Here is a 45,562-nt window from a genome sequence, read left to right as displayed (position 1 = left end):
TCTAATAGCGCTACGTTAGATCGCTATACCGGCGCAGGGCGCACGCTGTCGGCATCGCTTGCGTGGTCGTGGTAATGCTTACTTATTTGAATCAAGGGGTTTTTATGTCGCACCGCTTTGCTCGTCGTTTTTCTCTGCGTTGGTCGCCGCTGTTGGCGGCACTCGCGCTGGCCTGTTCTCCGCTGGTGGCCACCGCCCAGCATGCAGGGCATGACCACATGCAGCATGCAGCCGAGAGCCCGGCGAAAAACATAGGGAAAGATAAGTTCGGCGTGCTGGTGATGGCCCACGGCGGCATTCCGCAATGGGAGAAAGAAGTCACCGAAACCCTCGCTCCACTGCGCAGCCAATACCCGATGGAGATTGCCTTCGGGATGGCCGACGCTGTGAGCTTGCAGCAAGGTGTGGCGGCACTGGAAGCGCAAGGTGTGGAAAAAATTGGCGTGGTGCGCTTATTCATCAGCGGTGAAAGCTGGTATGACCGCACGCTGCAAATTCTCGGCGTAGAGCCGGGTGCCCCGGTACGACCGCCGCAGGACCCGCATGCAGGCCACGGCGAACACGCGGGCCACAGCATGGAGTTTTGGAAGATCACCAGCAAGGCAAAGTTCAAAATGAGCCATGACGGCCTGCTGGATTCACCGGAAATGGGTGAAGTGCTGGCGGCGCGCGCGCGTGAGCTCAGCAAGGCCCCGAAAAAAGAAGATGTGCTGATCTTGGCGCATGGCCCTGGGGACGATGCAGAAAATGCACGCTGGTTGGAAAAAATGGGGGAGCGCGCCGCCACGGTGCAGAAGTCGCAGCCGTTCCGCCGCGTGCAGGTGATGACGCTGCGCGAAGACTGGCCGGAAAAGCGCGAAGCAGCAACACGCGCCGTGCGCGACTATGTGCAGCGTGCAGTGAACGAAGGCGGCACCGCGATTGTGATCCCGTACCGAGTGCAGGGCTTTGGCCCCTATGCCAAAACACTCGATGGTCTAACGTATGTGTCTGACAGTAAGGGGCTGACGCCGCACCCGCAGGTGGCCGCGTGGGTGCAGCGTGAGGCAGACGTGCTGCGTACCGAACTTAAGGACTAATGAAGTCGTGTGATAACGGCCCTATACTCTGCCTCATCTGAAAAGGGAGCAATGCAGATATGGGGCCGTTTCTTGCACTAATCATTTTATTTGCAGGCGTTGTCCTGCTGTTCAAAACCGTTCGCATGGTGCCGCAGGGCTACGAGTGGACGGTAGAGCGCTTTGGTCGTTACACCCATACCATGGGGCCGGGCCTGCACTTCCTAATGCCAGTGGTGTACGGGGTGGGGCGCAAGATCAATATGATGGAACAGGTGATGGACGTGCCCAGCCAGGACGTCATCACCAAAGACAACGCCGTGGTGAAAGTCGATGGCGTGGTCTATTTCCAAGTGCTCGATGCGGCTAAGGCGGCGTACGAAGTGGCGCAGCTGGAGATCGCCATTCTCAATTTGGTGATGACCAATATCCGTACCGCGATTGGCTCGATGGATCTGGACGAGTCGCTGTCCAAGCGCGATGAGATCAACACCAAGGTGCTGCATGCGGTGGATGAAGCGACCCATCCGTGGGGGATCAAGGTCAACCGCATTGAGCTGAAAGACATTCAGCCGCCGCGTGATCTGGTGGATTCCATGGCGCGGCAGATGAAAGCCGAGCGCGAGAAGCGCGCCAACATCCTTGAAGCGGAAGGCCTGCGGCAGGCGCAGATTCTGCGCGCCGAAGGTGAAAAGCAGTCGGCGATCTTGTCGGCCGAAGGCCAGCGCGAAGCCGCCTTCCGCGAAGCAGAGGCGCGTGAGCGTTTGGCCGAAGCCGAAGCCAAAGCTACAGAAATGGTGTCGAACGCGATTTCCAGCGGCAATGTGCAAGCGATCAACTACTTCATTGCACAAAAATACATCGAAGCGTTCAAGTCGCTGGCCGAGGCGCCGAATCAGAAGTTTGTGATGATGCCGATGGAGTCGTCGGGCATTATTGGCTCGATCGCCGGTATCGCGGACCTCGCGAAAGAAGCGTTAGAGCAAAAAACCATTCAGAAGACAAAGGGCTAAGGCATGCGCTGGGACGTATTCGCATGGGCGGCGCTCGCGCTGCTGCTGTTCGCGGCGGAAGCCATGGCTCCTGGCGCGTTCATGCTGTGGCTAGGCTTTGCGGCAGCGGCAGTATTTTTGGCGGTGCTGCTGGTGCCGGGCATTCCGCTACTGGCGCAGGTGGGGGCCTTCGTGGTGCTCAGCTTCGTGTCGATTTATATCTACCGCCGCTGGTTTCGTAAATGCGAACGCCCCAGCGATCAGCCCGCGCTCAACCGCCGCACGGCCGCACTGGTGGGGCGCGTGGTGACGCTGCACAGCGCTATTGTAGAGGGCCGGGGACGGGTGCAGATCGCTGACGCCTATTGGGATGTATCCGGCCCAGACCTGCCTGAGGGGGCGCAGGTGCGTGTCGTTGGCGGCGACGCCATGACCTTGCAGGTGGAACCGGTTTAGTCCAATTTTTGTCCATACCAGCGCGCAGGGCGGTTTCCTTTGGGATAATACGTCTCCCCACGAAGCAGGATGTTGTAATGACGCAGAAAACCGTTCTCAATGAAACCCACCGCGCGCTGGGCGCGAAGATGGTGGACTTTGGCGGCTGGGACATGCCCATCCACTACGGCTCGCAGATCGACGAGCACCATCAGGTACGTCGTGACGTGGGCATGTTCGATGTCAGCCACATGACTGTGGTCGATCTGAACGGCGCACGCGTGCGCGAGTTCCTGCGCTACCTTGTTGCCAATAACGTGGACAAGCTGCAGAAAACCGGTAAGGCGCTGTACACCTGCATGCTCAACCCGCAGGGCGGTGTCATTGACGATCTCATCATCTACTTCATGGATGAGTCGTGGTTCCGTCTTGTGGTCAATGCCGCGACTCGCGATAAAGACCTCGCGTGGATCAGCGAGCAGGCCAAGGCGTTTGATGTAAACGTACAAGAACGCCCCGAATTCGGCATGGTGGCGGTGCAGGGGCCGAACGCGCGCGACAAAGTGCTGGGCTTGCTGCGTGAGGACGACCGCGCTCCGGTTTCGAAGCTGGCGCGTTTCTCGGCGCGCGCGGCCACCACGCAAGAGGGTGTGGAAGTGTTTGTGGCGCGCACCGGCTATACCGGCGAAGACGGGTTTGAGGTGATCGTGCCGGAAGCACAGACGGTAGCGTTCTGGAACGCACTGCTGGCGGTGGGCGTGAAGCCTGCAGGCCTTGGCGCACGCGATACGCTGCGCCTCGAAGCGGGCATGAATTTGTACGGTCAGGATATGGATGAAACCGTGTCTCCGTACGAGGCTGCGCTGGGCTGGACAGTCTCGCTGGACGACGGCCGCGACTTCATCGGCCGCGCCGTGTTGGAAGCGCAGAAGGCTGCCGGAACGGCGCGCCAGATGATCGCGCTGGTGATGGACGAAAAAGGCGTGCTGCGCCACGGCCAGAAGGTGCTCACAGCCAATGGCGAGGGTGAAATCCTCTCTGGTACTTTCTCGCCCACCATCGGCAAAGCAATCGCGTTTGCGCGTATTCCTGCTGGTGAGCCAAGCAATGTCCGCGTGGATATTCGCGGCAAAGAGGTGCCGGTGCGTGTGGTGAAGTTCCCCTTCGTGCGCGACAACACCATTCAACCGGGCATCTGAGCGTTTTTCCTCCGCATCGACTAGACTTTTGCATCCCCCCAACGTGACAGCGTAACTGGAGCCATTTCAATGAGCGAAATCCCCGGCGATCTTAAATTCCAAAAATCCCATGAGTGGGTGCGTATTGAAGGCGGCGGCAAAGCCACCGTCGGTATTTCCGACCACGCCCAAGGCCTGCTAGGCGACTTGGTGTATGTCGAGCTGCCGAACGTTGGCGACACCGTTGAAGCGGGTAATGCCTGTGCCGTCGTTGAGTCGGTGAAGGCGGCGTCTGACGTGTACGCACCGATCAGCGGCAAGGTGATTGAGGTCAATGAATCGCTGGCCGACAAACCTGAAACCATCAACGAAGATGCTTACGGCGATGGCTGGCTGTTTGTGATCGAAGTGGCCGACGCGGATCAGGTGAACGAACTGCTGGGCCCGGATGATTACGCCGAGTTGCTGGAAAACGACGAGCACTAAGCGCTCGCTGCACCGTGTTTCAAAAAACCCGCGATGGCAACGTCGCGGGTTTTTTGATGCGCGGAACTGTAAAAAAGTTCGCGCATTTCTTGCGCAAAAAGAGTTGTGCAGCGCGAAACTGAAAAAAAATTTTCGTACGCAGATAAAAAGTTTTTTCATGCGTCGCGTTGTTGAGAGTGTCGTGCCTGCATCGCGTGGCAGAGCATTTGCAGGGCAGTAATTTTTTCTGCAAGGCGCATTGCTGCTTGCTTTTAGCGGGTGTTATGCGAATCGTTCGCAGTGCTGCTTGATGCAGCGTGATGGTGTTTCTTGCGCGTGGTGCGGCGCGTGATCGCGGGTGTGGATGCGCGAATAAAAAAAACTTTGCGCAAGGTTGTTGACACTTGAAAAAAGCGTGATTACGTTTCGCCAAGCAGACATTTCCTGCGGAAGCAAGTGATCACATACAGCACAACGATCGAATGCAAGACGCATGACACCACCGAACGTCGGTGGGTATCGGGTCTTCGTCACCGTCGCGAATGGGGTTATGCGTTTCAGGGAGTGTCCATGAGTGGAGCCTGTGGCGTTTCGCGCTGCAGGTTTTTTCATGAGCAAAGATCCGCACCGGCGCGCGTGGCGCGCCGACGGTCGATCGCAGGTCCGATACCTGCGGCGTTTTTTGAAACTGGGTTTTACCGATTTCCCCATTGACGAGGAGCCATACCATGGCCGTGAAGAAAGCTGCAAAGAAAGCCGTTGCCAAAAAGCCGGCAGCGAAGAAAGCCGTTGCAAAAAAACCTGCTGCTAAGAAAGCCGTAGCGAAGAAGCCAGCGGCGAAGAAAGCCGTTGCCAAAAAGCCTGCTGCTAAGAAGGCTGTGAAGAAGGTTGTAGCGAAGAAGGCTGTGGCCAAGAAGCCAGCAGCGAAGAAGGCTGTTGCGAAGAAGGCTGTGGCCAAGAAGCCAGCGGCGAAGAAAGCTGCTGCTAAAAAGGTTGTAGCCAAGAAGGCTGTTGCCAAGAAGCCAGCGGCGAAGAAAGCTGCTGCTAAAAAGGTTGTAGCCAAGAAGCCAGCAGCGAAGAAGGCAGTTGCCAAGAAGCCTGCTGCGAAGAAGGCTGCGGCGAAAAAGTCGGCCGCCAAGAAAGCTAAGCCTGCTCCTGCAGCGCAAATGCCGGCGACTGAGCCGACTGCAAGCATCTAAGTATTTGTTGCACGTCAAAACCCTTCCCGTTGCCCAGGCGGGAGGGGTTTCTTTTATGCGCAATTAGGGCGGCGAAGCCTTTGCCGCTGCGGCGCTGGTGCCCGCATTAGAAGGCTGGTGCCCTGCATATAACACGGCCGACGTCGTCAGCGTTTTGTCGTCTAGCCACTGGCCTGCGGGTAGGTTGAAGGCCGCATCCAAAATGGTGGGCAGTAGGCCGCTAGGGAGCGGGCTTTCGCTGTTCCACAGCACCACTAGGCCGAAGTCTTGTTCGGGAACAAGCGCCATCATGCCGCGATAGCCCTGCACCGCGCCGCCGTGGAACACGACCTTATGCCCTGCATATTCGTAATCGCGCCAGCCGATGGCATAGCCTGCCGAATTAAGGCGCGTGCGCCGCCATTCGGAGCTACGGGTTTCTGTTGGCGTGCTCACTATTTGGGTGTGTAGTGTTTCCAGCAGGGGGGCTGGGAGGACATCGGGGCGATGCCCCGCGTGCGCGATCAGCCACTGCGCCATGTCGCTGATGCTGGCGTTAACGCCTGCTGCAGGGGCTACTCGGTAATAGCTGGGCTTGGGTGTCAGCGATACCCAGCCGCCGCGTCCACGCACATGCGGCTTGGCCCAGCGTGCACTGGCTTCTAATCCTTCCAAACCATAACTGGCATCGTTCATACCTAAAGGCTTGAAGATGCGGCTGGCCACACTTTCACTATAAAAACGGCCGGTGGTGGCGAAGACAATGTCGCCGATCAGGCTGAAGGCAACGTTCTGGTAGGCGTAGCAGTCACCCGGTGCGCAGGTCATCGGTGCGTCTGCAATACGCAGGGTGAGGTCGTGATAGTTGGCGTTGGCTTCGAGGTCGCGATCAAATGCGTTACGTGTGAGGCCAGTGCGGTGGCTAAGGATATCGGCCACGGTCACCTGCTGCGCCGCATCGGGGCGCGACATGCGAAACTCTGGAACGTAGTCAGTCAGGTGGCTGTCCCAGCGCAGCACGCCATCGTTGACCAAGATGCCGGTCATCGTGCCTGCAAATGATTTTGACAGCGACGCCAAACGGAACACGGTGTGTGCGTCTACTGGCTGCGGGTTGTGCGTGTCGGTAATGCCGTAGCCGCGCGCGCTGAGTACTTTGCCGTCTTTCACAATGGCCATCGCAAGGCCGGGAATACGCCCGCCGTCCACCAGCGCTTCGGCGATGGATTCAAAGCGTGCGATATCCAGCGTGGGCGTACTTACGCCCGCGACGTTTTCAACCAAAGGCTCAGGAAGTGCGTTGGCAGTGGCGGCTGGGCGTTGAATAGCGCCGCGCCAGTGGCCCGTGTCTTGGGTGACAGAGCCTGCTGCCAATGGCAGGAGTGAGGCGATAATGCCTGCGAGTAAGGCGCGCCGAACAGGCTGGTCTTTCATCGGCGGAACCCTCTGCGTATGCTGCTGTGACTGTTTGATTCTAACGTCAGTTTTCGGTTTTGCATGAATAGGGAGAGCTTTGATGTTTAGTCTTTTGATTTTTCTTGCAATTATTGCGGCGGCCGCGCTGTGGGTCATGGGTATCTACAATGGCTTGGTGGTGTCGCGGAATAGCTATAACAACGCGTTTGCTCAGATTGACGTGCAGCTACAGCGCCGTTTTGATCTCATCCCAAACCTTGTTGAAGTGGCCAAGCAGTACATGGCGCACGAACGCGAGACTTTAGAAGCGGTGATCGCGGCGCGCTCGGCAGCGCAAACAGGGCTGAGTGCAGCCAAGGCGAACCCCGGAGACCCCAACGCCATGGCGCAGCTGGCCGCAGGACAGCGCGAGCTTAATAGTGGGTTGGGGCGTTTGCTTGCGGTAGCGGAGAGCTACCCCGAGCTGAAGGCCAACGAGACGATGATGCAGCTCACCGAAGAGCTCACCAGCACCGAGAACAAAGTGGCGTTCTCGCGGCAGGCGTATAACGACGCGGTGATGAGCTACAACAACAAGCGCGAAGTGTTTCCCAGCAATTTCTTTGCTGGGATATTCGGCTTTCTGCCGGCGAGCTTGCTTGAGATTCAGGCTGAAAAACAGGCGCAAGTGCGCGAAGCGCCGAAGGTGCAGTTCTAAGCTAACGCATGAATTTCTTCGAACATCAGGCTGCAGCACGGCGCACCTCGGTGCGGCTCGTACTGTTATTGATACTGGCCGTGCTGTGTATTGTGGCGGTGATCGGCTATGCGACGTGGCTAGTGGTGCCAACGTGGCGCGCGCTGGCCCTGACCTGCGGCGTGACGCTGGTGCTGATCGTGTTTGGCTCGCTGTATCGCATTGCCAGCCTTGCTGGGGGCGGGGAGGTCGTGGCGCGGCAGATGGGCGGAACGTTTGTGCCCGCGGACACAACAGATGCTTCGTTGCGGCGGCTGCGCAATATCGCAGAAGAAATGGCGATTGCCTCTGGCGTGCCGGTACCCAAACTTTTTGTGATGGAAAATGAGGCGGGGATCAATGCGTTTGCCGCAGGCTTCACGCCTTCGGATGCGGCGGTAGCGGTGACGCGCGGTGCGTTGGATCGGTTGAACCGCGATGAGCTACAAGGCGTGATCGCGCACGAGTTCAGCCATATTCTCAACGGTGACACGCGTCTGAACATTCGCCTGATTGGCGTGCTGTTCGGTGTTTTGATGATTGGGTTGATCGGCCGGAAGGTATTTGAATATGGGCGCTTTGGCCGCAGCCGCGACGGCAAAGGCGCTGGCGTGCTGTTGCTGGTGGCGCTGTTTGCTATGTTGCTGGGCTATGTGGGGCTGTTCTTCGGACGCATCATCAAAGCAGGTGTTAGCCGCTCACGCGAGCGTTTGGCCGATGCCAGCGCGGTGCAGTTCACCCGGCAAACGGCAGGGCTTGCCGGAGCGTTAAAGAAAATTGCGGGTGTGGAAGAAGGGGCGCAGTTGAATGACCGCGGCGATGCCGAAGAAGTCAGCCATATGTTGTTTGGCGATGGCATCGGGTTTTCTAAGTTGTTTGCCACCCATCCGCCGCTGCTCGAGCGCATTCAAGCCTTGGAGCCGGGGTTTCGCAGCGAGCAGCTGCAGCGTCTTTCCGCGCAGTGGTTAGCCCAGCCGCCCGATGGCATGCAAGAGGATGTGGCGCTTGGGCTAACGGATGCAAGTACAGCGCCGCTGCCCAGCGCGACGCAGCGCGTGCAGCTGCGCGCAAACAAAGTGTCTGTGCAGGTGGGCATGCCGGCGCAGGATGACTACCGACGCGCCGATGCCATTCTTGTGGCTATGCCAGATGCGCTACGCGATCTTGCGCGCAACCGCGAGACGGTGACGCCGCTGCTGCTTGCGCTGTTGCTAGGGGAAGATGACGCTCTGCAGGAAGCGCAGCAGGCGATGATGTTAGCCGCACTGGGGGAAGGTGTCGCCGATCACGCATTACGCATCCATCAGCAGCTGACCGCCGACCTGCACCCAGGGCTGCGCCTGCCACTGGCATCGCTTGCCTTCCCCGTGTTGCGGCAGCGGCCGCGCCCGCAGCTGGAGGCATTTATCCAGTTGACGCAGCAAATGATGCATGCCGATGGTGATGTCTCGTTATTTGAATACTGCTTCAGCAAGCTGCTGACCGTACAAGTGCGCGAAGCCTTGGATCCTTCGCGCTATGCCCGCTTTGGGCGGCGCAAGCTGGGCGGTGTGCGGCAGGAAATAGTCACCTTGCTCGCGGTGGTAGCGCAGCATGGCAATAGCAATGAGAAGGCCGCGCAGCGCGCCTATCTTGCAGGCATTGGCCGTGTATTGCAGCAGGACCACTGGCCATACGCGCCGCCTGCAGCAGGCGTGCTGGCGTTGGAGCACGTGTGGGAAGCACTCGACGCACTGGATCCACTGGCGAAGCAGATTGTGGTGGAAGCGGTGGCCGAGGCGGTGAGTAGCGACGGGGCGGTGAGTGTGGAAGAAAGTGAATTGCTGCGCACGATTTGTGCGGTGCTGCATTGCCCGCTGCCGGTGGTGCTCGATCAATAATGCTGAGTTTGGTGACGCCTACCCTTATGGTGCTTTAAGTGGGGTAATGAACACGGTGATTTCTTCGCGGTCATGGTAGAGCTGCTTGGCGCGGATGGTCAGCGGCTTGTCCGCCTGCTGCGCGAACAGGTCCAGGCAAAGCTGGGTTTCCTGCCAGCGTTTTTTCATCGGTAGCTTGAGATTGAAGATCGCATGGCGACACCAGCCCTCGCGCAGCCAGCTGGCCATGCGTTCGGCCACGCGGCGCGGCTGTTCCACCATGTCGCAGACCATCCAATCCAGCGGATGCGGAGGCTGCCATGCAAAACCATCGGCGCGCAGGTGCGTGACCATTCCGGTATCTAAAACATGCTGACGCAAGGGGCCGTTATCCACCGAGGTCACGCGTAGGCGGTTGCGGGTGAGCACCCATGTCCAGCCGCCGGGTGCAGCGCCGAGGTCGGCGGCCACCATGCCTTCTTTGAGGAGGTTTTGCCGCTCGTCATTGCTCAGCAGAACAAGCAGCGCTTCTTCCAGCTTGAGCGCCGAACGTGAGGGCGCGTCTTTGTGCATTTTTAAGCGTGGAATACCCAGCGGCCACGGCGCGCTGTCGGCGGGGTGGCTGCTGGCCAGAAAAGCGTGGTCACCTTCTACCAAAAAAACGTGCAGGCGCGGGAAGCGCGTGCTGTCTTGCGATGTCAACAGATTGGCTTTGCGTAGTGCCGGGCGCAACGCGTTGCCGAGACTGCGCGCCAGCCCGGCCAGTGGTTTACCCGCATCGCTATCGGGGTATTCCATCACCAGTTCACCGAAGCGCGGCTGGCCTTGTAGCGCTTCGAGCATGGGCGCGATGCGGTCGCTGGGGTTCAGACCTCGCAGTTCGGCAAGCAGGCGTAGTTTTTGCCGCGCAAAGATCAGGTGCGAAAACGGGATGGCACGGCTCAGTGCATCGGCGTCGTCGCAGATAAAGGTGACATAGCCGCTGTCGCGCTCAGTGCGCGCATAGCCCGCAAACCCAGCTTGCGCGGCGCGGTCGGTGAGTTCGCCCGCGAGCTCGGGTTCAAAGCCTTGGCGGCAGTAAGCAAGCAGGCCGTTAATAATTTGGCCCGCCGAGTTCGCCATAGGCTTTGAGCACGGCGCAGGCGGCGTCGCGTTCAACATCGCGCACCACTTCAATGCCGCGCTTATTGAGTTCACCCACCCAGTCGGCAGGCAGGGGGCCTTCGTCGAACGGGGTGAGTGCTTCTACGTCTTCGCTGCGCGCGCCGATCAGTAAGCGGTCAATTCCGGCCCACATGGTGGCGCCATAGCATTGGCAGCAAGGTTGGGCCGAGGTGGCTAGGGTCACCGGGCCGCCGAGTTCGTTGAGGCGGAATTGCTGCAGGCGCTGCTGCGCCAGCATATAGGCCATGGTTTCGGCGTGCGCCAGCGAACAGCTTTGCCGCACCACGCGGTTTACGCCCACAGCGATCAGTTGGTGCTGTGCGCTGAACACGGCGGCACCAAACGGGCCACCACTTTTGCGTTCGACATTGTGTTTAGACAGCTCAACAGCAAACGCTACTTTGGCCGCGTCGGTGGAGAAATCACGGCCGCTGACGTCGAGCTCTAATACCCAAATCGGCAGCGTGATATGTAACTGGGCGGGCAGGGGCATTGGCATGGTTTAGGCCTTCTGTGTCCAAGTGTCGCGTAGGGTGACGCTGCGGTTGAACACCGGCGCATTCGCCTTGTGGTCGTAACGATCAGCCACGAAATAGCCAAGGCGCTCGAACTGGTAGCTTTGCTCCGGCGCGGCCTGCGCGGCGGCGGGCTCCACATAGCCGGTGACCACTTTGCGCGAATCAGGATTCAAATAGTCAACGTAGCTCTTGCCGCCTTCGTCATTATCCGGATCGGCAACGATGAAGAGACGGTCGTACAGGCGCACTTCGGCGGCCACCGCATGCTTGGCGCTGACCCAGTGGATGGTGCCCTTCACTTTGCGGTTTGCGCCTTCCATACCGGGGCGCGATTCAAGGTCGAGCGTGCAGCGCAGCTCTACCACGCGGCCATCGGCGTCTTTGATGGCCTCGTCGCAGCGCATGATGCCTGCACCGCGCAGGCGCACATCGCCGCCTAAGGTGAGGCGCTTGAAGCCCTTCGGCGGCACTTCTTCAAAATCTTCGCGTTCGATCCATAGCTCGCGTGCAAATGGGATGCTGCGCTCGCCCTGTGACTCATCTTTGGGATGGTTGGAAAACTTCAACGTTTCTTCGTGCGCGGGGTCAAGGTTGGTGAGTACCACTTTGAGTGGGTCAATCACCGCCATGCGGCGCGGTGCATGCGCGTCGAGGTCATCGCGCAGGGCGCCTTCCAAAATGGAAATGTCCAGCAGCGAGTTCTGCTTGCTGATACCCACGCGTTCCACCATCAGCTTTAGGCCCGAGGCGGTGTAGCCACGGCGACGGATACCTTGCAGGGTGGGCATGCGCGGATCGTCCCAGCCGTCCACCAGTTTGTCGGTGACAAGCGCCATCAGCTTGCGCTTGCTCATCACCAGGTAATTGAAGTTGAGGCGCGAGAATTCGATCTGGCGCGGCTTGGCGGCTTCCTTCGGCAGGCCTTTTGCAAGCAGCGGTTCTAGCAGGTCGGGGTTGCCCGCAAGATCAACGTTATCCACGCACCAGTCGTACAGTGGACGGTGATCTTCGAACTCCAAGGTGCACAGCGAATGGGTGATGCCTTCGATCGCATCGCCCAACGCGTGGGCCATGTCGTACATCGGGTAAATCGGCCATTCGTTGCCAGTGTTTTGATGCTCGACGTGCTTGATCCGGTACAGCGCCGGGTCACGCAGGTTCATATTGCCGCTGGCCATGTCGATCTTGGCGCGCAGGGTGCGCGCACCATCGGGGAATTCACCGGCGCGCATGCGGCGGAATAGATCGAGGTTTTCTTCCACACTGCGCTCGCGGTAGGGCGAGTTGCGGCCGGGTTCGGTGAGCGTGCCGCGGTAACTGCGCACTTCTTCTTGGCTTAAGTCGCAGACAAATGCCTTGCCGTCGCGAATGAGTTTTTCGCAGGCAAGGTAATACACGCCGAAGTAATCGGAGGCGTGGCGCAGGCTGTTCCACTGAAAGCCTAGCCATTGCACATCGTCTTGAATGGCGCGCACATATTCGGGATCTTCGCGTGCGGGGTTGGTGTCATCCAAACGTAGATTGCACACACCGCCAAATTCGGCGGCAACGCCAAAGTCGAGGCAGATGGCTTTGGCATGGCCGATATGCAGGTAGCCGTTCGGCTCCGGCGGAAAGCGCGTTTTGATCGCGCTGTGTTTACCGGAGGCAAGGTCATCGCGCACGATCTGGCGGATGAAATCGGTGCGAACGGGGGCGTCGGTGCTGGAATCAGGAGTCTGGGACACGGTAACAAGCGGTTCTTGGATAGCCTTATAGTTTAGACGCTTCACCCTTTGGTTGCTGAAGTTCACGATACGCAGCGGGCGGGCTGTTAACCTAGCCTGCTAGGAGAGCCTATGCGCAACGTGTACGACGCCCAAAATTTGATCGATGCGCATTTGGTGAAGCAGGCGCTCGAGGCTGCAGGTATTCCGGCCTTTGTGCGTGGCGAGGCACTGACTGGCGGCATTGGAGAATTGGGCATATTTGGCCTAGTAGGGGTGATGGTGCCGGATCTTGCATGGCCGCAGGCGCGTGAAATTGTAGAAGCACTGCATCTCGGTGGCGCGGATGAAGCCGCGTCCGAGACATACGGGGATGATATTTCGGGCGCGCAGCCGGTATGAGCCACGCACCTACGCAAAAGGCCGCCAGCCTAGAGCTGTTGGCCGGGGCGGCAATCATCGGCAGCAACGGACTCATGGTGCGCATGGCCGAGATGCCGCCAACCGCTGTGGCGTTTTGGCGAATGTTGCTTGCGGGGTTGATGCTCGCCGTGCTGGTGAGTGTACGCCACGGTTGGCAGCGCTTTTCCGGCAAGACATGGCTGTGGTTGCTGGTGCCCATGGCCGCGTTCTCGGTGGATTTATGGATGTGGCACAAAAGCATTCTATTAGTTGGCCCGGGGCTATCCACCCTGTTGGCCAACGCGCAGGTGTTCTTTATGGCGATTGCAGGCGTTTTGTTGTTTGGTGAACGCTTGAGTGGGCGCTTTTTGCTCGGCGTGCTGTTGGCCTTTCTGGGGTTGTGGCTGCTGCTGGGTGAAGACTGGGGCGGGTTGCCGAAGCAGTATCGTTGGGGCGTGTGGCTAGGGCTGGCAGCAGGCCTGATGTACGCCACTTATAACGTGGGGATTAAACGCTCCCAGGCCTTGGCTGGAGAGGGGCGCGCACGGGTGCCAGTGGAGCAGGTGCTGTGTTTTGCCGCATTTGGTAGTGCGTTAGGCCTTGGGCTTTTGGGCTGGGCAGAAGGTGAAGTGTTTACCCCGCCGTCGTTGCATGCGTGGGGGATCTTGCTGGCGCTGGCCGCGTTTGGGCACTGCCTAAGCTGGGTGCTGATCTCGCGTTCGATGGTGGTGCTCCCCGTCGCACTCACCGGCTTGCTGCTGCTGGCTCAGCCCATCGTGGCCTACCTGCTGGATGTGCTGGTGCTGCAGATTCAAATTCCACCACGCCAGTGGCTGGGGTTGGCGGTGAGTCTGGCCGGTATTTTTGTGGCCGGGATGCGCACACGACAAGAGCGCGTGGCGCAGGAAGCGTAACTATTCGCGGGTAATCGCGCAGGTATAAATCAGCTCGCAGGCGCCGTCGCCGCTATCGGTGCGCGAGAGTGAGCTAACCCAGTGCCAGCCGTTGTCGCGGTCGATACGCACCAGCCAGCCGTCGATGAGCACACGGTCGCCGGACTTTACCGAATCAAGTGCACGCGCAACATCCGGTGTGGCCGGAATGATGTGCATATTGCTGGCGCTGCGCACGATTTCATCAACAGGGATAGGGGGTGTGTGTTGCCAGCGGTAATAGAAAAACCGCCCGCCTTGGGTAATGCTGAGTTTGTCTAATACTGCGTCTTCGCGCATGCGGCCCCAGCCAAGGGCAAGATCGACGGGGGAAAACTTAGCCCCTGCGTCGGCGTAATAATTTTCTCGGCGCAGAACGCGTGCGTCCACGCTAAAGCCTGCAAGTGGCGTGAGCTTGGCACCGTCTATCGACGGCAGATTGAGCGATGCGGGCGCTTGGGTTTGAAGTGGAACCTCGCCGCGGGATACCCGCGGCGGTAGCGGGCAGGCGGCGTTCGCCAGCAGTGCACGGGTTTCTGGCGAAATATTTGCACCGGGCGGATGCGCCAGCCACCATGCCAGAGCTAAGCAGGCAACGATAATGAGCATAAGCGTGCTGCGGCTGGGCATGGCGAACTCTAGGCGGCGGCAGACTCCAATTGTGCCTGCGCTTGTGTGCTGATGGTATCGGCCAGCTGCTTGAGAAAGGCGTTCATCGCCGAGGATTTGCGCCAGACCAAAGCGATCTTGCGGCTGGGTGTGGGGGCGGCGAAGGTCACCAGCTGTACACCTGTGGGCTGCGGGATGGATGGGTGCACTGCCAGCTGCGGGAGCAAGGTGACGCCCACGCCTGCGGCCACCATTTGTCGCAGGGTTTCCAAACTGGTGGCGCGGAAACCGGATTTTTCCTGTGCGCCGGACAAACGGCACACGTCGAGTGCTTGGTCACGCAGGCAATGGCCGTCTTCTAGCAGCAGCAAGGTTTCATCGCTGAGATCGCGCGTGCTCAAATGCGGCTGGTGCGCCAGCGGGTGCTGGCTGGGCGCAGCGAGCAGGAAGGGTTCTTCAAAGAGCAGCTCGGCGTGCAGTTGCTCGTCGTGAACGGGAAGTGCCAGCAAGGCGGCGTCGATTTTGCCTTCGCGCAAACGTTGCAGCAGCACGTCGCTTTTTTCTTCCACCAACAAAAGTTCGAGCTTGGGAAATTGCTCGCGCAGCTGCGGTACAACGTGTGGCAATAGATACGGCGCAAGTGTGGGGAATGCGCCCAGACGCAGCGTGCCAGAGGCGGGGTCTTGGCTGCGGCGTGCGGCTTCTTTTAGCTCGTCCACTTCGGCCACGATGCGCCGTGCGCGCTGCACCACGTCTTGTCCCGCTGCTGTGAGCATTACTTTGCGCGGCGCACGCTCAAACAGCGCAACGCCCAGCTCTTCCTCCAGTTTCATGATCTGGGTGGAGAGCGTGGGCTGGCTGACGAAACAGGCCTCGGCGGCCTTGCCGAAGTGACGCAGATCGGCAAGGGTGACGAGGTATTTCAGGTCGCGCAGGTTCATGCGGCTTTGGCTTCAGCGGGGGCCGAGTGGCGGATTAGATGATCGAAGGCCGAAAGTGCCGCGGTAGAACCTGCGCCCATCGAAATCACGATCTGCTTATACGCTTGGGTGGTGGCGTCGCCTGCGGCAAATACGCCGGGTAGGCTGGTTTGGCCGCGTGCGTCGATCACGATTTCACCGCGTGGGGTGAGCTCAATCGCGCCCTTCAGCCATTCGGTATTGGGCATTAGGCCAATTTGCACGAACACACCGGCAAGGTCCACTGCGTGCGCTTGGCCGCTTTCACGGTCGGTGTAGTGCAGGGCCGAGAGCTTGTTACCATCACCCGCCATTTCGGTGGTTTGCGCGTTCACGTGCACATCGACATTGGGCAGGCTGCGCAGCTTGCGCTGCAGTACGTCGTCGGCGCGGAGTTTGCTGTCAAATTCCAATACCGTGACATGCTCGACGATGCCGGCAAGGTCAATTGCGGCTTCCACGCCGGAGTTGCCGCCACCAATCACTGCCACCTTCTTACCCTTGAACAGTGGGCCGTCACAGTGCGGGCAAAAGGCTACGCCTTTGTTGCGGTGCTCGTTCTCGCCGGGTACGCCGGTGGTGCGCCAGCGTGCGCCGGGGGCGAGGATCACGGTTTTGGCCTGCAGTGTTGCGCCGCTTTCTAATTCCACGCCAGCGAAACCACCTGCTTGCGGCGCGCCGTGCAGCGCCTTGGCGCGTTGGTTGGTGATGATGTCCACGCCGTAGCCGCGCACCTGTGCTTCCATTGCCGCAGCCAGTTTCGGGCCTTCGGTGTATTCAATGGAAGGCATATTCTCAATCGACATCGTGTCTTGTACTTGGCCGCCAAAACGCTCGGCCACAAGCCCCGTGCGGATGCCTTTGCGCGCGGCATACACCGCCGCCGCCGCGCCCGCCGGGCCACCGCCAACGATCAATACCTCGTAGGGCTCACGCTCTTTGAGCGCTTCCGCTGCACGTGCCGCAGCGCCGGTATCGAGCTTGGCAAGAATCTGCTCTACGCTCATGCGGCCGCCGTCGAACTCGGCACCATTCAAATACACGGTGGGCACCGACATGATCTGCTTGGCTTCCACCTCGGCTTGGAACAGCGCGCCGTCGATGGCGATATGGCGAATGCGCGGGTTCAGTACGCTCATCATATTCAGCGCTTGCACGGTGTCCGGGCAGCTCTGGCAATGCAGCGACATATAGGTTTCAAATTGGAAGTCGCCATCGAGTGCGCGCACATGGTTGGCCAGCGCTTCGTCGATCTTCATCGGGTGGCCGCCCACGTGCAGCAGGGCCAGCACTAAGGATGTGAACTCGTGCCCCAGCGGAACTCCGGCAAATGCAACCGCTACATCGCTACCGGCGCGGCGAATTTCGAATGAAGGCTTGCGTGCGGAGTCGCCGTTTTTACGGCTGATCTTTGGCGACAGCGCGGCGATTTCGCCCAGCAGCTCGTCGAGTTCGCGCGCGGTGTCGGAATCATCCAGCGAGGCAATGAGTTCGATGGGTTGCTGCAGTTTTTCCAAATAGGCAGACAGCTGGGTTTTCAGGGGGGCATCCAACATGGTTGTCTCCGGTATTCAAAAATTAAGGCTGCAAGACACCTGTCCGCAGCAAGGCAGATGGGTCTTGACGAGAAAGGGTTGCGTAAAAACGGCGGCGTGCACCGGCTTTATGCAACCCTCTCCAAACGCTGGAGAGGGTGCAGGAAACGCTTAGATCTTGCCGACCAAGTCCAGCGACGGGGCGATGGTCTTGGCGCCTTCCTTCCACTTCGCCGGGCACACTTCGCCGCTGTGGCTAGCCACGTACTGGGCGGCTTGCAGCTTGCGCACGGTTTCGGCAACGTCACGCGCAATCGCGTTGTCGTGCACTTCCATGGTCTTGATCACGCCTTCCGGGTTGATCACGAAGGTGCCGCGCAGCGCCAAACCTTCTTCCGGGATATGCACGCCGAAGGCGTTGGTGAGCTGGTGGGTTGGGTCGCCGATCAGCGGGAACTTGGCCTTGCCCACCGCCGGGCTGGTTTCGTGCCACACCTTGTGGCTGAAATGGGTGTCGGTGGTGACGATATAGACCTCGGCACCCGCCTTCTGGAACTCGGCGTAATGCTCGGCGGCGTCTTCAATTTCAGTGGGGCAGTTGAAGGTGAAGGCGGCGGGCATGAAGATCAGTACCGACCAATGGCCCTTCAGGCTGGCGTCGGTCACTTCGATGAACTGGCCGTTATGGAAAGCATTGGCCTTAAACGGCTGGACTTGGGTGTTGATTAGGGACATGAACGTTCTCCGCTGTTGGGTGAGGGGTGAATCAAACTGTGCGGCTAGATTAGGCAATGCCTATTGATATTTCAAATTGATTATAAGCATTCTATCGATAGATTTTGTGAATCACTATTCAGTGTGATGCGGTATCCTATGCCGATGACTGAACCCATCACCGTGAGCCAATTGCTCTTCACAGCGCGTGCAACGATCGACGCCGCCGATGCCGATATCCTGCTGGCGCATGCGTTAGGCCGCACGCGCAGTTGGCTGTTTGCGCATGCAGCCGATGCCGTGACGCCTGCCGACGCGGCGCGGTTTACTGACCTATTGCAGCGCCGCTGCGCAGGTGAGCCAGTGGCCTATCTCACGGGAACGCGCGGGTTTTGGACGCTGGAGCTTGCAGTGAACTCTGCCACTTTGGTGCCGCGCCCAGAGACCGAGCTTTTGGTCGAACAGGCGCTGGCACGTTTGCCGGAAGGCGCTGCGCTGCGTATTGCCGACCTTGGCACCGGCAGCGGCGCGATTGCGCTGGCGCTTGCTAAAGAACGCCCGCAGGCACACGTGATCGCCACCGATGCGAGCGCTGAAGCATTGGAGGTGGCGCGCAGTAACGCGCAGTGCAATAGCATCAGTAATATTGAATTTCGCCATGGCGACTGGCTGCGCCCACTGCAGGGTGAGCGCTTTGACATGATCGCCAGCAACCCGCCCTATATCGCCGAAGGTGACTCGCATTTAGGCCAAGGCGACCTGCGGTTTGAGCCCGCCTTGGCACTTTCTAGTGGCGCAGATGGGCTCGACGCCATCCGCATGATCGCCATCGCCGCGCCCGCGCACCTGCGCAGCGGCGGCTGGCTGCTGATCGAACACGGCTATGATCAAGGCCCTGCGGTGCGCACGTTACTACGCGATGCCGGGCTGTATAGCGTTAAAACCGTGCGCGATTTAGAACAGCGCGACCGCCTCACCTTGGGTGCCAAACCCTAAGCCCACGATCACCCCATCTATCGATAAGAAGGACGCCAGATATGCGCACGCTCTATCCTGAAATTACGCCCTACGAAACGGGCACGCTCAAGGTGGACGACCGCCACACCCTCTATTGGGAACAGTGCGGCAACCCCAACGGCAAGCCTGTTGTGCTGCTGCATGGTGGCCCCGGCGGTGGCTGCAGCGACAATATGCGCCGCTTCCACGACCCGGCCAAATACCGAATCATTCTGTTCGACCAGCGCGGCGCGGGCCGCAGCACGCCGCATGCAGACCTCACCAATAACACCACGTGGGATCTCGTGGCCGATATTGAAAAGCTGCGCGAGCATCTGGGCATTGCAACATGGCAGGTGTTTGGCGGCAGCTGGGGCTCGACCTTGGCGCTGGCCTACGCCGAAACCCACCCGCAACGCGTCACCGAGCTGGTGCTGCGCGGCATCTTCTTACTGCGCCGCTGGGAGCTGGAGTGGTTCTATCAGGAAGGCGCGTCGCGCCTGTTCCCGGATGCGTGGCAGCACTATGTCAACGCCATTCCAGAAGTGGAGCGCGGCGATTTAATCTCAGCCTTCCATCGCCGCCTCATCAGCGAAGATGCCGAAACGCGCCTCGCCGCCGCGCGCGCCTGGGCCATTTGGGAAGGCGGCACCAGCTATCTGAAGATTCCTGATAACTACACCGAAACCCACGGTGATGCCGAATTTGCGTTGGCGTTTGCACGAATCGAGAACCACTACTTCGTCAACGGTGGTTTCTTTGAAGTGGAAAGCCAATTGCTGCGCGACGCGCACAAGATCGCGCACATCCCCGGTGTAATCGTGCATGGCCGCTACGACGTGGTCTGCCCGGTACAAAGCGCGTTTGACTTGCACAAGCTTTGGCCGAAGGCCGAGCTCTTGGTCTCGCCCAATTCCGGCCATTCCATGTTTGAAGCCGAGAACACCGCCGCACTGGTGGAGGCCACGGATAAGTTTGCGGGTTAATGCCCGCAGCTTATTGGGCAGGGGAACCATCCGGGTTGTGGTCGATCATCCACAGCCCGGCCCAAAGTTTGAGGTCTAGCTCGTAGCCTTCGGCGTGTTTTTGCATTAACCATGCCGGGGCCTGCGTGCGCGGCACCGCATGGACGGTGATGTCCTCGCCATCTACGCCGCCGCCTTCGCCCACGCGGGTGAGCTTGCGTGCGCGCACGAAGGCGATGCGCTCGTTGCTCATGCCCGAGCTGGTAGGGCCGGTGAGCAGTACGTCCACCTGCTCAGCAGACCAGCCGGTTTCTTCAATCAACTCGCGCCGCGCGGCGCTGGCCAAGGTGTCTTCGGCATGGTCATCGCCCACGAGGCCTGCGGGCATTTCAATGGTGCGTGCACCCAGCGGCACGCGGAACTGTTCAACAAACAGCACATCGTCTTGCGGCGTTACGGCAATTACAATCACCGCCATGCCTTGGGCGTGGGTGCGCTCGCACGATTCCCAGTGGCCAATGCGCACCAGCCGTAGCCAGTGGCCCTCGTATAAGGTTTCTTTTGCTTCGCTCATGCGTCGATAGTAGCGGCTTCACGCAGGCGCTTGCGAGTGAGGGGGCCAAAGCCCACCCAGTCGGCGAGCGCGGAAAGCTCGGCCGCATCCCCCGTGCGGCGTGCAAAGCCACCATCTGGTAGCGGCGCGTCCGCGGCAACCGTAGTGAGCTTGCGCCACAGAAGTGCTTGTTCGCGCTGCTCGCGCAGGCGAGTGGCCAGTGTCGCGGCACCGCGCAAACGCAGATAAGGCACTTCGTCCACCCGCGCCAGCAGCGCATCGAGCGAGCCGAAATGCGCCAGCAGCACCGCCGCCGACTTCGGGCCAATACCGTTGACGCCGGGGATGTTGTCCACGGCATCGCCGGTAAGCGCTAGATAATCCGCGATCTGCGGCGCGTGCACGCCGTAGCGCGCCTTCACCCCAGACGCGCCCCAGCGCTCACGCCTGGCGTAGTCATACTGTTCGTCGTGTTCGCCCAATAGCTGCGAGAGGTCTTTATCGGCCGAGACAATGACGCTACGAAAGCCGTTGCCACGCGCGCGCTGCGCGGCGCTGCCAATCAAATCGTCGGCTTCAAAATCCGAATGGGCCAGTGTGGTGAGCCCCAGTGCCTGACAGAGCGCTTTGCACCATGCGAACTGGCGTCGCAGCTCCGGCGGGGCCGGGTCACGGTTGGCTTTATAGGCGGGATAGAGGGCGTTGCGAAAGCAGCTATCGAGCGCTTCATCGAATGCCACCGCGATATGCTGCGGGCGTTCTTGTTCTAGCAGGTCGAGCAAAAACCGCGCAAAGCCGTGCACCGCATTGGTGGGCCAGCCGTCGGCATCGTGAAATTCGTCGGGCATCGAATGCCAAGCGCGAAACACGTACAGCGATGCATCGACAAGATAGAGCGTTGCCTGCGTCATCGCGGTTATGGTGCCCAGTCTTGCAGCAGGGCGGCTACGTCGGGGCGCTCGCGCTCCGGGGCTTCCAGCGTGGGCGTGCCAACGGCAATGGTGCCGATTAGCTGTTCGTGCTCGGAAAGCCCAAGCGTGTGCTCAAGGAAGGGACGATCGTAAGCCAGCCAGCCAGTGAGCCACTGCGCAGCAAAGCCTTCGGCTTGCGCGGCTTGCAGCAGCTGGAAGGCGACGCAGGCCGCGCTGGAGAAGCGCTCGCTAACGGGAATCTTGCTGTCTTCGCCCAAAATCGCGACCACGGCCAAGGTGAGCGGTGGCGCGGTAAAGCGCGTGCGCAGTTTTTCTAGCACCGCTTCACCAGCCAGTGGATCAAGTTCCAGTTGGCGCGCCTGCGCCGCGTTTGCCAAGGCCTCGCGCGCGTCACCGGCAATGCGCAGCAGGCGAAACGGCACACGTTTACCGTGGTCGGGCACGCGCACGGCGGCTTCGAGCATGCGCTGCAGCTGCGTGGCATCGGGCCCCGGTGCGGCGAGCTGGCGGGTGGGGGTGGAGCGGCGAGAATGGAGCGTGGTCAGTGTCAGCATGATCAAAATTATGAGAGAACCCCTGCATGGTAGCCGCTGCATTGGGTAGGATGGATGAATATTGAAGCTGGGGAGCAGGCAATGGCGGTAACGGTTGGAGTGGTGCGGGAAACCGCAGTGGGCGAGCGCCGCGTCGCATTGACGCCGGAAACCTGCAAAAAATTGGTGGCGAAAGGCTGCGTGGTGCGCATCCAGCCGGGAATCGGCGCCGGGGCGTATTTTCCCGATGCGGCCTATACCGATGCTGGGGCGCAGCTAAGCGAAGACGCCGCCGCGCAGGCGGATGTGCTGCTGTGTGTGCAGCCACCAGAGACCGCAGTGATTACGGCGCTGAAGCAAGGTGCGGTGCTGGTGGGGAGCCTACACCCACAGGGCGATGCGGCGCGTGCCGAGGCCATTCAATCGCGCGGGATTACCGCATTTCCGTTAGAAAAATTGCCGCGCACCACGCGCGCGCAGGCGATGGATATTTTGAGTTCGCAGGCGGGCATGGCCGGCTATAAAGCGGTGCTGATCGCCGCGCAACTGGCGCCGCGCTTCTTTCCCATGCTCACCACCGCCGCTGGCACCATTCGGCCGTCTAAAGTGCTGATTGTGGGTGCGGGTGTGGCGGGGCTACAGGCCATCGCCACGGCCAAGCGCTTGGGGGCGGCGGTGGAAGGGTTTGACGTGCGCCCAGAAACGCGGGAGCAGATCGAATCGCTTGGCGGTAAGTTTTTAGACCTTGGCGTGAGTGCGGCGGGCGAGGGCGGCTATGCACGCCAGCTCACCGAAGACGAGCGCGCGCTGCAGCAGCAGCGTTTGGCCGATCACCTCAAAGGGATCGATGTGGTGGTCTGCACGGCAGCGGTACCTGGGCGGCCCGCACCAAAAATTATTTCCAGTGCGATGGTGGCGGGAATGAAGCCGGGCAGCGTGGTGGTGGATCTGGCCGCCGAAACCGGCGGCAATTGCGAGCTGACCCAGCCGGGGCAAACGGTGGACAGCAATGGTGTCACCGTGGCTGGGCCGCTGAACCTTGCGTCGATGGGTGCGCAGCACGCCAGCGAGATGTTTGCCCGCAACGTGTTCAACTTCATCAGCTTGTTGCTCAAAGACGGTGCGTTGGCATTTGACTGGGATGACGAGCTACTGGCCAAAACCGTGTGGCCAGAGCGCGCTGCGCCTGCGGCGTAATCAGTCGCGCTCGCGGCGCTCCGGTGCCGGGTGGGCTTTTGCCCACTCAGTGCGCTGCTGCGGGCTCATTTTTTGCCATTGCTCCATAAAGGCGCGGCGGGCGGGTTTGTCCATTTGACGGGTAGCATGGAACACGGCGCGCGCTTCATCGCGCTGCTGCGGGGTCATGTTTTCCCAGCGTTGCACGCCGCGGCGGGCATCGTCGCGCTTATCCGGCGGTAGCGACTTCCAGCGCTTGGCATAGTCCATGAAGCGCTCGCGATGGTGCGGCTCGTTATTCCAACGTTCGCGCACTGGGGCGATCAGTAGCTCGCGCTGTGCGGGGGTGAGTTGTTCCCAAGTAGGAAAGTTGGATTGAGCGGCTGCCGGGGCGGTTTGCGCCAGCGTGGCAAGCGGGGCGCAGGCAAGGGCAAACAGTAATGGGGCGATCATGCGGTTCATGGCTTACTCCATCGCAAGCTGCTGAACGTCAGGCGAGTTCAGCCATGCGTAAAAATCGGGGTCTTCTTCCAACATGGGCTTGCTGGCAGAACGCGGCACCGCATGTTGCTGCGGAGGCGCATTGGCGAAGGTGGGGCTCACCACCGCGGGGCTGGCTGGCGTGACTTCAGAAGAATGGAACTGCAGGCCAAGCGCGAGCGCGGCGGCCGCAGCAATGCCTGCAGCGGCAAAGCGCAGGCGATGGGCGGGTTTGACGCGATGCGTTTGACCACGCAGGGCCGCATGACGGCGCTGCGCGAGCTGAGCCTGCGTGCGCGGGGAAAGCTGCTGGAGCGACGCCTGATGGTGCGTGCGCAGTGCGGCATCAAATGCGGCGCTGGCCTGCTCTGTGGGGTGCGTGTTCATCGAAAATCCTCCAGCTGTTTCTGCAGCGCCTCGCGGGCGCGCGATAAATGTGTTTTTACCGAGCCTTCGCTGCAGCCCATCACCTTGGCGGTATCGGCCACGTCCAGCTCTTCCAGTACACGCAGCGTGAACGCTTCGCGCTGGCGCGTCGGGAGGTTGCGCAGGGCCGCGCTGATCTTGCTCCAAGCCTCACGGCTATCGTGGCTGCGCGAAGGATCGGGGCTGTCATCGGCCCAATCCACCGGTTCGCCGTCTTTATCGGTGCTGCCGGGGAGTAACCAGCGTAGCCGGAACAGGCTGCGCCGCTGCATATCGGTGATGCGGTTGCGCAAAATGCTCCAAAACAACGGGCTCCATTCTGAAGCGGGGTGTTCGCGGTAGGTCAGCATCTTGATCATCGCGTCTTGAACGGCGTCCAGCGCGTCCTCACGGTGGCGTAGGCCCAGTTCGGCAAAACGGAAGGCGCGTGGCTCGATCTCGCGCAGAAAGCCATCCAGCGTGGCTGCGGGCAGCAGCTCCGGTGGGGAGGCATCCTGATAGGCATCGTTCGTCACGGGCCCAAGCTTAGCGGGATCGACGAGCAGCATGCGACTCCATCGGCATTACGGGGCGGAATTGCCACGTTTGCAGATACAAACGCGCGAATGGATGATCGGTTGACATAGCGAATTGGTGCGCACCGTGTTTATGATGCAGCTAGGTCATTGGGGAGTGGCAACGTGGGTGATGGATTCGTAGCACTGTATATTTTTATGCTGGCGGCAATCGCTGGGCATGTGATCATCTCGCGGGTGCCGGTGATTTTGCACACTCCGCTGATGTCGGGTTCCAACTTCATTCACGGCATCGTGTTGATCGGCGCGATGGTGGTACTGGGTCATGCGCAAACGCCGCTAGAACAGGCCATCGGCTTTGTGGCCGTCTTTTTGGGCGCGGGTAACGCCGCCGGTGGCTATGTGGTCACCGAGCGCATGCTGGAGATGTTTAAGTCCAGCAAGAAGGAGGGTGGCAAGTGAGCGCCACGATCCTCATTTCGCTCAGTTATTTCATTGCGGCCACCCTATTGCTGGTGGGGCTGCAGCGCATGGCCAGCCCGAAAACCGCGCGCAGCGGTATTCAGTGGGCGGGCGTGGGTGTGCTGGTGGCCGTTATTGCCACGCTATTTTTACCGGGAATGGGCAACTTGCCGTTGATGCTGCTCGCCATCGTGTTAGGTGTGGCGGGGAACTGGTTTTGGGGCAAGAAGGTTCCTATTACCGATATGCCGCAGATGGTGGCGCTGTTCAACGGTATGGGCGGCGGTTCGGCGGCGGCAATTGGTGCGGTGGAGCTGCTGCGGTTTTCACAAGGCAGCGCTGAGGCGCCGGCCACGCTCACGCTGGCACTTGGTGTTATTGGCGCGCTGATCGGCGCGGTGTCGTTAACCGGGTCGGTTATCGCCTGGGCCAAGCTCGACGGGCGCATGGACAAGCGCTACACCTTCTCGGGCCAGCAGTATTTCAATGCGCTCATGGCGCTAGCGGCCGTGGCCTGTGGCGTGATGGCCATGCAAACGCTGGCGCTGCCGTGGATTTTAGCCTTCTTCGCGCTGTCACTGCTGTTGGGCATCCTGATGACCCTGCCCATCGGCGGCGCCGACATGCCGGTGGTGATCTCGCTGTACAACGCCTTCACCGGCCTTGCAGTGGCGTTTGAAGGTTATGTGCTGGGCAATGAAGCGCTGATTATCGCCGGCATGATGGTGGGCGCGGCGGGTATGCTGCTGACCCGGCTGATGGCCAAAGCCATGAACCGCAGCATCAAGAATGTGCTGTTCTCCAACTTTGGCGGTAGTTCGGCGGCGATGCAGGAAATCGGTGGTTCGATGAAGCCCATCGAAGCCGCAGACGTGGCCGCAATGATGGCTTACGCCGAGCGCGTGGTGATCGTGCCGGGCTACGGCATGGCGGTGGCGCAGGCGCAACACAAAATTTGGGAGCTGTGTCAGCGTTTGATCGAGCGCGGCGTGAAGGTGAAGTTCGCCATTCACCCGGTGGCTGGGCGCATGCCGGGGCATATGAACGTGTTGCTGGCCGAAGCGGGCGTGCCGTATGACCTGATTGCCGATATGGACGACATCAACCCCGAATTTGCGCAGACCGATGTCTCGCTGGTGATCGGTGCGAACGATGTGGTCAATCCGGTGGCCAAAACCGACCCGGCCAGCCCGATCTATGGCATGCCGATCCTCGATGTGGTCAATTCTAAGAACACCATCGTGATCAAGCGTGGCAAAGGCACAGGGTTTGCCGGGATCGAAAATGCGCTGTTCTACGCCGATAACACCCGCATGCTCTACGGCGACGGCGCAGAAATGGCCAGTGCGCTGGTTACTGAGCTGAAGGCGCTGGACGGCGGCCACTAAGCCCCGTCCAGATCACCAGCACAAAGCTAAGCCCATATAGCGCCGCATCCATATGGGATGTGGCCATACGAATGAGCAGCCAAGCGTAGTCTGCGCCAATTTTGAGCGCAGACTCCCACGGCCGCAGCCCCATTTCTTGGCCGATATGGCCGGCTGCGATCAAGACATTGGTGGCGATCAAGATCAGCGCCTGCGCCGCACCCGCCCAAATAGCGCGGCACACACCCTGCGGCCAACCGGAGAGGCGCTGCAGTAGCGCAATATCCGCGGCCCCCACCAGCGCCATCCACGCACACTGGCTATTGGTAAGCAGGGCCAGCAGCATCCACGCGGCGGCAAAGCCAGCGCTACCAAGCAGCAGCAGTGGAAGCGCATACCAGCGCGGTGCAAGTCCAAGAAGCATTCGGCGCAATCAACCCCAAAAAGATGCCAAAAGCATAGAGCAATTGACCAAGATCAGCCCAACTTGCGTCAGAAAGGCAGACGCGAAGTTTGATTGGTACTAGAATGGTACTGATTTCAATCGTCCAATTTCGACATGTATTCACGCAGCAGTGAGCCAGTCCGTTTCGAACGCGACTGCAAAGCCGTCCTTGTTCCGCAGGGAGATGAAGTGGTTCTGCCCGTTGGCACCGTGGGCTATATCACCCAAGCGCTGGGCGGCAGTTGGACGGTGTTTGTGGAAGGCAATCTGATGCGCGTGGCGGGCGAAGACGGTGATGCCATCGGTAAAGAAGCCGCCGAGCCACTGGAACTGGAAGACGGCGCGGGCGATGAAGACGTCGAACGCCTGATGTGGGATCAGCTGCGTACCTGCTTTGACCCGGAAATTCCGGTCAATATCGTGGATCTTGGCCTTGTCTATGTGGCCGAGCTGTACCACATCGAAGGCGGCGGTCGTGGGGTTAAGGTGCGCATGACCCTTACCGCACCGGGCTGCGGCATGGGTGAAATCCTCATCGACGATGTGCAAACCAAGTTGCTGAAAATTCCCACCGTGGAAGATACCGACATTGAACTGGTGTTCGACCCACCGTGGAACCAGACCATGATGTCGGATGTGGCGCGCTTGGAAACAGGCATGTTCTGATATTAGCGTCACTTAGTGACGCTTTTCGCTGCGCATGAATTTGCTGCACTGCGGTAAATTTGACTGAAATCGGCGCTAAATCCGTGACTAATTTCACAGGGCATTCTGTGGTTAGCTGCGGAATAGCGCGGTTTTCCTTATGTAACTATTATTTATAATAAAAAGTTATTTCAACATAACTTTAGGTTGTTGACGACGATCAAAAATAGGACAACTGTTCCGCATCGCTTTGGGAACTGTTCAGGTTCTAAGTGATGCCAGCGCCGCCCAAGACACGGTAAAAAACCGGACGCGTGCGCTGACGCTAGAGACGCATTGCTCGTCTATGCCCGTCTTCAGGGGCAACTCACAATCAACAACCTAGGGGTAAAACCAGTGAACCGTTTTCGTACGTCCAACATGCTTGGCGCGGCGATTGTTCTTTCGCTCGCAACCGTTGGTGCACAAGCCGCCACGAAGGTGGACCTGCACCAGCGCAATCTTCAACAGCTGCGCACGCAGTACCAGTCGCTCACGGCAAAACAAGGCGTCGCTGCCGTGGCAAATCGCCGCCACGCGGCGTTCATGAATGCCTCTGCCGACACAACGCTGTTAATGAAAGCAGCGCGTGCCGATCGCGGCGTGCGCAACTATCGCTATAACCAAGCGTGGAAGGGGATCCCGCTGTTTGGTCAAGGCGTGGTGGTAAGTGAAGATGGCAACGGCAATGTCCGCAAGATGTTCGGTAATTTGTATTCGGGTATCGGCAACGACATCCTTTCGAGTACGCCAAAGCTGACCAAGGCATCGGCACTCGTGGCGGGCAAGCGCGCAGCGTTGGGGGCCGGGCTTTCTGCGATGCAAACCCGCAACGAAAAATCAGATCTCGTTGTGTTTATGGACGATGCGGGTAAAGCACGCCTTGCCTATGCGGTGAGTTTCTATGCCGATGCGGTGGCGGGCGGTGCGCCCACGCGCCCAATCGTCATGGTGGATGCGCTGAGCGGCAAGATCATCAAGAAATGGGAAAACCTGCAGCATGCGCAAGTAGGTACCGGCCCCGGTGGTAACCAAAAGACCGGGCAATACGAATACGGTACCAACTACGGTTACTTGGACGTGACCCAAAGCGGTAGCACCTGCACCATGAACAATGCGCAGGTCAAAACCGTCAATCTCAATAATTCCAATAGCAATGCCAGCACCACTGCGTTTTCTTACACTTGCCCGCGCAATACGGTGAAGACGATCAATGGCGCCTATTCGCCACTGAACGATGCGCACTATTTCGGTAGTGTGATTTTTAATATGTATAACGCGTATATGGGCGTGAACCCGCTGACCTTCCAGCTGGTGATGAAGGTGCACTACCAGACAGGCTATGAAAATGCCTACTGGGATGGCAGCGCGATGACCTATGGTGATGGTAAGAACACCTTCTATCCATTGGTCAGCTTGGATGTATCGGGTCACGAAGTCTCGCACGGGTTTACCGAGCAGAACTCGAACTTGACCTACTCCGGGCAATCGGGCGGTATGAACGAAGCGTTCTCGGACATGGCGGGCGAGGCGGCGGAATACTACTCGCGCGGCAGCAACGACTGGCTGGTGGGGTCGGAAATTTTCAAGGGCAGCGGCGCGCTGCGCTATATGTGCAACCCCACACAAGACGGTGGTTCAATTGACAACGCTGCCAATTACACCAGCAGTCTCGATGTGCACTACAGCTCGGGTGTTTATAACAAGGCGTTCTGCACGCTGGCGAAGAAGTCTGGTTGGGATACCAAAAAGGCTTTCCAAGTGTTTGCGCGCGCCAATATGAACTACTGGACGGCAAGCAGCACCTTTAATCAAGGGGCGTGCGGCGTGGAAACGGCGGCCACGGATTTGGGCTACACCAAGGCTGATGTCACCGCAGCATTTACGGCTGTAGGTGTCACCTGCCCGACCAGCGGTGGTGGCGATGGCGGTGGCGGAAGCCCGGGTGGCACCTTGACCAAGGGCGTTACCGTTAGCGGATTGTCGGCAAGCACCGGTGGTGAAGTGGTGTACACCTTGGCGGTTCCAGCGGGTGCTACCAATCTCGTGTTCACCATGTCGGGCGGCACCGGCGATGCCGATATGTACGTGAAGGCAGGCAGCAAGCCCACCGATAGTTCATACGACTGCCGTCCGTATAAGTCGGGCAATGCCGAAACCTGCACGATCGCTGCGCCAACTGCGGGCACCTACTACGTGCGTCTGAAGGCCTACTCCGCGTTCTCAGGGGTAAGCCTGAAGGGTGACTACACCACAGGCGGTGGTGGTGGCGGTGGTGATGATGGTTCAATCAGTTTGCCAACGGTAACCTCAGGGAATTGGTCAGGTACCTACACCTTGGCCGTTGCAGCAGGGAAGACTGCGACAATCAAAATCTCCGGCGGTACGGGGGATGGCGATCTGTATGTAAAAGCGGGCAGCGCGCCTACAACCAGCAGCTATACCTGCCGCCCGTATAAGTCCGGCAATAATGAAACCTGCACGCTAACACCAAGAAGTGCCACCACGTATTACATCAAGGTGCGCGCGTACTCCACTTTCTCCGGTGTGACGCTAACAGGCACAACGAACTAACTCTACGTTCGACAGTACACACTTTGAGCCCCGGCTTTAGTCGGGGCTTCTTTATTTTTAAGCAACCGGCTCAAACCGGTTTGCAGCAACGTTCTTGCGGACCTTATTGGGGTCCCAGATACGCCCGTTCATGGCAATGAAGACGCCAGATGGTAGGCACTGCACGGCGCCAATCGCGCAGCCGATATTGAACTCGGCATCCGAACCACGAAAGCGTGCGGGGCTAAGTGCGCCGGTCATGACAATGGTTTTGTCAGGAATGCTTTGCAGCACTTTCCCAGTGGCGACCATGGAGTCGGTGCCGTGGGTCACAAGAACGTGACGCGTGGGCTGTGCGGCGATGGTGGCGCGAATCAGTTCGCGGTCTTCATCGGTGATATGCAGCGAGTCTTTGCGCAAAATCGGGATCACGTTGAATTGGAAGGTGACGCCCAGTTCACGCAGGATCATGCCGATCTGTGGGTCACCAATTTGATAGTCCGATTTGTCATCAAAATAAATCTTGTCGATGGTGCCACCAGTGGTGACGATGAGCAAATTATCCATGACAGGAATATCCAAAAGAGCGTGCTAATGAGGCCGCTATTCTACCCGGTTCAACGCGCCCGACGGCGCGTTTGATAGGCGCGAATGCCGGGAAGGCAGGCCGCATGCACAATCACCAGCGCGAGCACGAATTCGGCAATTGCCCAGCCGCGTGCCTGCGGCGCGGAGTACGCGGTCATCACGCCGTGGCTAAACCAAAGCAGGGCGAAAATGGCCGAAACAAAACCCGCACGTCGCCAGCCGCGTAAAGCCGCAACCGCGAGCAAAATAGGCGGTGTTGCAAACACCAAGAACCCTGTGAGTGCGTGGGTGTCTGGGGCGAACCACGCAATAAATAGCAAAGCCAAGGCTAGCAGTGAGAAAGCCAAATAACGCTGAGCGTTCATGCCTGTAGTGTCCTTGCGAGGTGGGCCACGCGCCGCCCTAGTGCGCGCGCCAGCTGCACTTCATCTTCACTTAACTCGGGGTCGTTGCCTGTACCCGCGTAATGGCTGGCACCGTAAGGCGTGCCGCCGGTGCGGGTAGTGCTCAGCCGCGACTCACTAAAGGGGATGCCGGTCAGCAGGCAGCCGTGGTGGAGCAGCGGAATGTGCATGCTGAGCAAGGTGGACTCTTGCCCGCCGTGCAGCGTGCCGGTAGAGGTGAACACCGCCGCAGGTTTATTGATCAGCAGGCCGCTGGCCCACTCTGCGCCCAAGGTGTCGAGAAAATACTTCATCGGCGCGGCCATATTGCCAAACCGGGTAGGGCTGCCCAGCACAAGGCCCGCGCATTCGGCCAGGTCACGCTTATCCACATAGGGCGCGCCGTCGTCGGGCTCGGGTGGGGCTGCCACTTCCGTGACGGGGGCCACCGGCGGGACGCTGCGCAGCCGGGCCTGCATGCCCTCTACTTCACCAATGCCGCGCGCAATCTGGCGGGCAAGCCGGGCAACCGAACCGCCACGGCTGTAGTACAACACCAAAATATCGGTCATGAATCAATAAGATTGAAGACAATGGATAAGCATAGGGCATGTGCGAGGCGCTTGGCATCGGTTACGCTTTAGCCATGCAACGCTTGTATTCATTTCAGCAGTGGTATCAGCACGTGCGCAACGATCCCGCGCGCATCGGTAGCTTTGGTCGGTTTGTACTGCGGCGCTATTTAGACGACCGCTTGTTTGAATCGGCGGGTGCATTGTCCTACACCACGGCGTTTGCGCTGGTGCCATTAGCAATGGTGGTGTTTGGCGTGCTCTCGGCGTTTCCAATGTTTGATAGCTGGGGCGAGCGTCTAACCGGCTATATCTTCGCCAATTTTGTGCCGAGCTCGGCGCAGGCGATTTCGAGCTACCTCGCTGATTTTTCGTCCAATACCAGCAAGTTGACCAGCGCCGGTGCGCTAGCCTTAATCATTTCACTATTGGTGACGCTCAATAGTGTGGAAGCCGTGTTTAACCGAATTTGGCGCGTGCCCACCGCGCGCCCGAAGATCAGCCGGTTTTTGGTGTACTGGACGGTACTCACGCTAGGGACGCTAGTGGCGGCCGCAAGTGTGGCGCTATCAACACGTTTTTTTGCCTTGGCCATTTTTGAAACCGAGCCGGGGCAATGGCTAGAGGCCGTGATGCTGCGCGTAGCGCCGATGGTGATCGAGCTATTAGCATTTGCTGCGTTGTTTAAGGTAGTGCCACACCATACCGTGCGCTGGCGGCACGCATTTGCTGGTGCACTGTTGGCGATGTTGCTCTTTGAAGCGGTGAAATCGGGGCTCAGCCTGTATTTGGGCAGTTTCGACTCGTATCAGAAAATCTACGGGGCTGTTGCTCTGGTTCCCAGCGTGATGCTGTGGATTTACTTGAGCTGGGTGGCGATTTTGCTGGGGGCTTCGTTTGCCTCTTCAATGTCGGCATTCCGCTATCAGCCCAAAGCGCAGCGCCTTCCGCATGGGCATGAGCTCACGGGCTTGCTGCGTATGCTTGGGCGTTTTCAGGTGGCACGCGTTGATGGTGAAGGTTTAACCAGTGCGCAAATTCAGCAGCTAGAACCCGGGCTAACGGATAGCATGCTGCAGTTGCTGCTGAGCAAAATGGCGGCGATCAACGTGGTGCAGCGTGCCGAAAATGGCGAATGGCTGCTGGCGCGCGATCTTGATGAAGTGCCATTACGTGAATTGTACGAAGCCGCGCAGCTGCGTGTCCCGATGATCGCCACCTTGCCAGAACAGCAGTTAGATGCGCTGGGTATTGCGGTTGCCGCCGTGCTCACACAATTGCGCGAACCGCTGCAAATGCCGTTGCAGCAGCCGGTTTCAACCATCTATCAAGGGCTGATTGCTAATGAAAAGAATGATTAAAGGCGTAGGCGTGCTCCTAGCGCTTACGCTATTGGCAGGCTGTGAGCGTGCGCCAACACAAACAGCTGCACCGGCTGCAGGTAAATCTGCAAGCACCGACGCAGGGCGAAAAAAAGTGGTAAACGCGGTGAATAGGCCCGAGTTGCGCGTCAAAACTTTAGACGGCGTAATGTTTGACCTTGCCGAACAGCGTGGCAAATGGACGCTGGTGAACTATTGGGCCACTTGGTGCGGCCCCTGTATCCAAGAAATGCCGGAGCTTTCAGCGCTGGCTGCGATGCGAGAGCATATCCGCGTTGTGGGTCTTGCCTATGACGAAGCCAGCGAAGACGAGCTGCGCGCTTTTTTGAAAAAACACCCGGTGACATACCCGATTGCACGCATCGACGTGTATGAGCCGCCGAAAGATTTTGGCGCGCCGCGCGGCTTGCCCACCAGCTGGCTAATTGCACCCGATGGCCAGCTGGCGCGCAAATATACCGGGCCGCTTACGGCCAGCATGTTAGATGAAGATATCGCACGCTTTGAGGCGGCTAAAGCCAAGTAGGCGGACGCATACCGCAATCTTGCGAGACTGTGCCAGAATCACGGCAGGGGAGTGACGGAAGCACACATGATCGGTAAGTTCATCGGTGAGCTGAAGCGGCGCAATGTGTTTCGTGCGGCGGTACTCTATGGCGGTGGCGTTTGGGTGATTTCGCAGGGCATCTCGGAGCTCACCGGCTCACTGGGGCTGCCAGAAGAATCCACGAAATGGTTCATGATCGCCAGCCTCATCGGTTTTCCGTTTTGGCTGGCGGCCTCGTGGTTTTTTGAACTAACCGCAGAAGGCATCAAGCGCGAAAGCGATATTTCGGCCGAGGCGCGGGCCGGGAAGTCCAATCGCAAAACCGATTTGATGATTATCGGCGTGCTTGCGGTGGCCGTGGTGCTCTTACTCACCGATCGCTTAGTGGAAGGCAGCGGATCAGCCTCGCCTAAAGCACAGACGATGGCCTTGGATAATTCCATCGCCGTGTTGCCGTTTGAAAACGAGAGCGGCGATAAAGAGCAGCAGTATTTTTCAGATGGTTTATCCGAAGGGTTCATCATTGCGCTATCGCGCCTAGATGGGCTGCGTGTCATCAATCGCAAGTCTTCGTTTATGTTTCGCGACAGCAAGAAAAGTGATGCAGATATTGCCGCTAAGCTAGGCGTATCGCATCTATTGGAAGGCAGTGTGCGACGCATCGGTAATACCGTGCGGATCAGCGCGACGCTCAGTAAATCCAGCGATGGCACGACACTTTGGGCAGATAGCTTTGACCGCCCGTATCAGGACCTATTCGCTGTTCAAGATCAGATCGTTGCGCAGGTGGCCGAGGCATTGAAGGCCAAGCTCAAGCTGACCTCGGATGCGAAGCCGGAGCAAAGCGACCGGCCACCAAGCGGCAATCTTCAGGCCTATGACGCCTATATGCAGGCACATGCGGCGGCGGCCACCAATGCACGGAAGGCGATTGCACTTTATGACAAGGCCATTGGGTTTGATCCGAAGTATGGCGTAGCTTATGCGATGAAGGCGCGTGCGTTGATTGATATCGTTTCGGGAGGGCTCACCGGCGACGCGGCCGATCAAGCACTGCAAGAGGCTGAGCAGGCCGTTGCGCAGGCACAGCGGCTAGCGCCGAGCCAAGCAGCAACGCATATCGCTAGGGGCTGGTTGCTTACGTTGCGTGATTTTAGTTGGAAAGAGGGTGAGGCCGAATTTCGCCAGGCGGTAGCACTTGCGCCTGAAGATGGCGATGCGCTGTATATGTTGGGGGTGGCGCGTGCCAGTCAAGGAGATTTGCAGCAGGCGGTAGCGCTTACTCAGCGTGCGCTCAAGCAAGACCCTCTGGATGCCAATTGGTATCGCTGGTTGGTGGCTTATTTAATGCCGCTGGGGCAATTGGATGCGGCAAGCAGCGCGCTGGCTAAGGCGATCGAGCTTGAGCCCAATGCGCTGTATAACCATCATTTGCAAACCATCATTGAGGTGGTGCGTAAAGACCCGGCGGCGGCACAGAAAGCAGCAGCGTTGGAGCCCGCTGGGCCGTGGCAAGATTTTGCGCTGGCCTTAGCGGCGCAAATTGGAGTAGATCGTGTAGCGGCAGATACGCAGCTAAAAGCGTGTATCACACGTTACCCGGAAGGCTGGGCGTTCCAAATTGCCCAGCTGTACGCTGTGCGAGGTGAGCCAGATGCCATGTTTGAATGGCTGGATCGTGCATTAAAAGATCACGATAGCGGGATGCAGTCGTTACTGTATGACGCGCTGCTACTGCGCTACCGCAACGACCCGCGTTATGCAGAGCTCGCAAAAGCGGCCGGGTTGCCGTGGCCACCAGAGACTGAAACGGTTAATGCACGCCGGGAGTAAAGTTCAGCGAATACCACTGGGTGCGTTCTTCCTGCCAGCCTGCAGCGTGGTAAAGCGCGCGCGCTGCGTGGTTATCGGTGGCGGTTTCTAGCTGAATACCAACGGCGCCATCGGCTTTAGCAAAGGCAGTGGCGGCGTTTAAGAGCGTGTGGGCAACGCCACTGCGGCGGGATTTTTCATCCACAAATAGGTCGTTGAGGATCCAAAGTTTTGCCGTGCGCACGGAAGAAAACAGTGGGTAAAGCTGGGTGAAGCCCACCACTGCGTCGCCGCGCTTGGCAACCAAGACCACCGACTCACCAAAGCGCAGGCGCTCGCGTAGCCATTGCCGTGCACGTGGCACGTCGGAGGCCTGTCCGTAAAACTGGCGGTAAGCGTCAAAGAGCTGGCTAAGCGCATCCAGATCGGCTGGCCCGGCGCGTGAAATGCGAATGTCCATGGGGAAGTGTCCTTGCGTTAAGCGTCTTGTGCCAGCTGGGCTAGCGCTTCGGCTTGCTGTTCTTGTTGTAGGCGCGTAATCAGTGGATCAAGCGCGCCTTCGAGGATATTGGGTAGGTCATACAGCGTCAGCCCTTCCACGCGGTGGTCGGTGATGCGTCCCTGCGGGAAGTTATACGTGCGGATGCGCTGGCTGCGGTCACCGCTACCTACCTGCAGTTTTCGGTCAGCGGCGGTAGCGGCTGCACGTTTTTCGATTTCCGCTTCCACCAACATCGCTTGCAGGCGCTTCATCGCTTTTTCGCGGTTGGCATGCTGGCTGCGTTCGGTTTGCGATTCCACCACCACGCCCGTGGGAACGTGGGTAATACGAATGGCGGATTCGGTTTTATTGACGTGCTGCCCACCCGCGCCGGAAGAGCGATAGGTGTCTACCTTAAGGTCGGCGGGGTTGATGACAATCTCAGAATCCCCGGCTTCCAGCGCAATAATGGCCACGGTCGCGGCCGACGTATGGATACGCCCTTGTGATTCGGTGGCAGGAACACGCTGCACGCGGTGCGTGCCCGACTCGTACTTCAGCTTGGCATAGGCACCGCTGCCTTCAATACGCGCCACGATTTCCTTATAGCCGCCGTGTTCACCGGCGTTGGCCGACTCCACCTCCACCCGCCAGCCTTGCGTTTCGGCGTAGCGGCTGTACATGCGGAAGAGATCGCCGGCAAAAATCGCAGCCTCATCGCCGCCAGTGCCTGCGCGTACTTCCAAATACAAGCCGCCGTCGTCACGCGCGTCTTTAGGAACAAGTTGGGCGAGCAGTTCGCCTTCAAGCTGCACAAGGCGCTCGCTTGCGGATTTGATCTCATCTTCAGCAAGCTCGCGCAGCTCTGGGTCGGTGCGCATAGCTTCGGCGGCGGCGAGGTCGGCGCGCGCGTTGGCTTCTGCAGCAAGTGCATCGGCAACCGGCTGTAGGCTCGCAAATTCGCGCGACAGACTGCGGAAACGCTGCTGATCGGCGGCAACGGCCGGATCGGCCAGCAGGCGCTCAACCTCTTCGCGCCGCTCCAGCAGCGCTTGTAATTTACGGCGCAGATGTGGGCTCATGCGTGTGGGAATAGTTTCTCAGCGGCGCGCGCTAGCTCGGCGTCACCGCTACGTGCGGCCTCGCGTAGCGCAACGGTGGGGGCGTGCAGGAGCTTATTGGTAAGCGTGTGCGCAAGCAGCTCTAGCGCTTGGTCGGCGGGCATTCCGGCGGCAAGCTGTTGCTGCACTTTGGCAAGGGCCTCATTACGAATGTGCTCGCCGTGGGCGCGCAGCTGCAGCAGTGGCTGCTGACGCGTGCTGGCCTGCCATTGCTCTACAAAACGTGCGGTTTGTAATTCGATAATGGCCTCGGCCTGCTCGGCGGCCTCACGACGGCTGCGGCGGTTGTCTTCAATCGCGCGTTCTAAATCATCCACGGTATAAAGATACACGTCGCGCAGCGCAGCTACATCGGTATCGATGTCGCGAGGAACGGCTAAGTCCAGCAGCAGCATTGGGCGATGGCGGCGCGCGCGCAGCGCTTGTTCCACCTGTACACGTGCCAAGATCGGCGTGCGGCTAGCGGTGGCGGAAATCACTACATCGGCTTCAGCCAGATGCTTATCCAGCTCGCTCAGCGGCAGCGCGATACCGCCGTGGCGGCTGGCTAGTTCCTGCGCGTGGGCAAGGGTGCGGTTGGCAATCAGCAAGCGCTGCGCCTTGGCTTCCACCAAATGGCGTGCGGCTAGTTCAATGGTTTCACCGGCGCCAATCAGTAGCACCGTGGCTTCACTGAGGCGGGTGAAGTTGTCCTGCGCCAAACGTACGGCTACCGAAGCCACAGATACCGGGTTAGCACCAATACGTGTATCGGTGCGGGTGCGCTTGGCCGTGGCAAAGGCCTGTTGAAATAAGCGATCCAAATGGCCGCCTAGGGTGCCTGTTTCGCGTGAAATCGCCCAAGCCTGTTTCACTTGGCCCAAAATCTGCGGCTCACCTAATACCAGTGAATCCAGCCCGCTGGCGACGCGAAACAAATGCCGCACGGCGTCGGCATCACTATGCCGGTAGAGATACGCCGAGAGGTCGTCGTTCACACCCGGATGTGTGGCCAGCCACTGCACCAGCGCGCTGCTATCACCTTCGCTATGCGCGTACAGCTCGGTGCGGTTGCAGGTGGAGAGCAGCACAGCCTCGTGCACGCTGGGCAGGGCCTGCAACGAGGTGAGCGCGGGCGGCAGTGCGTCCGAAGCAAACGCCAACCGTTCGCGCAGGGCGATCGGGGCGGTTTGATGGTTAATCCCAAGGACGTACAGACTCATGCGGTTTACGATAATGCGAATGGCGGGCGTTGCGCTGCATTTTTGTTCAGTTAGCTGCGCTAAGCTGCTGGCTTAGTCGATATTGTACCCGTCTCGCCCATGTCTAACCTGATTGCTCGTTGCACGGCCGTATTTTTGCTCTCGGCGGCGTTTGTGGGCGCCCCTGCGGCGTTCGCGGCCAACCCGCCACCTAAATCAGCAGATCCGCTGGAATCTAGCCTGATCGGCGAGTTTGCGCTGCAAAGTGGCAAGTTGAAAGAAGCGGCGCAGCAGTATTTGGAAGCCGCCGAGGCGGCGCAAGACCCGGTGCTGGCAGAGCGCTCCGCGCGCATCGCCCTGCTGGCCGACGCCGATGATTTGGCGTGGCGGGCCTGGCGCGTGTGGGCCCGGCTGGCACCGCAGCCTACGCGGGATTCGCGCATGATCGAAGCCAGCCTAGAGCTGCGCGCCGGGCAAAAACGCGCCGCCAAACGCACGCTGCGCGCGCTCCTAGCCGAAGAGGGCGGCTGGCGGCAGGCGCTCACGGCACTGGTGGGGGCAGTGGGTAAGCAACAAACGCTGGTAACCAGTGTCATGACGGGAATAGTGGAGGCCGATGCACTCCCCAATGAGCTGCAGGCGTGGCTGGGGTTTGGCGGCTTGGCGCAGCGGCTAGAGCAGCCTGCTTTGGTGGATAAAATCGTTAAAAAGGTCGTGGCGCATTTCCCCGGCGAGCCGCGCGTGGTGCTACTGCGCGCACAGCTACTGCGTGAAGCAGGTAAGCGTGATGCCGCGAAAAAAGTGCTGGTGAGTATTGAAGGCGAGGCACAGAAGATATCCGCGCTGCGCTGGGCGGTTGCCGGGGAATACGACGCATTAGGCGAGCCGCAAAAAGCAGCGCAGATCCTTGCGCAAGGCCCGCAGGACGATGCCAGCTACGCCCAGCGTGCAGGGCTTTTGGATAAAGCCAACGACCAAGCGGGGCTGGTCGCGCTCTACGAAGAACTGCGCGGCAGCGCCACCGAGCCCAACCCCATGCGCCGCCTTTTGCTTGGCCAGCTGGCCGAACAATTGAAGCACTACAGCGAAGCACTGGCGTGGTATGCCAGCGCACCGGGCACGCGTGCGCAGGGCGTTGGACGCATGCGCACGGCCAACGTGCGCTGGCTGATGGGCGAGAAAACGCAGGCATACAACGGTCTGCATGAAGCGCAGTCCGACCCCTTGCTCGATGACGATGCGCGCCGCGATAGCTATCTGCTGGAAGCCGAACTGCGACAAAAAGACGGTGACTATGCGGGCGAACAAGACGCCTATGCGCGCGGGCTTGCCACCTTTGCCGACAACCAAGACTTGCTCTATGCGCGCGCGCTGATGTGGGAGCGGCACGACGATATCGCCAAGGCTGAAGCCGATTTTCGGCGTATTTTGGTGATCTCTCCCGATAGCGTGGTGACCCTCAACGCGCTGGGATACACCTTGGCCGACCGCACCAACCGCTACCGCGAAGCACTGGAGTTAATCGACCGTGCGCGGGTGGCCGAGCCGGGCAATGGCGCAATCATCGACAGCTACGGCTGGGTGTTGTTTCGCCTAGGGAAAGCGCGCGAAGCGCTGGCCCATTTGCGTCATGCCTACGCATTGCAGAAAGACCCAGACATCGCCAGCCACCTTGGGCAAGTGCTGTGGGTGCTAGGGCAGAAACAAGAAGCGCGCAAGTATTTTGAAGAAGCGCGGCGGCTAGACCCAAGTAACCGTTCGCTTCAGCGTGCACTGCAGGAGACGGGCGCATGAAGCTGTTATTTGGCGGCGCACTTGTGCTTGCACTAGCGGGCTGTGCCAGTGTGCCAACGGCCGGGCTGAGTGGGGCCGAGTTGGTGTCGGCACAGGCCGCGCAGCAGGCGCGCGCGGCGGCCGTGGGGTTGGAGCACGGCGACTGCGGCACACCAAGCTGGGTGATGACCGGGCGCGTGGCCTTATCGAACGGAAAGCAAGGTGGTAGCGGCCAGATTGAATGGACGCAAGGGCAGGGCCAGCTACGCCTGATACTAACAACGCCGGTGACGCGGCAGGGCTGGTTATTGGAGGCAGATGCTTCCAGCGCAACACTGCAAAATTTGAGCGACGGCGCAACGCGGCAGAACATCGATGCGTCGCGTCTTTTGCAGGACGCCACCGGCTGGGATGTTCCATTGTCGGCACTGGGCTGCTGGATGCGCGGAATCGAAGCCAATCCCGCGCAGTACGGCGTGGCGCAACTTCGCTATGGTGCAGACGCCCTACCGCAGCAGCTGGTACAAAACGGCTGGGTCATTCGTTATGAACGCTGGCAACAAGACCCGTTTTCACACCAATGGATGCCGTCGCGTATGGAGGCGGTGCGCGGCAATGATCACGTGCGCTTGATTGTCGATCGCTGGGGGCTGGAGTGAGTTTTTTTGCTGAACAAGACGGCTGGCACGCATTTCCGGCACCGGCCAAGTTGAACCTGTTTCTCCAGATCACCGGCCGCCGCGCCGACGGCTACCACATGTTGCAAACCGTGTTTCGTCTGCTCGATTGGGGCGATACCGTCTATTTGCGGCCGCGCACGGATGCGCAGATCGTGCGTGTGGGGGCCGGGGCGGAGGGTGTGAGCGAAGCCGATGACCTCTTGGTGCGTGCGGCAAAACTGCTGCAAGCGGCTGCGGGCTGTGGCAAAGGGGCCGAGATTGGGATTAAAAAGCGCATCCCAATGGGTGGCGGCTTTGGCGGTGGTTCGTCGGATGCGGCAACGGCGCTGGTAGCGCTCAACGCCCTGTGGGGGCTTGAGTTAAGTGAAGACACATTGGCGCAATTAGGCTTGAATTTAGGCGCCGATGTCCCGGTGTTTGTGCGCGGTCACAGCGCTTGGGCAGAAGGCGTGGGCGAGCGTTTGAGCGCTATAGCGTTGCCAGAAGCCTGGTATGTCCTGGCAAGTCCCGGTGTGCATGCGGCCACAGCTGAATTATTTCGCGCACAGGATTTGACGCGAGACGCAGAACCAACGACAATAGCGGGCTTCCTTTCCGGGGAAGTGCTCGGAAACGCATTCGAGCCCGTGCTGCGGCGCTTGGAACCGGCGGTTGACGCCATGTTTCAAACGCTTTCAAGTATTGGTTCACCGCGTTTAACGGGTTCTGGTAGTGGTTGTTTTGTGGAATTTGCCAATCGGCGGTCTGCAGAGCAAGCACTTGCAGTGTTGCCTGCAGGCATTCATGCTTGGCTGGCACGTGGCACGGAAAGGTCTCCGTTGCTGGATGCAGTGGACAGGTTTTCTGCAGGGGCGTCGCCAAGCGGTTAAGGCACCAGGTTTTGATCCTGGCATGCGTAGGTTCGAATCCTTCCGCCCCTGCCAATTTGCGCTTTAAGCGCATCGCGCGTTTCACACTGGCCACAAATAAACGGTGCCGCACATGCAGGATCAGCCCAATCTTCTGGTGTTCTCGGGCAATTCCAACCGACCGCTGGCCGATGCCGTGTGTCGCGAGCTGGGTGTACGCCCAGGGAAGGCGCTCATCAGCCGCTTCTCCGATGGCGAAGTACAGGTCGAAATTGAAGAAAGCGTGCGCCGCCAAGAGGTGTACGTCATTCAGCCGACCAATGCCCCCACGGCTGAAAACTTTATGGAACTGTTGGTGCTGATCGACGCGCTCAAGCGCGCTTCGGCGGCCAGCGTCACCGCGGTGGTGCCGTACTTCGGCTACGCCCGCCAAGACCGCCGCCCGCGTTCGGCGCGCGTGCCGATCACCGCCAAGGTAGCCGCTAAAATGTTCAGCGCGGTGGATACCGACCGCGTGCTCACCGTCGATCTACACGCCGACCAGATCCAAGGCTTCTTTGATTGCCCGGTGGATAACGTCTATGCCTCGCCGCTGCTGCTGGCCGATATTTGGCGTACGCATGGCACCGACAACGTCATCGTGGTCAGCCCCGACGTTGGCGGCGTGGTGCGTGCGCGCTCAATTGCTAAGCGCCTCGACGATGCTGATCTTGCCATCATCGACAAGCGTCGCCCGAAAGCAAACGTCGCCACGGTGATGAATATCATCGGTGATGTGGCAGGCAAAACCTGCGTGCTAGTGGATGACATCGTGGATACCGCAGGCACCCTGTGCGCCGCCGCCAATGCGCTAAAAGAGCGCGGCGCGGTGAAGGTGGTGGCTTACTGCGTGCATCCGGTGTTGTCAGGTGCGGCGCTGGATAACTTGAACAAATCCTCGCTCGACGAGTTGGTGGTCACCGATACCATCGCGCTGACTCCGGCCGCGCAGGCCTGCAGCAAGATTCGCCAGCTCAGCGTGGCCGAAATGTTGGCCGAAACCATTCGCCGCATGGCGTTCGGTGAATCTGTCAGCTCGCTGTATATCGATTAAAATTAACAACAGTTCCAAACCGCTCACCTGGTCGCGGGTGAGTGTTTCTGCCGCCGCGAGGCGGTTTCATTGCAAGTCCAAAAGTGAGTTAATTCAATGTCTGAACATACCATCAAGGCCACTGGCCGCAGTGTCGAGGGGAAGGGTGCGAGCCGCCGCCTGCGTCACGCCGCCCAGCTCCCGGCCGTTGTGTACGGCGGCAGCGCCGCTCCGCAGTCGATCCAGATCGAACATGAGCAAATCTGGCTGGCTAGCCAGCACGAGTGGTTCTACTCGTCGATCCTGAACCTTGACGTTGACGGCAAGGTCGAGCAAGTGCTCCTGCGCGATATGCAGCGCCACCCGTACAAGCAGCTCATCATGCACCTGGACTTCCAGCGCGTGGATGCCAACCACGTCCTGCGCACCAGTGTGCAAGTGCGTTTGGTCAACCAAGAGAAGTCGCCTGCAGGTAAGACCGGCGGCGTGGTCATCATGCACGAGCTGACCGAAGTTGAAATCAGCTGCTTGCCGAAGGATCTGCCGGAAGCCATCGTGCTTGATCTGTCCGATCTGGCCGTAGGCGGCGTGGTGCACCTGTCCGGCCTGAAGCTGCCGGCGGGCGTTGAAATTCCGGCCCTGAAGCTGGGCAAGGAATACGACGTGGCTGTGGTTGTGGCCAAGCACGGTAAGGAAGAAGCCGAAGCCACCGACGCACCGGCGGCCGCGGACGTGCCGGCCACCAAGGCGGCTAAGAAAGAAGAGAAGAAGTAAGCCTTTCTTCACTCGGTCGGTGCGATGGTTCATCGCGCCGGCTTGGGTAGAAGGGCAGTCGCGTTATGGCGAACTTACGTCTTATCGTTGGGCTGGGCAACCCCGGTGCCGACTACCTCCGAACCCGGCACAACGCCGGGTTTTGGTTTGTTGACGCCCTTGCATTACAGGCAGGTGTGCGCTTTACGCTGGACAGCAAATTGTTCGGCGAAACCGCCAGAATTACGCTGGCTGGGCAGCAGCTGTGGTTGCTGAAACCGTCCACCTTTATGAATGCTTCCGGCAAATCGGTGCTCGCGGCGCTGCAGTTCTGGAAAATTGCGCCAGAAGAAATGTTGGTGGTGCACGACGAGCTAGACCTTCCCCCTGGCACCGCGCGGTTGAAGTTCGACGGCGGCCACGGCGGGCAAAACGGCCTGCGCGACATCATGCGCCTGCTGGGGCATGGAAAGTTCAACCGCCTGCGTCTAGGCATTGGCCACCCCGGCAATAAAGATAAAGTCACCCCTTGGGTGCTGGGCAAACCCGATAGTACCGACGAGGCGCTGCTGCTGCGCGCCATTGGCGATGCAGCCGATGCGCTGCCACTGGCGGTGGCCGGAAATCTGGCCGACGCCATGACCCAGCTTCACACATTGAAACGCTAAACGAGAATTTTCATGGGCATTAAATGCGGCATCGTTGGTTTACCGAACGTCGGTAAGTCCACTCTCTTCAACGCGCTTACCAAAGCGGGCATTGCGGCGGCAAACTTTCCGTTTTGCACCATCGAGCCCAACGTCGGTGTGGTGCCGGTGCCCGACCCGCGCCTTGGCGCATTGGCGGAAATTATCAAGCCGCAAAAAGTGGTGCCCACCGCTGTGGAATTTGTGGACATCGCCGGGCTGGTAGCAGGTGCGGCCAGCGGCGAAGGCCTAGGCAATAAGTTTCTTGCGCATATCCGCGAAGTGGACGCCATCACCCATGTGGTGCGCTGCTTTGAACACCCCGACGTGATCCACGTGGCGAACAAGGTTGATCCACTGGCCGATATCGAAACCATCGACACCGAGCTGGCACTGGCCGATCTTGAATCGGTGGATAAGGCCATTGCCCGTTTCGAGCGCGTGGCTAAAAGTGGTGATAAAGACGCGAAAGCCAAAATTGCCGTGCTTAGCAAATTGCGCGAAGCGCTGGATCAAGGCAAGGCGGCGCGAACTGTGGCGCTGGATGAAGAAGAGCGTGTGGCCATTCGCGATCTCTTCCTGCTCACCATCAAGCCGGTGATGTATATCGCCAACGTGCTCGAAGATGGTTTTGAGAACAACCCGCATCTTGATGCAGTGCGCGCGCATGCGCAGACCGAGGGCGCGCAGGTCGTGCCGGTGTGCGCTGCCATTGAAGAAGAGCTGAGCCAGCTAGAAGAGGTCGACCGCGATGAGTTCTTAAAAGACCTCGGCCTTGACGAGCCCGGTTTAAACCGCGTGATCCGCGCCGCGTATGCCTTGCTGGGCCTGCAAACCTATTTCACCGCAGGCGTAAAAGAAGTGCGCGCTTGGACGGTGAAAGCCGGTTCCACCGCGCCACAGGCCGCCGCCGTTATTCATACTGATTTTGAAAAAGGCTTCATCCGCGCCGAAACCATTGGCTACGACGATTTCATTAAATACCGCGGCGAAGCCGGTGCCCGCGACGCCGGCCGCCTGCGCCTAGAGGGTAAGGAGTACCGCGTACAAGAAGGCGATATTCTGCACTTCAGGTTTAATGTCTAAGTGGGCAGTCGAAATTATTTGGAAATAATCGTTTTCACCCGTTGACATGAAGGCAAGTCATCGCCAAAATAGCGGGCTCTCTGGTGAGGCTTATTTAGCTCTCTGGCGAGAACAACTCGGAGGGATACCCAAGCGGCCAACGGGGGCAGACTGTAAATCTGCTGGCTTACGCCTTCGGTGGTTCGAATCCACCTCCCTCCACCAGTTTCAAACTACCGGCCTTACCAGCTGGTAGTGCAGTAAGACAGGCTTCCCGGTGCGGGAGTAGTTCAATGGTAGAACTGTAGCCTTCCAAGCTACTAGCGCGGGTTCGATTCCCGTCTCCCGCTCCACCATTGCATTGCAGGGTCTGTTGTAAAATCTGCTCACGTAGCTCAGTCGGTAGAGCACCTCCTTGGTAAGGAGGAGGTCGATGGTTCGATTCCATTCGTGAGCACCATCTTCGCAGCGAAAGCTGCAAACGGCTTGGCCGGAAACGGTCGGGCTTTTCGCGTAACTTAAGTTATAAACCTCCAACTCTAGCGAGATTGCAGTCATGGCAAAGGGTAAGTTCGAACGCACCAAGCCCCACGTAAACGTGGGAACGATCGGTCACGTGGACCACGGCAAGACGACGCTGACGGCGGCGCTGACCAAGGTGGGCGCAGAGCGTTTCGGCGGCGAGTTCAAGGCCTA

General features: G+C 59.4%; 49 protein-coding genes and 4 tRNA genes. 32 read left to right on the top strand and 21 right to left on the bottom strand.

What is annotated here, in order from left to right; all coding sequences use genetic code 11:
- Window positions 1-104: 104 nt before the first annotated feature.
- The 6 genes from KUL77_RS01950 to KUL77_RS01925 all read left to right on the top strand — a co-directional run bounded on the left by KUL77_RS01950 (window position 105) and on the right by KUL77_RS01925 (window position 5,327).
- Entirely contained in the window at window positions 105-1,079 is a 975-nt protein-coding gene (locus KUL77_RS01950) for a hypothetical protein (RefSeq protein WP_297142875.1), read from the top strand.
- 59 nt (window positions 1,080-1,138) lie between these two features.
- Window positions 1,139-2,071, top strand: coding sequence for an SPFH domain-containing protein (locus KUL77_RS01945; protein ID WP_297142872.1), 933 nt, complete (start codon window positions 1,139-1,141; stop codon window positions 2,069-2,071).
- Between the two features lie 3 nt (window positions 2,072-2,074).
- Entirely contained in the window at window positions 2,075-2,506 is a 432-nt protein-coding gene (locus KUL77_RS01940) for an NfeD family protein (protein WP_297142870.1), read from the top strand.
- 77 nt (window positions 2,507-2,583) lie between these two features.
- A complete protein-coding gene (gene gcvT / locus KUL77_RS01935; RefSeq protein ID WP_297142867.1) occupies window positions 2,584-3,684 on the top strand; it encodes a glycine cleavage system aminomethyltransferase GcvT in 1,101 nt (366 codons plus the stop codon).
- 69 nt (window positions 3,685-3,753) lie between these two features.
- The gene (gene gcvH, locus KUL77_RS01930) at window positions 3,754-4,149 is read left to right on the top strand and encodes a glycine cleavage system protein GcvH (protein WP_297142865.1); all 396 of its coding nucleotides are present in this window, start codon (window positions 3,754-3,756) and stop codon (window positions 4,147-4,149) included.
- 707 nt (window positions 4,150-4,856) lie between these two features.
- On the top strand, window positions 4,857-5,327 hold the full coding sequence (locus KUL77_RS01925) for a histone H1-like repetitive region-containing protein (RefSeq protein ID WP_297142864.1): 471 nt from the start codon (window positions 4,857-4,859) through the stop codon (window positions 5,325-5,327).
- Window positions 5,328-5,390: 63 nt separating this feature from the next.
- Here the strand turns inward: KUL77_RS01925 and KUL77_RS01920 are convergent, their stop codons facing one another.
- Entirely contained in the window at window positions 5,391-6,740 is a 1,350-nt protein-coding gene (locus KUL77_RS01920; RefSeq protein WP_297142860.1) for a serine hydrolase domain-containing protein, read from the bottom strand.
- 82 nt (window positions 6,741-6,822) lie between these two features.
- On the opposite strand from KUL77_RS01920, the gene KUL77_RS01915 reads away from it, so the two are divergent.
- Both KUL77_RS01915 and KUL77_RS01910 read left to right on the top strand, forming a co-directional pair.
- The gene (locus KUL77_RS01915; protein ID WP_297142858.1) at window positions 6,823-7,419 is read left to right on the top strand and encodes a LemA family protein; all 597 of its coding nucleotides are present in this window, start codon (window positions 6,823-6,825) and stop codon (window positions 7,417-7,419) included.
- A gap of 8 nt (window positions 7,420-7,427) precedes the next feature.
- Window positions 7,428-9,317, top strand: a complete 1,890-nt coding sequence (locus KUL77_RS01910) for a M48 family metallopeptidase (RefSeq protein ID WP_297142855.1) — start codon at window positions 7,428-7,430, stop codon at window positions 9,315-9,317.
- A 24-nt stretch (window positions 9,318-9,341) separates the two neighbouring features.
- Here KUL77_RS01910 and rlmM read toward each other — a convergent pair whose 3' ends face one another.
- Genes rlmM through KUL77_RS01895 form a run of 3 tightly spaced genes read right to left on the bottom strand, consistent with a single transcriptional unit; the run spans window position 9,342 to window position 12,705 of the window.
- On the bottom strand, window positions 9,342-10,394 hold the full coding sequence (gene rlmM / locus KUL77_RS01905) for a 23S rRNA (cytidine(2498)-2'-O)-methyltransferase RlmM (protein ID WP_297142888.1): 1,053 nt from the start codon (window positions 10,392-10,394) through the stop codon (window positions 9,342-9,344).
- Entirely contained in the window at window positions 10,390-10,953 is a 564-nt protein-coding gene (locus KUL77_RS01900) for a nucleoside deaminase (protein ID WP_297142853.1), read from the bottom strand. The genes rlmM and KUL77_RS01900 overlap by 5 nt, the downstream gene beginning before the upstream one ends.
- A 9-nt stretch (window positions 10,954-10,962) precedes the next feature.
- Window positions 10,963-12,705 (bottom strand): glutamine--tRNA ligase/YqeY domain fusion protein, encoded by a 1,743-nt coding sequence (locus KUL77_RS01895; RefSeq protein ID WP_297142851.1) that lies wholly within the window; start codon window positions 12,703-12,705, stop codon window positions 10,963-10,965.
- A gap of 111 nt (window positions 12,706-12,816) precedes the next feature.
- On the opposite strand from KUL77_RS01895, the gene KUL77_RS01890 reads away from it, so the two are divergent.
- Together KUL77_RS01890 and KUL77_RS01885 are read left to right on the top strand one after the other, a co-directional pair.
- Window positions 12,817-13,086 carry a DUF2007 domain-containing protein gene (locus tag KUL77_RS01890; RefSeq protein WP_297142848.1) on the top strand — a complete coding sequence of 90 codons (270 nt, stop codon included), beginning with the start codon at window positions 12,817-12,819 and terminating at the stop codon, window positions 13,084-13,086.
- Complete coding sequence (locus KUL77_RS01885) at window positions 13,083-14,000, top strand: DMT family transporter (protein WP_297142846.1); 918 nt, start codon at window positions 13,083-13,085, stop codon at window positions 13,998-14,000. The genes KUL77_RS01890 and KUL77_RS01885 overlap by 4 nt, the downstream gene beginning before the upstream one ends.
- Here the strand turns inward: KUL77_RS01885 and KUL77_RS01880 are convergent, their stop codons facing one another.
- The 4 genes from KUL77_RS01880 to ahpC form a co-directional block, all read right to left on the bottom strand.
- On the bottom strand, window positions 14,001-14,648 hold the full coding sequence (locus KUL77_RS01880; protein ID WP_297142843.1) for a hypothetical protein: 648 nt from the start codon (window positions 14,646-14,648) through the stop codon (window positions 14,001-14,003).
- 8 nt (window positions 14,649-14,656) lie between these two features.
- A complete protein-coding gene (gene oxyR, locus KUL77_RS01875; protein WP_297142841.1) occupies window positions 14,657-15,568 on the bottom strand; it encodes a DNA-binding transcriptional regulator OxyR in 912 nt (303 codons plus the stop codon).
- Entirely contained in the window at window positions 15,565-17,142 is a 1,578-nt protein-coding gene (gene ahpF, locus KUL77_RS01870) for an alkyl hydroperoxide reductase subunit F (protein ID WP_297142837.1), read from the bottom strand. The genes oxyR and ahpF overlap by 4 nt, the downstream gene beginning before the upstream one ends.
- A gap of 150 nt (window positions 17,143-17,292) precedes the next feature.
- Window positions 17,293-17,856 carry an alkyl hydroperoxide reductase subunit C gene (gene ahpC, locus KUL77_RS01865; RefSeq protein WP_297142834.1) on the bottom strand — a complete coding sequence of 188 codons (564 nt, stop codon included), beginning with the start codon at window positions 17,854-17,856 and terminating at the stop codon, window positions 17,293-17,295.
- Window positions 17,857-18,000: 144 nt separating this feature from the next.
- On the opposite strand from ahpC, the gene prmC reads away from it, so the two are divergent.
- On the top strand, window positions 18,001-18,831 hold the full coding sequence (gene prmC, locus KUL77_RS01860; RefSeq protein WP_297142831.1) for a peptide chain release factor N(5)-glutamine methyltransferase: 831 nt from the start codon (window positions 18,001-18,003) through the stop codon (window positions 18,829-18,831).
- A gap of 41 nt (window positions 18,832-18,872) precedes the next feature.
- A complete protein-coding gene (pip, locus tag KUL77_RS01855) occupies window positions 18,873-19,817 on the top strand; it encodes a prolyl aminopeptidase (RefSeq protein WP_297142828.1) in 945 nt (314 codons plus the stop codon).
- 10 nt (window positions 19,818-19,827) lie between these two features.
- Here the strand turns inward: pip and KUL77_RS01850 are convergent, their stop codons facing one another.
- Genes KUL77_RS01850 through KUL77_RS01840 form a run of 3 tightly spaced genes read right to left on the bottom strand, consistent with a single transcriptional unit; the run spans window position 19,828 to window position 21,835 of the window.
- The gene (locus KUL77_RS01850; RefSeq protein WP_297142825.1) at window positions 19,828-20,370 is read right to left on the bottom strand and encodes an NUDIX hydrolase; all 543 of its coding nucleotides are present in this window, start codon (window positions 20,368-20,370) and stop codon (window positions 19,828-19,830) included.
- Complete coding sequence (locus KUL77_RS01845; RefSeq protein ID WP_297142822.1) at window positions 20,367-21,260, bottom strand: 5'-3' exonuclease H3TH domain-containing protein; 894 nt, start codon at window positions 21,258-21,260, stop codon at window positions 20,367-20,369. Before KUL77_RS01845 ends, KUL77_RS01850 begins: the two co-directional genes overlap by 4 nt.
- 5 nt (window positions 21,261-21,265) lie before the next feature.
- Window positions 21,266-21,835 (bottom strand): nitroreductase, encoded by a 570-nt coding sequence (locus KUL77_RS01840; protein ID WP_297142820.1) that lies wholly within the window; start codon window positions 21,833-21,835, stop codon window positions 21,266-21,268.
- Window positions 21,836-21,916: 81 nt separating this feature from the next.
- Between KUL77_RS01840 and KUL77_RS01835 the strand changes: the two genes are divergently transcribed.
- A complete protein-coding gene (locus tag KUL77_RS01835) occupies window positions 21,917-23,011 on the top strand; it encodes an NAD(P) transhydrogenase subunit alpha (protein WP_297142884.1) in 1,095 nt (364 codons plus the stop codon).
- Here KUL77_RS01835 and KUL77_RS01830 read toward each other — a convergent pair whose 3' ends face one another.
- The 3 genes from KUL77_RS01830 to KUL77_RS01820 are packed head-to-tail and all read right to left on the bottom strand — an operon-like array spanning window position 23,012 to window position 24,411.
- Window positions 23,012-23,452, bottom strand: a complete 441-nt coding sequence (locus KUL77_RS01830) for a DUF3106 domain-containing protein (RefSeq protein ID WP_297142818.1) — start codon at window positions 23,450-23,452, stop codon at window positions 23,012-23,014.
- A 3-nt stretch (window positions 23,453-23,455) separates the two neighbouring features.
- Window positions 23,456-23,857: a hypothetical protein gene (locus KUL77_RS01825; RefSeq protein WP_297142815.1), complete on the bottom strand. Its 402-nt coding sequence runs from the start codon at window positions 23,855-23,857 to the stop codon at window positions 23,456-23,458.
- The gene (locus tag KUL77_RS01820) at window positions 23,854-24,411 is read right to left on the bottom strand and encodes an RNA polymerase sigma factor (RefSeq protein ID WP_297142813.1); all 558 of its coding nucleotides are present in this window, start codon (window positions 24,409-24,411) and stop codon (window positions 23,854-23,856) included. Before KUL77_RS01820 ends, KUL77_RS01825 begins: the two co-directional genes overlap by 4 nt.
- Window positions 24,412-24,576: 165 nt before the next feature.
- On the opposite strand from KUL77_RS01820, the gene KUL77_RS01815 reads away from it, so the two are divergent.
- Together KUL77_RS01815 and KUL77_RS01810 are read left to right on the top strand one after the other, a co-directional pair.
- The gene (locus KUL77_RS01815; RefSeq protein WP_297142811.1) at window positions 24,577-24,873 is read left to right on the top strand and encodes an NAD(P) transhydrogenase subunit alpha; all 297 of its coding nucleotides are present in this window, start codon (window positions 24,577-24,579) and stop codon (window positions 24,871-24,873) included.
- Window positions 24,870-26,261: an NAD(P)(+) transhydrogenase (Re/Si-specific) subunit beta gene (locus tag KUL77_RS01810; protein WP_297142808.1), complete on the top strand. Its 1,392-nt coding sequence runs from the start codon at window positions 24,870-24,872 to the stop codon at window positions 26,259-26,261. The genes KUL77_RS01815 and KUL77_RS01810 overlap by 4 nt, the downstream gene beginning before the upstream one ends.
- On the opposite strand, the gene KUL77_RS01805 is transcribed toward KUL77_RS01810, so the two are convergent.
- Window positions 26,227-26,664 carry a hypothetical protein gene (locus KUL77_RS01805; RefSeq protein WP_297142805.1) on the bottom strand — a complete coding sequence of 146 codons (438 nt, stop codon included), beginning with the start codon at window positions 26,662-26,664 and terminating at the stop codon, window positions 26,227-26,229. The genes KUL77_RS01810 and KUL77_RS01805 overlap by 35 nt on opposite strands.
- Window positions 26,665-26,799: 135 nt before the next feature.
- Here KUL77_RS01805 and sufT point away from each other — a divergent pair, with 135 nt between their 5' ends.
- Together sufT and KUL77_RS01795 are read left to right on the top strand one after the other, a co-directional pair.
- On the top strand, window positions 26,800-27,351 hold the full coding sequence (sufT, locus tag KUL77_RS01800) for a putative Fe-S cluster assembly protein SufT (protein ID WP_297142802.1): 552 nt from the start codon (window positions 26,800-26,802) through the stop codon (window positions 27,349-27,351).
- A 375-nt stretch (window positions 27,352-27,726) separates the two neighbouring features.
- Entirely contained in the window at window positions 27,727-29,943 is a 2,217-nt protein-coding gene (locus tag KUL77_RS01795) for a M4 family metallopeptidase (protein ID WP_343231526.1), read from the top strand.
- 57 nt (window positions 29,944-30,000) lie between these two features.
- Here the strand turns inward: KUL77_RS01795 and KUL77_RS01790 are convergent, their stop codons facing one another.
- The 3 genes from KUL77_RS01790 to wrbA are packed head-to-tail and all read right to left on the bottom strand — an operon-like array spanning window position 30,001 to window position 31,465.
- Entirely contained in the window at window positions 30,001-30,489 is a 489-nt protein-coding gene (locus KUL77_RS01790) for an asparaginase domain-containing protein (protein ID WP_297142799.1), read from the bottom strand.
- Between the two features lie 50 nt (window positions 30,490-30,539).
- Window positions 30,540-30,875, bottom strand: a complete 336-nt coding sequence (locus KUL77_RS01785) for a DUF2069 domain-containing protein (protein ID WP_297142796.1) — start codon at window positions 30,873-30,875, stop codon at window positions 30,540-30,542.
- Complete coding sequence (wrbA, locus tag KUL77_RS01780; protein ID WP_297142793.1) at window positions 30,872-31,465, bottom strand: NAD(P)H:quinone oxidoreductase; 594 nt, start codon at window positions 31,463-31,465, stop codon at window positions 30,872-30,874. The genes KUL77_RS01785 and wrbA overlap by 4 nt, the downstream gene beginning before the upstream one ends.
- Before the next feature lie 74 nt (window positions 31,466-31,539).
- On the opposite strand from wrbA, the gene KUL77_RS01775 reads away from it, so the two are divergent.
- From KUL77_RS01775 to KUL77_RS01765, 3 genes are all read left to right on the top strand, one after another.
- Complete coding sequence (locus KUL77_RS01775; protein WP_297142791.1) at window positions 31,540-32,826, top strand: YihY family inner membrane protein; 1,287 nt, start codon at window positions 31,540-31,542, stop codon at window positions 32,824-32,826.
- Complete coding sequence (locus tag KUL77_RS01770) at window positions 32,810-33,373, top strand: TlpA disulfide reductase family protein (protein WP_297142788.1); 564 nt, start codon at window positions 32,810-32,812, stop codon at window positions 33,371-33,373. The genes KUL77_RS01775 and KUL77_RS01770 overlap by 17 nt, the downstream gene beginning before the upstream one ends.
- 66 nt (window positions 33,374-33,439) lie before the next feature.
- Window positions 33,440-35,227: a tetratricopeptide repeat protein gene (locus KUL77_RS01765; RefSeq protein ID WP_297142785.1), complete on the top strand. Its 1,788-nt coding sequence runs from the start codon at window positions 33,440-33,442 to the stop codon at window positions 35,225-35,227.
- Here KUL77_RS01765 and KUL77_RS01760 read toward each other — a convergent pair.
- From KUL77_RS01760 to hemA, 3 genes are read right to left on the bottom strand one after another with little or no spacing between them, the layout of a single operon-like run.
- Window positions 35,208-35,666, bottom strand: a complete 459-nt coding sequence (locus KUL77_RS01760; RefSeq protein ID WP_297142783.1) for a GNAT family N-acetyltransferase — start codon at window positions 35,664-35,666, stop codon at window positions 35,208-35,210. The genes KUL77_RS01765 and KUL77_RS01760 overlap by 20 nt on opposite strands.
- Before the next feature lie 17 nt (window positions 35,667-35,683).
- Window positions 35,684-36,769, bottom strand: a complete 1,086-nt coding sequence (gene prfA, locus KUL77_RS01755) for a peptide chain release factor 1 (RefSeq protein WP_297142780.1) — start codon at window positions 36,767-36,769, stop codon at window positions 35,684-35,686.
- The gene (hemA, locus tag KUL77_RS01750; protein ID WP_297142777.1) at window positions 36,766-38,010 is read right to left on the bottom strand and encodes a glutamyl-tRNA reductase; all 1,245 of its coding nucleotides are present in this window, start codon (window positions 38,008-38,010) and stop codon (window positions 36,766-36,768) included. Before hemA ends, prfA begins: the two co-directional genes overlap by 4 nt.
- A 99-nt stretch (window positions 38,011-38,109) precedes the next feature.
- Here hemA and KUL77_RS01745 point away from each other — a divergent pair, with 99 nt between their 5' ends.
- The 12 genes from KUL77_RS01745 to KUL77_RS01690 all read left to right on the top strand — a co-directional run.
- Window positions 38,110-39,783, top strand: coding sequence for a tetratricopeptide repeat protein (locus tag KUL77_RS01745; RefSeq protein ID WP_297142775.1), 1,674 nt, complete (start codon window positions 38,110-38,112; stop codon window positions 39,781-39,783).
- On the top strand, window positions 39,780-40,421 hold the full coding sequence (gene lolB / locus KUL77_RS01740) for a lipoprotein insertase outer membrane protein LolB (RefSeq protein WP_297142772.1): 642 nt from the start codon (window positions 39,780-39,782) through the stop codon (window positions 40,419-40,421). Before KUL77_RS01745 ends, lolB begins: the two co-directional genes overlap by 4 nt.
- A complete protein-coding gene (ispE, locus tag KUL77_RS01735) occupies window positions 40,418-41,311 on the top strand; it encodes a 4-(cytidine 5'-diphospho)-2-C-methyl-D-erythritol kinase (RefSeq protein WP_297142771.1) in 894 nt (297 codons plus the stop codon). Before lolB ends, ispE begins: the two co-directional genes overlap by 4 nt.
- Window positions 41,290-41,365, top strand: a tRNA-Gln gene (locus KUL77_RS01730). The genes ispE and KUL77_RS01730 overlap by 22 nt, the downstream gene beginning before the upstream one ends.
- A 58-nt stretch (window positions 41,366-41,423) precedes the next feature.
- A complete protein-coding gene (locus KUL77_RS01725) occupies window positions 41,424-42,383 on the top strand; it encodes a ribose-phosphate diphosphokinase (RefSeq protein ID WP_297142768.1) in 960 nt (319 codons plus the stop codon).
- Between the two features lie 96 nt (window positions 42,384-42,479).
- The gene (locus KUL77_RS01720) at window positions 42,480-43,136 is read left to right on the top strand and encodes a 50S ribosomal protein L25/general stress protein Ctc (protein ID WP_297142765.1); all 657 of its coding nucleotides are present in this window, start codon (window positions 42,480-42,482) and stop codon (window positions 43,134-43,136) included.
- A 65-nt stretch (window positions 43,137-43,201) separates the two neighbouring features.
- Window positions 43,202-43,783, top strand: coding sequence for an aminoacyl-tRNA hydrolase (pth, locus tag KUL77_RS01715; RefSeq protein WP_297142762.1), 582 nt, complete (start codon window positions 43,202-43,204; stop codon window positions 43,781-43,783).
- Window positions 43,784-43,795: 12 nt separating this feature from the next.
- Entirely contained in the window at window positions 43,796-44,887 is a 1,092-nt protein-coding gene (gene ychF, locus KUL77_RS01710) for a redox-regulated ATPase YchF (RefSeq protein ID WP_297142759.1), read from the top strand.
- Between the two features lie 118 nt (window positions 44,888-45,005).
- Window positions 45,006-45,091: transfer RNA gene (locus KUL77_RS01705), tRNA-Tyr, on the top strand.
- Window positions 45,092-45,145: 54 nt separating this feature from the next.
- Window positions 45,146-45,219 (top strand) — tRNA-Gly (locus KUL77_RS01700).
- A 31-nt stretch (window positions 45,220-45,250) separates the two neighbouring features.
- A tRNA-Thr gene (locus KUL77_RS01695) sits at window positions 45,251-45,326 on the top strand.
- Window positions 45,327-45,422: 96 nt separating this feature from the next.
- The coding region (locus KUL77_RS01690) for a GTP-binding protein (protein WP_239536270.1) at window positions 45,423-45,562 on the top strand (140 nt) is incomplete at its 3' end.

Origin of the sequence: Thermomonas sp. (genome assembly GCF_019104945.1) — a bacterium.
Lineage (GTDB): Bacteria > Pseudomonadota > Gammaproteobacteria > Xanthomonadales > Xanthomonadaceae > Thermomonas.
Note: the sequence above shows the minus strand (reverse complement) of the source record. Positions and strands in the feature narration are given on the sequence as shown.

Bases quoted from the DNA above. Each gene is read 5' to 3' on its own strand.
- lolB (WP_297142772.1), top strand. From the start codon at position 39,780: ATGAAGCTGTTATTTGGCGGCGCACTTGTGCTTGCACTAGCGGGCTGT.
- gcvT (WP_297142867.1), top strand. From the start codon at position 2,584: ATGACGCAGAAAACCGTTCTCAATGAAACCCACCGCGCGCTGGGCGCG.
- gcvH (WP_297142865.1), top strand. From the start codon at position 3,754: ATGAGCGAAATCCCCGGCGATCTTAAATTCCAAAAATCCCATGAGTGG.
- pip (WP_297142828.1), top strand. From the start codon at position 18,873: ATGCGCACGCTCTATCCTGAAATTACGCCCTACGAAACGGGCACGCTC.
- KUL77_RS01945 (WP_297142872.1), top strand. From the start codon at position 1,139: ATGGGGCCGTTTCTTGCACTAATCATTTTATTTGCAGGCGTTGTCCTG.
- KUL77_RS01725 (WP_297142768.1), top strand. From the start codon at position 41,424: ATGCAGGATCAGCCCAATCTTCTGGTGTTCTCGGGCAATTCCAACCGA.
- KUL77_RS01850 (WP_297142825.1), bottom strand. From the start codon at position 20,370: ATGAGCGAAGCAAAAGAAACCTTATACGAGGGCCACTGGCTACGGCTG.
- wrbA (WP_297142793.1), bottom strand. From the start codon at position 31,465: ATGACCGATATTTTGGTGTTGTACTACAGCCGTGGCGGTTCGGTTGCC.
- KUL77_RS01790 (WP_297142799.1), bottom strand. From the start codon at position 30,489: ATGGATAATTTGCTCATCGTCACCACTGGTGGCACCATCGACAAGATT.
- KUL77_RS01910 (WP_297142855.1), top strand. From the start codon at position 7,428: ATGAATTTCTTCGAACATCAGGCTGCAGCACGGCGCACCTCGGTGCGG.
- hemA (WP_297142777.1), bottom strand. From the start codon at position 38,010: ATGAGTCTGTACGTCCTTGGGATTAACCATCAAACCGCCCCGATCGCC.
- KUL77_RS01775 (WP_297142791.1), top strand. From the start codon at position 31,540: ATGCAACGCTTGTATTCATTTCAGCAGTGGTATCAGCACGTGCGCAAC.
- KUL77_RS01785 (WP_297142796.1), bottom strand. From the start codon at position 30,875: ATGAACGCTCAGCGTTATTTGGCTTTCTCACTGCTAGCCTTGGCTTTG.
- KUL77_RS01805 (WP_297142805.1), bottom strand. From the start codon at position 26,664: ATGCTTCTTGGACTTGCACCGCGCTGGTATGCGCTTCCACTGCTGCTG.
- oxyR (WP_297142841.1), bottom strand. From the start codon at position 15,568: ATGAACCTGCGCGACCTGAAATACCTCGTCACCCTTGCCGATCTGCGT.
- KUL77_RS01720 (WP_297142765.1), top strand. From the start codon at position 42,480: ATGTCTGAACATACCATCAAGGCCACTGGCCGCAGTGTCGAGGGGAAG.
- KUL77_RS01940 (WP_297142870.1), top strand. From the start codon at position 2,075: ATGCGCTGGGACGTATTCGCATGGGCGGCGCTCGCGCTGCTGCTGTTC.
- ahpC (WP_297142834.1), bottom strand. From the start codon at position 17,856: ATGTCCCTAATCAACACCCAAGTCCAGCCGTTTAAGGCCAATGCTTTC.
- KUL77_RS01920 (WP_297142860.1), bottom strand. From the start codon at position 6,740: ATGAAAGACCAGCCTGTTCGGCGCGCCTTACTCGCAGGCATTATCGCC.
- sufT (WP_297142802.1), top strand. From the start codon at position 26,800: ATGTATTCACGCAGCAGTGAGCCAGTCCGTTTCGAACGCGACTGCAAA.
- KUL77_RS01885 (WP_297142846.1), top strand. From the start codon at position 13,083: ATGAGCCACGCACCTACGCAAAAGGCCGCCAGCCTAGAGCTGTTGGCC.
- KUL77_RS01825 (WP_297142815.1), bottom strand. From the start codon at position 23,857: ATGAACACGCACCCCACAGAGCAGGCCAGCGCCGCATTTGATGCCGCA.
- KUL77_RS01915 (WP_297142858.1), top strand. From the start codon at position 6,823: ATGTTTAGTCTTTTGATTTTTCTTGCAATTATTGCGGCGGCCGCGCTG.
- prmC (WP_297142831.1), top strand. From the start codon at position 18,001: ATGACTGAACCCATCACCGTGAGCCAATTGCTCTTCACAGCGCGTGCA.
- KUL77_RS01890 (WP_297142848.1), top strand. From the start codon at position 12,817: ATGCGCAACGTGTACGACGCCCAAAATTTGATCGATGCGCATTTGGTG.
- ahpF (WP_297142837.1), bottom strand. From the start codon at position 17,142: ATGTTGGATGCCCCCCTGAAAACCCAGCTGTCTGCCTATTTGGAAAAA.
- KUL77_RS01845 (WP_297142822.1), bottom strand. From the start codon at position 21,260: ATGACGCAGGCAACGCTCTATCTTGTCGATGCATCGCTGTACGTGTTT.
- KUL77_RS01880 (WP_297142843.1), bottom strand. From the start codon at position 14,648: ATGCCCAGCCGCAGCACGCTTATGCTCATTATCGTTGCCTGCTTAGCT.
- KUL77_RS01745 (WP_297142775.1), top strand. From the start codon at position 38,110: ATGTCTAACCTGATTGCTCGTTGCACGGCCGTATTTTTGCTCTCGGCG.
- ychF (WP_297142759.1), top strand. From the start codon at position 43,796: ATGGGCATTAAATGCGGCATCGTTGGTTTACCGAACGTCGGTAAGTCC.
- KUL77_RS01925 (WP_297142864.1), top strand. From the start codon at position 4,857: ATGGCCGTGAAGAAAGCTGCAAAGAAAGCCGTTGCCAAAAAGCCGGCA.
- KUL77_RS01765 (WP_297142785.1), top strand. From the start codon at position 33,440: ATGATCGGTAAGTTCATCGGTGAGCTGAAGCGGCGCAATGTGTTTCGT.
- KUL77_RS01760 (WP_297142783.1), bottom strand. From the start codon at position 35,666: ATGGACATTCGCATTTCACGCGCCGGGCCAGCCGATCTGGATGCGCTT.
- KUL77_RS01770 (WP_297142788.1), top strand. From the start codon at position 32,810: ATGAAAAGAATGATTAAAGGCGTAGGCGTGCTCCTAGCGCTTACGCTA.
- KUL77_RS01840 (WP_297142820.1), bottom strand. From the start codon at position 21,835: ATGCTGACACTGACCACGCTCCATTCTCGCCGCTCCACCCCCACCCGC.
- pth (WP_297142762.1), top strand. From the start codon at position 43,202: ATGGCGAACTTACGTCTTATCGTTGGGCTGGGCAACCCCGGTGCCGAC.
- KUL77_RS01900 (WP_297142853.1), bottom strand. From the start codon at position 10,953: ATGCCCCTGCCCGCCCAGTTACATATCACGCTGCCGATTTGGGTATTA.
- KUL77_RS01950 (WP_297142875.1), top strand. From the start codon at position 105: ATGTCGCACCGCTTTGCTCGTCGTTTTTCTCTGCGTTGGTCGCCGCTG.
- KUL77_RS01830 (WP_297142818.1), bottom strand. From the start codon at position 23,452: ATGAACCGCATGATCGCCCCATTACTGTTTGCCCTTGCCTGCGCCCCG.
- KUL77_RS01835 (WP_297142884.1), top strand. From the start codon at position 21,917: ATGGCGGTAACGGTTGGAGTGGTGCGGGAAACCGCAGTGGGCGAGCGC.
- prfA (WP_297142780.1), bottom strand. From the start codon at position 36,769: ATGAGCCCACATCTGCGCCGTAAATTACAAGCGCTGCTGGAGCGGCGC.